A 57,184-nucleotide genomic window follows, 5' to 3' on the forward strand; every position below is an offset into this window, starting at 1 on the left:
GGGGGGGGGGGGGGGTTGGTCTGCCCCCCCCCGGGCGGGGTGGGCCGGTCGGGCGGCTCGTCCCGTGAGGACGAGCCGCGTCAGTGCCGGGTCAGGCCCCCGGCTTCAGGACGGAGTCGATGACGTAGACGGTGGCGTTCTGGGTCTGCAGATCACCGCAGAGCACCTCGGCTCCGCCGATCTTGACCGTGTCGCCGTCGCGCTTGGTGGCGACCTTGGCGCCCTCCACCGTCGCGACGTCGCCCTTCTCCAGGTCGGCGGGCGTCTTGCGCCCCTGGACCACGTGGTAGGTGAGGATCTTGGTCAGCTCACCCTTGTTGGCCAGCAGCTTGTCGAGCTGGTCCTTGGGGATCTTGTCGAAGGCGGCGTTGCTGGGCGCGAAGATCGTGATGTCCTTGGCCGAGTTCAGCGTGTCGACCAAGCCCGCCTTCTTCGCGGCGTCGACGAGGGTGGAAAGGTCGGGGATGTGCGAGGCGGCGGTGGCCACCGGCTCGTTGGCGATCTCCCCCGGGCTGCCGGGCCCGGACTGCGGCAGCGCCGAGCAGCCCTTCCCGATCGGCGAGGAGGTAGGAGAGGCGGACGTCGACGGGTCTGAGGTGCGGGCGGTCTCGGGCGTCATCGCGCCCGTACCGCTGGTGAGGGCGCCCGCTGCGGTGCCGTAGGCGGCGGCGAGCGACATGGCCGCTACGACCGGAAAGGCGAGAAGACGAGTGTTCATGTGCCTGTCCCCTTTTGCGCTCTTTTGAAGGGCGGTCACTTCGGCGGTGGCCCCGGCTGGATGCCCGGCGACCCCTGACGGTCCGGCGTACGCCGCCCGCCTGCCCGGTCCGCGGGACCCCCCGGTCCTTCGCGGATCCACGTGACCGCGGCCCTTTTGTGAGAAGACCGTGCGCTCGGCCTTCGCTCATTCAAGACGACCCTGTACGAGGACGTTTCCACACGTACACGTACATAACGGCTCCTTTCATTATCGCCAGGCAGCGGCCGTCGCCACCCTCGCGCAGGGCGGCACCCGGGAAAGCGTCCGCCAAATCGATCATTTACCGAACCCGAAACCGCCGCCCCGGACATCCCTGCGCCAAGGTTCGGGCGAGAGCGGGTACGGCCGCCCGGCAGCGAACGCCTCGGAGGTCGCCATGTCCAGAGCTGACGGAATCTGATCGATAGTGACTGGACATCGATCTGACCCCTCGGGTCATGGCCACTGGTCAGGTCCACCTGGGCCGTGCCCGCAGGCGCGGGAACCCTGACCTGGCCGTGCGTGGGAGGCCGGGCGCCGGGCGCGTCCAGTCGGGGATTCACCTATTTTCGTCAGGACTTGTGCGATGTATGGTCGGCTCACGATCGAATGCAGTCAAGTTCGGTCTTCTTCGGTCTCGGGGACCCCTTCGTTCCGCCAAGGAGTGAGATGGTCAGACCCTCCGGCTGGGCCCGCCGCGTGACCGCGGCCCTGCTCCTCACTGCCGCGACCCTGGTCGGGCAGGCCCAGCTCACCTCCCCCGCCGCCCAGGCGGCACCGCCCCTCACCACACCGTGGACCGCCCAGGCCGGCCCGGACAACGCCCTGCCGGACTACCCCCGGCCGCAGATGGTCCGCCCCGAGTGGCAGAACCTCAACGGGCTGTGGCAGTTCGCCGGTACCACGTCGATCGGCACCCCGCCCACCGGCCAGAACCTGGCCGAGCAGGTCCTGGTCCCGTACCCGATCGAGTCCGGGCTCTCGCGCGTCCAGCGCCACGAGGACCGCATGTGGTACCGCCGCACCTTCACCGTCCCCTCCTCGTGGTCCGGCCGGCACGTCCGGCTGAACTTCGGCGCGGTGAGCTGGGAGGCGCGGGTCTGGGTCAACGGCGTGTCCGTGGCCACCCACACCGGCGGCTACGACCCGTTCGGCGCCGACATCACCGCGGCGCTGCGCGCGGGCACCAACGAGATCATCGTCGGCGTGTACGCGCCCGTCGACGCCGCGGGCGCCCCCATCGGCAAGCAGCGCCGCTCACCCAGCGGGATCTTCTACACCGCGTCGTCGGGGATCTGGCAGACCGTCTGGCTGGAACCCGTCAACGCCGCCCAGATCACCCGCCTGGACACCGTCCCCGACGTCCCCGCCGGGGTGCTCGACGTGGTGGTCCAGACGGCCGGCCTGTCCGGGCAGAGCGTGCGCGCCGAAGCGCTCACCGGCGGGCAGGTGGTGGGCACCGCCACCGGCGCGGCCGGCGCGCACCTGCGGGTCCCCGTGCCGAACGCCCACCTGTGGTCGCCCGACGACCCGTTCCTGTACGACCTGCGGGTGACCCTCACCGGCACCGGCGGCGGGGACGTCGTGACCGGGTACTTCGGCATGCGGTCGGTCGGCAAGGCGATGATCGGCGGCGTGCTGCGCCCGACCCTGAACGGCAGGTTCCTGTTCCAGATGGGCACCCTGGACCAGGGCTACTGGCCGGACGGCATCTCCACCGCGCCCACCGACGAGGCCCTGCGCTTCGACCTGGAGCAGCAGAAGGCCCTCGGCTTCAACATGGTCCGCAAGCACATCAAGGTCGAACCCGCCCGCTGGTACTACTGGGCCGACCGACTCGGCCTGCTCGTCTGGCAGGACATGCCCGCCATGCGCACCGGCGTGACCCCCTCCGCGAGCGACCGGGCGAACTTCGAGAGCGAGCTGCGACGCGTGGTCGACAGCCTGCGCGGCATCACCTCGATCGTCCAGTGGATCCCGTTCAACGAGGGCTGGGGCGAGTACGACCCGGCGCGCATCGCCGACCTGGTCAAGAGCTGGGACCCCTCGCGCCTGGTCGACAACAACTCCGGTTCCAACTGCTGCGGCTTCGACGGCGGCAACGGCGACGTCGCCGACGACCACATCTACGTCGGCCCCGGCACCCCGCAACGTCCCAGCGCCACCCGCGTGGCCGTGCTCGGCGAGTTCGGCGGGCTGGGCCTGCGCAGCCCCGGCCACGAATGGCCCGGCACCGGCTTCGCGTACGAGATGACGCCCGACGCGGCGACGCTCACCGACCGGTACGTCCAGATCAACGAGCAGCTCAAGCCGCTGATCACCGGTGGCGGCCTGTCGGCCTCGGTCTACACCCAGCCGACCGACGTGGAGAACGAGGTCAACGGCATCTGGACCTACGACCGCAGGGTGCGGAAGATGGACGCGGCCCGCGTCCGGGCCGTGAACCTGTCGGTGATCCAGTCGGCGGGCGGGCTGACCGCCGACGCGCCGGCCTCGCTCCGCGTGACGACCCCCGGCTTCACCGACCGGTACCTGCGGCACAGCGCGTCACTGGCCCGCACCGACGTGGTCACCCCGGCGAGCGCCGACGGCCTCAAACAGGACGCCACCTTCCACGTCCGGCGCGGCCTGGCCAACACGAGCTGCTACTCCTTCGAGTCACGCAACTTCGCCGGGCACTACCTGCGCCACCAGGGGTTCCGCGTACGAAAGGACCCCCGTGACGGGACCGCCCTGTTCGACCAGGACGCGACGTTCTGCCTGCGCGACGGCCGCACGGGCAACGGCGTCTCGTTCGAGTCCCTGAACCTGCCCGGCTCCTTCCTGCGCCACTACGCCGAGGCGGTCTACGTCGCGCGCTCCGGCGGCCCCAACACCTGGGACACCGCCACGTCCTTCGCCGACGACTCCACCTGGCAGGTGGCCACACCCTGGTGGCGCAGCGGCGCCGACCTGACCGTCGGGGCGGCCCAGTCGCTGCGGGTGGTGACCCCGGGCTTCACCGACCGGTACCTGCGGCACAGCGCGTCACTGGCCCGCACCGACGTGGTCACCTCGGCCAGCGCCGACGGCCTCAAACAGGACGCCACCTTCTACGTGCGGCGCGGCCTCGCCGACGGGAGCTGCTACTCCTTCGAATCCCGCAACTTCGCCGGGCACTACCTGCGCCACCAGGACTTCCGCCTGCGCAAAGACCCCCGCGACGGCTCGGCCCTGTTCGACCAGGACGCCACGTTCTGCGCACAGCCGCCCCGGTACGGCTCCTCCGGCGTGAGCCTCACCTCGATCAACATCGCCGGCACGAGCATCCGGCACTACGCCGAGGAGGTCTTCATCGCCTCCAACGGCGGCTCCCACCCCTTCGACGCCCCCACCCACTACAACGAAGACACCACCTGGACCATCTCCCCACCCTGGTCCCCCTGACCTCAGGGTTCTCGCCGTTCGATCCCCCTGACCTCATGCTCTCGCCGTTCGATCCCCCTGCTTAAGGTCCTCGCCTTCGGCTCGGGCAGTATTTCCAAGGCCTACCGGCCCTACCGACCCCCCGACACACCAAGGGCCTATCGGCCTAGCCAGCCCCTGACCCCGCTCGCGTCCGCGCCCGACCCTGCTTCGCCATCTGGGTCTCCACTTCGGCGCCGACGCGGCGGGACGGGGAACGGCGAATCCGGCGCCCTGTGCGGCGCCAAACCAGCCAACCCCACCCCTCCAGCCGATCACTCCCATCACCCAGCGCCTCCGTTAAAGGTCCTCGCCTTCGGCTCGGGCAGTATTTCCAGGCCTACCGGCTCTACCGATTCCCCGACACACCAAGGGCCCATCGGCCTAGCCAGCCCCCGACCCCGCTCCCGTTCCCGCTCGCGCTCGCGCCTGACCCCTCCTTCCCCATCGGGGGTCTCCTCCTCGGCGCCGACGCGGCGGGACGAGGAACGGCGATACCGGCGCCTCGTACGGCGGCCGACCGGATCACGGGGAGCTTGACCTTCCCGATCACGTGCCGGGAGCTGGACCTTCCCCGTCACGTGCCGTCCGGCCGTAGCTCGCAGATGTGGCCTTGGTAGGACAGCAGCGTGCCGACGAGGGGGACGGAGACGCGGACCTCAATGTGGAACCGTGGCGGCCTCGGGGCCTGGTCCTGCGGGTCGATCCACGCACGCGCCGAGACCTTGGGCGCGAACGCCCCAGGAAACGGGACATCCCACCGGCCGAGCCGGAGCGTGGTGCCGTCCTGGACGACGGTTACCTCTGTGGGGGTGGCCACGGTGCGGGTGCGGATCACCAGGGGGCCGTGCGGTTCCCAGCCCACTTCACCGGCCCGGACCTGACGGCTGACCAGCCTCCGCCCACCGATCGACCGCTCCCACGTCTCGGCCACCGCCGCCTCCCCCGGCTCCCCTCCTCGGCCCGGCCCCGAATGGCCCGGCCACGACCCCGAACCAGACCTCGACCCTGGCCTCGGCCCCGGCGCCGACCCCGGCCTCAGCGTCGCCATGCGCGTGACGGTGACCCTGGTCGGGGCGGCCGTGCACGTACGAGGAAGGCCGAGCACCACGCACGCCAACCGGCCCAGCAGCCCCGGACCCCGGCGGACCTCCAGCACCCCCGTGCCAGAGACCGACTCGTCCCCGAGATGGAACCGGTACATCCACGCATAAGGCTCGCCGCCCACATCCACCCCGCCACCCCTGGTATCGCGTACCCGCTGTCCTTCTCAAGAAGCGCCGACCTCGGTCACGGGTTTGGATCCGAGGCCGTGACCCCTGCCGCTCCTCGGCGATCGGTCGCATCAATGCCGCGTCAAATTTCACCGGGTCACCGTCAGAATCCCGTCACGATCGCGCTGGACGATGCGAGAGGGATCTAGTGTTCCTCATGTCGGGTTCGTCCCCAAGGGACCCGTTCGCCCCGGAGGAATGCATGGCAGAGCAGGCCCAACCCCCGTTAGTGGTCCCCGTCCGAGTGGGCGCGATGACGCAGTCGTTGCGGCTGTTCCGTACGGTGAACGGCACCAGAACGGCGGTCGCGTTCTCGACACCGGCGCGCCTGACGACGGTGCTCGGCACTGACCAGCGCTGGATCCACCTCAGCGAATCCGCCCTGCGCAGGATGGTCGACGACCTGCATCTTGAGGGCATCGTCGTCGACCCCTCGGGATCATTCTCCGGCCGGACCGCCGAGCACCAGGCGGCCTGACAGATCAACCGTTCGATCGCCGGCCACAGAATATGATCTACGGCAGGGCCGCCCAGGTTCGCGCATCACGACCGACGGGAAATCCATGGAACTCGTGACCCACAGCCCCGGCGACGGCGTCTACCCTCCCACCGGTGACTACGCTCACGCGATCGAAGTGCGCGGCGCCGAGCGTCTGGTGTTCCTGGCCGGCACGATGGGGCTCGACCCCTCGGGAGTGCCGGGCGCGACACTCGACGACCAGCTCGTCCTCATCTGGTCGAACATCCGGGTCATCCTCGCCTCCGCCGGCATGACCGTCGACAACATCGTTCGGCTCACCAGCTACCTCAGGGACGCCTCCTACGCCGGAGCGAACGCGAAGGCCCGCGTCGAGGCGCTGGGCGGCCGGGTCGTGCCGACCACGGCCATCGTCGCCCAGACGCTCGACAGCGAATGGCTCATAGAGATAGAGGTGACGGCGGCGAGCTGAACGGCGGGCCGATCCGGCACCACCGGTACGTAAATACGATCATGTGTTGTCTTACGGCGACGTGAATATTCACCGCTCCTGGATCCGTCACATGGTCTTTCCATCATCCCCCTCTTAGCATCATGGTCGTGGTCACGACACGTGGGCGAATTCATCGCGTAAAGAAGTGGCGAAAGGGACAGGAAATCCCTCCGCCGGCCAAAAGCAAGCGCCGTCCCATACAGGTCAGCGTGATGTCGGAGTCCTCTTTCACCATTCGAGGACACGGCGTGCACAGCGTCTTCGAGGAGAGCCTGCGCGCGATCGACCTGATGCCCGATTTCGAGCGGGTCACCGGAATACGCGCGTACGGCAGGAACGTGGTCCTCCACGTGCACACGATGGGCATGTTCGCCCTGCTGCGACTGCTCGCCCACCGCGGGCCCCGCCTGATCAGCGCGCACGTCACCCCGCAGACGCTTCTGGGCAGCATCAAGGGCGCCCACCTCGTCGACCCCCTCACGCGCAGGTACATGAGGGCGATGTTCAACCTGGCCACAGCGGTCCTGTCGGTCAGCGAGGCGACGACGCGGGAACTGGAGGAGATCGGGGTACGAGCCCCGATCGTCCTGATGAGCAACGCGATCGACGAGAGGCGCGTCCAGCGCCATATCGGCAGGCGCGGCGAACTGCGCCGGTCGTTCGGGTGGGACGAACGTCCCGTCGTTCTCGGCGTGGGCCAGTTACAGCCGAGAAAGGGCGTCGAGGAATTCATCTCGTGTGCCCGCGCACTACCCGGGATGAATTTCGTCTGGGTGGGCGGGATGCAGTTCGGAATGCTGTCCGACGCCCGTCACGACGTGGCCCATCTGCGCGCGAACGCCCCGGAGAACGTCACGTTCACCGGGCTGGTCCCCCGCGACGAGGTGTTCCAATACTGCGCCGCGGCGGACGTGTTCTTCCTGCCGTCGAGACACGAGACGTTCGGGCTGGCGACGCTGGAGGCGGCCACCGCCGGGCTGCCGCTGGTCCTGACGGATCTTCCTTGTTACCAGGAGTGGCTCAAGGACGCCTACCTGCACGGCGAGACCGTGGCGGACTTCGTCGAGCTGCTCCGGTGCCTTCAGGACGAGGGCACGCGCGCGATGTGGGCGGAGAAGGCCCTCGAGACGGCCGCCGTCTACGACTCCCGGACCCTCACCACCGGCCTCCGCGACGCCTACCTCCTCGCCAGCCCCCAGGTGTCCGGCTGACACACCCCGAGGGTGTGGCGTCACTGCTTGTCGTGGATCGTGACGGCGTACCCGTCCGGGTCGGTAAAGGTGAACGTGCGGCCGAACGGGCTGTCGAACGGCGGCGTCACGATCGGGACCCCGGCGGCGTCCAGCGCGTCGTGCATCTTCTGCGCGTCGGTGGCGTGCAGCCACAGCGCCACGCCGAGCCCCGGGCGGCCGTCCCCGTCCAGGTCGACGCCGGGCAGCGGCTCGCGCACCGCGAACGGGACGGGTGTCGTGGCGAACACGATCGCGCCGGGCGGGCTCGCCGGGGTGCGGCGCAGACCGAGCCGGTCTTCGTAGAAGGCGGCGGCGCGCTCCAGGTCGCGCACCTGCAGGGCGATGAAGTCGGGTCCGGTGACGGTCATATCTCTCTCCTCAGCTATGTCAGTATCCTGACATGGCTCATTGTGTGTCAGGATACTGACATGAGTCAAGGCGAGATGCTCGGTCCGGTGGACAGCGCCGTCGGCTACGTCCTCAAACAGGTCACCGTGGCGCTCCGCAACTCCATGGACGTGGCGCTGCGCCCGCTGCACCTGACGGTGTCGCAGTACGCGTGCCTGGAACTGCTCGGACAGCGCCCGGGGCTGTCGAACGCCGAACTGGCCCGCGGCGCCTTCGTCACCCGCCAGTCGATGAACGTCGTGCTGCGCGGGCTCGAGGACCGCGGCCTGGTCACGCGGCCCGCGACCGCGCTCCGCGGCCGCGAACTGCCCACCGTGCTCACCGATACCGGCCGCGCCCACCTGCGCACGGCCAGCGTGACGATCCGCGAGATCGAGAAGAAGATGTGCGCCGGCCTGACACCGGCCCAGCAGGAGGAACTACTCGCGGCCCTCGCGACCTGCGTCCGGAACCTCGCCCCTTAGGAGGCCCTAGAACTCGCGCACATACCTGATGTGCCGGTGCACCACGTGGAAGCCGGCAGAGCGATAAAGGCTCAGCGCACCGGTAGGGCTGTCAGCGTCGACGGCGAGCGCGGCCCGCGCGAAGCCCTGCCGCCTGGCCTCCGCCAGCGTCGCGCCGATCAGTGCGGTGGCCAGCCCGCGCTTGCGCCACGCCTGCCGCGTACCGATCGTGGAAATCCACGCCTCCCGGTGCCCCGTCGCCTCGGTATCGGCCTCGAAGTAATGCGTGAGCAGAATCGCCGCGACGTGATGCGGGGCGGCGGCGATGGCCAGGAAGGACAGGTCGGGGCGGAACGAGCGCGTCCCGGTGTACCACTGCCTCCACGACTCCTCGTTCTGCTGATCGCTGCCCCAGTGGTCGGCGAAGGACTCGTTGCGCACGCGGAGCGCCTCGGCGTCGTAGACCGAGCCGAAGCCGGCGATGCGGACCCCCTCGGGGATCGTCACCTCCGGGACATCGTCCACCAGGTCACGTCTCATGACGAAGAACCAGCGCTGCGGCATGAACCTTTCCTGCTCGAACAGCGCCGCCTTACCGGTATTGCTCTCACTGACATCGGCGTGCACCTCAAAAGGCCGCCCAGGGTGACGCGCCTCGCTCAACCGCGGCGCGGCCTTCAACGCCCACAGCGTCAACTCACGACCGATGCCACGACGCCGGTACGCCGGATGCACGACCCCGTCGAAGAACACACGATGCGATGGATCACCGGTGGGACCGCATCGCAGCGTGCCGAAGGCGATCAGTTTGTCGCCGTCCCACACCGCACGGGTGCCGCTCTCGACGTCGAGCAGCGAATCACCGAGCTGCTCGGCGAGGTCCCCGGAATCGTAAAGCTCACCGGTCTGATCCACGCCCTCCGCCGCCCCCAACAGAACGGCCCAGTCCACCACGTCCTCGGCCCGCAACGACCCCCAGCGCAGACCCACGATTCCACTCACCCTCGGGAGCCTATGCGGCCACCCCGAACCCCGACCACCGAATTTCACCCCGTCGAACAGACAGGACCAGCCTTCTGCCAAACCGCCCCGACACGATCCCCTCAAAAGGAGCTTCGCACGAGCTTTTTCCGTTACCACAACGCCGGTCAAGCCACCAACACAGGGAATCGCACTCTATTGATGTCCAGGACCGCGTAATGACCATGGAGCAGCGAACCCGCTGATCATCAGGCCCCGGCGTACGAACGCTCTCCCAGCTCACCCGCTCGCAGCCCAGTACGAAACGCATCCCACTCAGCCGAGACAAAGAACAGCCACGGCCCGTCCGGCACCTTACTATCCCGAATAACAACGAACGGGGGCGCCATCTGGCAGGGAGCGTCTACCTGGTCCCACTTCGGCACAGCGTCTTCAGCGCGACCATCTTCGTCAGCGACTCCACTGCCATTAGGCCAAACGAACGCCACTTCGACACAGTTCGATTCCGTACCACTGTGACGCGACTTCCGCCATCGAGGCGCCGTCAGGTCCATGTCTCCATCACCTTCGCGATCAGCTCGATCGACGCCCTCTGCGGCAACGCCTCCGCACGCAACGCGTCGAACCGATAGGCGACCTTCGCCAAGTCTTCCACACAGTCGACGGTTTGGCCGCCGAGGGCGTTTTCAAAGTAGCCGACGTCGGCGGACCCAGGGATGGAGAACAGCACTATCGGCCCGTTGAGTCCAGGATGCGCTCCCACGGTCGACGGGATGACCTGAAGAGTGATCCTCGGATGCCTCGCGGCTTCGATCAGGTGCTGAAGTTGCTCTCGCATCACGTCCTTCCCGCCCACAGGCCGACGTAGGACCACCTCATCGATGACGATGACGAGCGCCGGAGGTGACTTGCCCTGAAGGATCTTCTGCCGCTCCAATCTCTCGGCGATCTTCGCGTCAATGCGATCGTCCGTCTCGCCCGCACTCCCTGCTTCCATAAGAGCTTGAACATACCGAGGTGTCTGCAACAAACCTGGCACGTTGATCTGCTCGAAATTCCGAATCGAGGAGGCTTCGCGTTCCATCTCGAAGTACGAGCGTGCCGAAGCACGATGCACTGCTCGCCTGACCAAAGGCCATATACGGATGAAGTGACCGTCGGTCTTTAGTGCCTGGTCACAGCCTTCAGCGAAATCCTTCTTGGGATTCCGCTTGGCGTTTTCCACGGCACTGACTTGGGCCGCCGAATAGTTGATGAGAGCCCCGAGCTCCTCCTGGGTCAACCCCGCCTCCTCACGAACACGTCGTAGCTCTGAGGCAAAGAACTCCAGAGGGCTTCCGCTGGGGTCGTGGTCGTGTACGAGTGTCATCTCCAGGCCTCCCGGCTCTCTACAGGTCGACAAAACCCTCCACAGGACACTCGCGAATCCACAGAAGGCTCCAGGATCGGCCCGGACGAGACATTAGCACTTGTCGTCACCGATCCCTTACACAACGCCACCATCGTCGGCAACCTTGGAAGTCCGCGCAACGGTTTCCTTGAAATCCAGTTCGAAAGGTGGACAGGTCAGTGACCGATTCCTCGTCCGAGATCGTCGGGGCGCTCGACGCCCTGGCTCGCGCCTTGGACCCGAAGCGCTTCTCGGCTCTGGTCGTACGTGGCTACGCGCTCCCGTTCCTCCGGGTGGTCTCGCTGGAGGCTCCGTCCCTCGCCGAGCGGATCACCGTGCGCCTCGACGAAGCGGGCGCGCCCTCCTTCTGGTGGAGCTGGAACGAGCGCATGGCCCCGGTGCAAGACGTCAGCCACGCGGCGGAGCACCTGTCCAGAGTGCTCAGCCCGGCGACCACGTCCGCCAAACCCGTGAACCCGGAGAAGACCGAGACGGCGGATCACACATGAGGTACGAGATGGGACGCGGGCAGGGGTTGCTGACAGAGCCCGTCGAGCAGCGGTTCGTGGCGATGCTGAGCGATCTTGGAGAAAGGCTGCGCGCTGATGGCCTGCGTACGCTCCTGATCAGGAAGGTCGGCCTCAGACTGCGCTCACCTGGTGGCGTCCGCGCCACGACCTACGCCAGCCCAGAGTTGTCAGTTCGCATGCCCGGAGACACCCGTACAGCACTCATAGCCGTCGAACCTGGCCGATGTGGACCTGCCCTGCACGTCGCGTTTCCAAGCGGAGGCGTCCCGGCCCTCCGCCTGCGACCGACCGACGTAGACCTCCTCACAAGCGCTCTTCGTCAACTCTTCAACGCCTCCTCCGACTGAGCGAACCTCGTCGGCTAAACGTGACCGGCGCCGACACGGCCTGGGGTGAAGATCAATACTTCACGAGCCGGACGGAAGAACGCGGCAGCCAAAAACAAAAAGGTCAGTCGGGAATGAAGCCGTCAACCTTGGCGCGATCGGCCAGGGCAGCGCGCGGCAGCTCCATTTGTCGGCACGGGCACGCGATCTCTGTCGATCGCGCGGGCGACGTCCTCGATCGCGTCCCGTACGTATTCGTCGGTGATCCGGTTTTCCTTGGTGTCGTAGATCTCATCGGACGCGCCGTCGATCTCGGCATCACGGTCCGGGACCAGTTCGATGTCTTCCGGTGGCCAAACCATCTCGTGCTCGGTCATGGATTCTTCCTCCTCAGCGCGATCAGCACTGCGTGAATTATCACTTGGTACTTGTCGGTAGAGCTGCCGATCGCTTCAGACAACTGAGCTGGGAATCAACCTCGCCAAGGTGGTCTCGATACAGAAAGAGCGCGGCAGCCAAAATTAGACAAAGACCGGGCAGAGTGAAGACGTCAACCTAGGCACAAGTCGGCCAGGCGGGGCGCGGCAGCTCCATTGGATGGTCGGCGCGGAAAGGTTGCTAGAAGCCTAGGCCGAGGAGGGTGGTGTGGGCGTTTTCTGGGGTGTGGGTGTGTTTTCTTAGTTTTGTTAGGGAGGGGACCTTCTCTGTTTTGAGGATTTCGATGAGGTGCCGGGCCAGTCGGGCGCCGTCTACTTCGCCGGGGGCGCCGGCGTCGAGGGTCCATGAGCGTACGGGGTGGTCGGTGCGCAGGGACCAGCCTTGTTCCTCGTTCGGGGAGAAGTGCTTGAACCAGCCAACGACGGTCAGGCGTTCGGCGGAGCGGATGGAGAGGGTCTCGCGGCCTCCGGCGAATATGGTGACGGCCACGCTTCTGCCGATCGCGAGAGTTTCGGCGGGCAGGGTACGGAGGAATGCCGACAGCGGGCCTGGCAGTGCCGACCACCGGGGTACGCGCCAGGCGCCCGGCGTGTAGAGCCCTTCGTTGGCGGCGTCCAGGTATTCGATGACGAAGCCGCCCGGTAAGTGCGGCGGCTCTCCCCATTCGGACGCGGTTCGCCGCCATTCCTCGTACGGCTGTGTCGGCTGGAGGGAGAGCTCCGCGCCGGTCCCGGCGGCGCGGAGTTCGAGCGATTCGGTGCCGGGGCGGCGCCAGCGCAGGAAAGGGGCTCCCCAGTCCGGCGACGGCTCGTACCAGGGGCCTGTCGGGCCGTGGCCGCCGGCGCTGTTGGCAGGTCCGATCGCGGCCTCGGCCGCCTCGGCGTGCCGGTGGAACGCGGTGGCCGGGTGGAACGCGGTGGCCGGTTCGCCGTCCAGGGGAATGGAGATGACGAGCCCGCGGTACTCCCGGGCGCCGGTGTGCCGCCGCTCGTGCTCCTGTACCGGGACCAGCCTGCCACGCCTCTCTGCCAGCGGCCGGAGGGCCTCGCCGGACCAGTCGCCGGGGTCCGCCTCGCGCCACAACCACCCGGCGAGGTCGGCCGTCCTGGCGAAGGCGGCGGTGTCGTCCTTCCTCATGGGCGCGATCTTAGTGGCCGGCTCCAGAAAACCTTCGGGGGTTGATCATGCTGCGGGGGCGGCAGAGGAGCCGGTCATCCCGGGGTTCGGACGGTGCGGGGGGCGGCGAAGGACTGGCGGTCGCCTGACCAGGCCGCTCGGGGTACGGCCGCCTCCAGGCGGTCGAGGTCGGTGGGGGACAGTACGATCTCGGCGCTGCCGGCGTTCTCGGCCAGGCGTGCGGCGTGCCGGGTGCCGGGGATCGGGACGATGTCGTCGCCCTGCGCCAGTAGCCAGGCGAGCGCCAGTTGCGCCGGGGTCACCTCGCGGTCGGCGGCCAGCCGGCGCACCTCGGCGACGAGTGCCTGATTGCGTTCCAGGTTCTCGTCCTGGAACCGAGGGTCGCCGTGGCGGAAGTCGCCGGCCCCGAGGGTGCCGGTGGTGACGGCGCCGGTCAGGAAGCCTCGGCCGAGCGGGCTGTAGGGGACGAGACCGATGCCCAGCCGCCGGGCCGTGGGCAGCACGTCGTCCTCGATGTCGCGCCACCACAGCGACCATTCGTACTGCGCCGCGCTGATCGGGTGGGTGGCGGCCGCCCGTTCGAGCTCGCCGGGGCTCGCCTCGCACAGCCCGAGGTGGCGGACCTTGCCCTCGGCGACCAGGTCCGCCATCGCGCCGACGGTCTCCTCGATCGGCACGTGCGGGTCGACACGGTGCTGGTAGTACAGGTCGATGTGGTCGACGCCGAGGCGGGCCAGGGACGCTTCGCAGTAGGTGCGGACGTTCTCGGGCCGGCCGTCGACCCGTACGCCGTCGTCGCCGCGGATGATCCCGAACTTGGTGGCAAGGACCACCTTGTCGCGGCGTCCGGCGAGCGCCCGGCCGAGCAGCTTCTCGTTGTGGCCCCGGCCGTAGCTCATGGCGGTGTCCAGTAAGGTGACGCCCAGGTCGACGGCCCGGTGCAAAGTGGCGATCGACTCGGTGTCGTCGGCCGCCCCGTAACCCTGGGACATGCCCATGCAGCCGAGGCCTGTCGCCGAGACGGTGAGACCTTCCCGCCCGAGGGTTCGTGTGTTCAAGACGTTCATGACGCCACCGTAGCCACGGCTTATACTGGTATCCACAGGTTGTTTTTCCTAGTAATGAAAGTACCAGGATGTCCCACTCCGCGATCCGGGCGAAAGAGCTGGGGGACCTGCTGCGTTCCCGCCGCGAGCGGCTCCGGCCCGCCGACGTCGGCCTGCCCGCGGGGACCCGGCGCCGGACGCGCGGGCTGCGCCGTGAAGAGGTGGCCCAGCTCGCGGCCATCTCCTCGACGTACTACACCTACCTGGAGCAGGGCCGCGAGGTGCGTCCGTCGCGCCAGGTCCTCGACGCGCTCTCGGCGGCGCTGCGCCTCGACGCCGCCGAGCGGAGCCACGTCCACGAGCTCATCCACGGCGCCCCGCCCGCCGAGACGCGCGCCGCCGCCGAATCGCTCCCACCCTCCGTCGTCTCGCTGGTCGACCGGCTCGACCCGTGCCCGGCCTATGTGACCGGCCGGTGCTGGGATGTGCTGGCCTCCAACCGGGCCGCCCGTGCGCTGTGGACCGACTGGACGGCCCGCCCACCGGAGGCCCGCAACATGCTCTGGTGGATGTTCACCGATCCCGAGGCCCGGAAGGTCATGGTCGACTGGCCGGGCGAGGCGTCCGCGCTGCTCGGCCGGTTCCGTACAGCCGCGGCACGGCATCCGGGCGACGCCGGCTTCAGCGCGTTGCTCGATCGCCTGCGCGCGGCGAGCCCCGAGGTGCGGGACTGGTGGCCGCAGCACAAGGTCACCCCTCTGAGCTCCGGCACCAAGCGGCTGCGCCATCCAGCCCTCGGAGAGCTCGAGCTGAACCACGTCGTGCTCCAGCTCGCCGACGAACCCGAGCAGAAGCTCGTCACCTTCATCGCCACGGACCAGGACCAGGCCCGGATCTCCGCGCTGCTGCGGTAGGACCGGTCAGGCGGGGGTGGGACGGCGCGGGGTCACCAGGCCGGTCTCGTAGGCGAGGGCCACGGCCTGGGCGCGGCTGGAGAGGGCGAGTTTGGTCATGGTGCGGTTGAGGTGGGTCTTGACGGTGGCCTCGCTGACGCACAGGCGTGCGGCGATCTCCCCGTTCGACAGCGCGTGGCCCACCAGTTCGAGTACCTCCACCTCCCGGCCCGTCAGCGTCTCCAGGTCCCGGGAGGTGTGGACGACCTGGTCGGCGCGGCTGGTGTAGGTCTCGATCAGGCGCCGGGTGACCGTGGGCGCGAAGAGCATCTCCCCGGAGGCGATGGTCTGGATGGCGGTGAGCAGCCGCTCGGGCGGGGTGTCCTTGAGCAGGAAACCCGACGCCCCGGCCCGCAGCGCGTTGTACACGTAGTCGTCCAGGTCGAAGGTGGTGAGGATCACGACCTTCGGCCGGGGCTCGGCGGACTCGGCGAGGATGCGCTCGGTGGCGGCGACCCCGCTCATGCCCGGCATCCTGATGTCCATGAGGATCACGTCGGGGCGGGCCGAGGCGGCCAGGCGTACGGCCTCCTCGCCGGTGGCGGCCTCCCCGACCACCTCGAGCTCGGGCATGGCGCGGATCAGCGCCGCAAGGCCGGCGCGTACGAGGATCTGATCGTCTACGACGAGGACCTTGGTCATTCGGATGTCTCACCGGCCGGAGTAGGAGGATGCTCGTCCGCGGTCGCGGACGAGAGCGGCAGGGTCACGACGACCTCGAACCCGCCTCGCGGCCGGGGCCCGGCCACGATGGTTCCCTTGTAGAGCTTGACCCGTTCCCGCATCCCCATCAAGCCGTGCCCGCCGGAGTCGGTTCCGGATCCCGCCCTGCCCCGGCCGTCGTCGGTGACCCGCAGTTCCAGCTCCGCGGGACGGTACGAAAGGGTCACTTCAGCCCGCGCGGGACCGGCGTGTTTGAGCACGTTCGTCAGGCATTCCTGGACGACCCGGAACGCGCACAGGTCGATGCCCGGCGCCAGCGGCCGCGCGGTCCCCCGTACGGTCACCTCCACGGGCACCCCGGCGGAGCGCACCCGCTCGGCGAGCTGGCCGAGCCGGTCCAGGCCGGGCGCCGGGTCGTAGCTGACGCCGTCGTCCTCGGGTTCGATGCGCAGGACCGACAGCAACCGCCTCATCTCGCCCATGACCTCGCTGCCGGTCTCGGCGATCGTGGCGAGCGCGTCGCGGGCGGTGCCCGGGTCGGAGGTGAAGACGTACCGGGCCAGCCCGGCCTGCACGGAGATGACGGACATGTGGTGGGCGACGACGTCGTGCAGCTCGCGGGCGATGCGCACCCGTTCCTGGGTGACCGCGCGCCGCGCCATGTCCTCCTGGTCGTGCCTGAGCCGCTCGGACAGGCTCTCCAGGCTGTGGCTCTTCTCGGTGAGGGTCCGCGCGGTGTTGCCGAAGCCCCAGGCGACGCCGATCAGGACGCACGCCTGCACCGTTCCCGCCAGCAGGAGGCTGGCCGGCACGGTGAGAAAGGTGTGCGCCCACATGGCCAGGGTGATCGCCGCGCCCACGGCCGTAACGCCGGGCGCCCGCCGGGCGGCGACCGTGTAGAGGGCCAGTAGCGGCGGCATGGTGTTGAACCCGTAGTAGTAGCCCAGCGCGTGGTAGACGAATGCCGCGCCGCAACTGACCAGCAGGATCGTGAACGGTGCCCGCCTGCGTAACGCGAGCGGGAGGTTCACCACGACGCTCAGGGCCATGGACACCCGGTCCGGCGGCAGGTACGCGAATCCCGCCGCGGGGTCCCCCAGTCCGAGCATCTCCGGATTCCGGGCCACCACCGCTTCGAACGCCAAGGTCATGCCGGTGATCACGACGGCGAGCGCGGTGTCGGCGACGAGCGGGTTCATCGCGGCGATCCGCCGCACCGACTCCACCGCCCTTGTCACCATCGGCGCATGGTAACCGCCCGGGCACCGATTCCTCGTCCTCCGCGGGATTGAGGACCCCTGCCACGAAGGTTACGGGCCCGGGGTCACGTACCACGAGGGTTTACCCGCGACGGCACCTGAGGCCTCCCAGAACATCAATCCGGTGCTGGACGACCCGGGGACCCGGCGTCCGTAGCGTCCTGCGCAGAAGCCGGCCGGCCATCGTGGACCGGATCTCCCGAAGGAGAACGCGTTGCGTCGTCCCCGTATCCCCCGTCATGCGCTGCGCGCCGTAGCGGCGGCGGCCCTGCTTCTCGCGTCGCCGGGTCTTCCCGGCGCGGCCCTGGCGAGCGCCGGAAACGCTGGAACAGCCGGAACAGCCGGAACAGCCGGACAGCCCGAGCCTGTGGAGCGGACCGAGGCGGCTGCCGTCGAGCTGGCCCGGGACTCGGGCCGCAGGGTCGAGGTGATGGCGCTGCGCACCGAGAACCGCCAGGTGTTCGCGAACCCCGACGGCAGCCGCACCTCCGAGACCGCCGCGCTGCCCGAGCGCGTACGACGCGGCACCGGCTGGGCCGACGTGGACACGACGTTGCGCTTCGCGGCGGACGGCACCGTCCAGCCGGTCGCCACCGTGCTCGACCTGGCCTTCTCCGGCGGCGGCACGGCCCCGCTGGCGACCATCGGCGACCAGGGCCGTTCGGTCGCGATGACCTGGCCGGGCGCGTTGCCGAAGCCGGTGCTGGAGGGGGACACCGCGACGTACGGGTCGGTGCTCCCGGGGGTCGACCTGAAGGTCACCGCCTCGGTGCTCGGGTACTCCGAGGTGCTGGTGGTGAAGACGCGGGAGGCCGCCGCGAACCCGGCGCTGGCGAAGATCCGGTTCGGGACGAGCGGCACCGGGGTCTCTGTGCGCGCGACCCCGGCGGGCGGGCTGAGCGCGGTGACCGGGGACGGCACCGCCGTGTTCCACTCACCGGCGCCGCGCATGTGGGACTCGTCCGGGTCCGTCCTGGCCCGTCCCCTCACCGACGCGCCGAAGCTCGACGGCCGGCAGGCGCTGATGGGCGTCCGGGCCGCGCCCGGCGAGGTGACGCTGACCCCGGACCAGGCGCTGCTCACCGGCCCGGACACCACCTACCCGGTGTACATCGACCCGCAGTGGTCCGGTTCCAAGCAGGCCTGGACGTACGTGGACCGCGCGTTCCCGAGCCAGGAGTACTGGAACTCCAGCCACATGGCGGAGGCCGGGAACTACGGAAGCGGGATCAAGCGGTCGTTCTTCCGGATGGACTCCAACAACGTCAACGGCAAGCACGTGCTCAAGGCGACGTTCCGGATCAACCAGATCAAGTCGTGGGGCTGCACCTCCGACCCGCAGGCCGTGCAGCTGTGGCTCACCAGCGGGATCTCCTCGTCCACGACGTGGAACCACCAGCCGTCCTGGTCGGACTGGCAGGACAGCGTGTCCTCCGACGCCGGATACAGCTCCTCCTGCCCCGACAAGGGCGTCGAGTTCAACGTCACGGCCACCATCGTGAAGGCCGCCAAGTCGGGCTGGCCGAACACCACGTTCGGGCTGAAGGACTACGACGACACCGGCAGCGGCACGTGGGGGTGGAAGGGGTTCAGCAGCGCCCCGAAGCTGGTCATCGACTACAACACGCCGCCCTCGGCGCCCTCGGGCGTGAGCACCTACCCGGCCACGCCCTGCGTCACCGGGGCAGGGCGCCCGACCGTCAACGCGGGCGACACCGAGAACCCGATCAGGCTCAAGGCGAAGATCTACGACCCGGACAAGGCCAACGACGGCGTGCGCGCCGAGTTCGTCCTCCATCACTACAACACCGCGACAGCCGCCTGGGACGACGTCACCACGACGATGCCCGGCGACGGCAAGACCGCCTACAAGTACACGACAGCGGCGACCGACCACTCCGTGACCCTGTCCGGCCTGGTCAACGGGCAGGCGTACTCGTACAGGGTGAAGGCCTACGACGGCACCGACTCCAGCGCGTGGAGCGCCTGGTGCGAGTTCACGGTCGACACCGTGGACCCGGCGCAACTGCCGAAGGTGACCTCGCCCGACTACCCCGCGGGCACCCCCGACGACTGGAAGGGCGGCGTCGGCTCGGCGGGCGGGTTCACGTTCGCGCCGGGCGACGGCGAGACCGACGTGTCGGCGTTCCGGTTCGCGCTGGACGACCAGAGCCTCGCCACGCCGGCCACGCAGGTCGCGATCCCCGCCGGGCAGACCTCCGTCACCGTCCCGGTCGCACCGCGCCACGACTGGCTCAACGCCCTGTACGTCTTCCCGGTCGACCGGGCCGGCAACGTCGGCAAGACGCCCGCCGTCTACAGCTTCTACGTCAAGGCGGGCGCCGGCCCGGTGGGCCGATGGCGGCTGGACGAGACGGGCGGGACGACGGCGGCCGACTCGGCGGCGGCGCCGCACCCGGTGGCCCTGACCGGGGGCGTCTCCTGGGTGGGCGGCCGGTCCGGGGGCGCGGCGCGGATGGACGGGACGACCGGGTACGGGGCCACGTCCGGGCCGGTGGTGCGCACCGACAAGGGCCTGACCGTCTCGGCATGGGTCCGGCTCACCGGCAAGACCGTCAACTCCTCGGTACTGAGCCAGGCGGGCGCGCGTAACTCCGGCTTCCAGCTGTACTACTCCTCCGGCTACGACCGGTGGATCTTCGGCAAGTACGCCACCGACGTCGACGGCACCGCGCTGGCCCGGGCGACCAGCGCCGCCGCGCCGCAGCTCAACGTCTGGACCCATCTGACCGGTGTCTACGACGCCCCCGCCAAGCAGGTCCGGCTGTACGTCAACGGGACGCTCCAGCCGGCCCCGGCGGCCTTCACGTACACGCCGTGGGACGCGAACGGGCCGCTGCAGATCGGGCGCACCAAATGGGAGGGCGGCTTCCACGAGAACTTCGCCGGCGACATCGACGACGTCACCGCCTGGGACCGGATCCTGTCCGACGACCCGCGCACGGTTAACGACCCGATGCTCGGCAACGAGATCGCGGCCCTGGCCAAGCAGCCGCCGGCCGCGCTCGGCCTGTGGACGCTGGACGAGGGGACCGGCACCGTCACCGCGGACACCTCGGGCTACGGCAGGACCGCCATCCTCAAGGACGGCGCCACCTGGACCGGAGACGGCCTGAACGACACGGCCGCGCTCCGCCTGAACGGCACCACCGCCTTCGCGTCCGCTCCGACCGCCCCCGTGCGCACCGACCACAGCTACACGGTGTCGGCCCGGGTGCGCCTGACCGGTGACGACACCTGCGCCATGCCCACCCACACGCTGACGGCCGTCGCGCAGGACGGTGTCAGGAACAGCGGCTTCTACCTCGGCTACCGGACCTTCACCGAGAACGGCGCCACGGTCTACCGCTGGTCGTTCACGACGGCCTCTAACGACACCGACTCCTTCACCATGACGCACGCCAGGTCCGCCGAGACGGTCGGCTGTTCCTCGCTCGACACCTGGACCCTGCTGACCGGGGTGTACGACGAGGTGGCCAAGGAACTGCGCCTGTACGTCAACGGGCAACTGGCCGACGTCCGGCCCGTCGCGGTGTGGAACGCGGGCGGCGCCCTGCAGATCGGCCGGGTCAGGAACAAGGGGATCTACGTCGACTTCTTCGCCGGCGACGTGGACGACGTCCGCGTCTACGCGGGCACCCTGACCGACCGCCAGGTGCTCAACCTCGCCATGAACCTCCCGATCGACAGCTGAACCCGGCTTTCGCCCGGCATGTCCCGCACCCCCCTCAGTGACGAACCCGGAGGAAAGCCGTGCTCGGTTCTTGGCGAGGCCTGGTCAAGGTCGCCGGAATGCTGGCTGTCGTGGTACCCGCCACGCTGATCAGCCCGGTGGCCGCCCGAGCGGTGGGCGACCCCGCGTGGCACACGGCCCAGGAGCAGCGTCCTGTTCCCGGCCACGAGCTCAAGGCCCGCGCGCCGATCGCGGACCCCGGGGCCAAATACGACCTGACCGGCGCACCGCCGGTGACGTGGCCTTCGCCGGGGACGGCGCTCGTCCGGCTGCCGGCGACCGGGACCCCGGACCCGGCGGGTACGGACGGCGACGGCGCTAGGACAGGGGCGGCGGACAGCGGGAAGGCGCGGGCCGGGGATCTGCCGGTCTGGCTGGGCCCAGCGACCCAGAAGGGCGGCCGGGATCCCGTCGAGGGGGCGGGATCCAGCCGCAGCGCCACGCTCGCGGCAGCGCCCGCCATGCGGGTGACCACGCTGGATCCGCGTACCTGGGAGATAGCCGGGCTGGGCCTGCGGCTGACGCCTCAGGCGGCGCCGTCCGGGCCGGCGCGTATGGCGGTCGAGGTGGATTACTCCGGGTTCCGGTACGCCTACGGCGGTGACTGGGGGTCGCGGTTGCGGCTGGTCCGGTTGCCGGAGTGCGCGGCCACGACACCCGACAGGGCCGAGTGTCAGACCCGGACGCCACTCGCGACGCGTAATGACGTCAAGACCGGCCGGTTGTCGGCCGATGTCGAGTTCGCCTCGGCGGCACCGATGACGCTGGCCGCCGTGGCCGCCCCGTCCGGGTCGGCGGGCACGTACGAGGCCACCTCGCTCTCGCCGTCGGCGACCTGGAACGTGGGCAACCAGAGCGGGGCCTTCTCCTGGTCCTATCCCCTGCGGTTGCCACCGGCCCCGGGCGGGCCGACGCCGAACATCGGGTTCGCGTACTCCTCGGGGAGCGTCGACGGCCGGACGGTGGCCAGCAACAACCAGGCGTCGTGGATCGGGGAGGGGTTCGACTACTCCCCCGGGTTCATCGAGCGCCGGTACAAGCAGTGCGCCGAGGACGGGGTGACGCCCAAGCGGGGCGATCAGTGCTGGCGGTACGACAACGCCACGATGTCGCTGAACGGCCAGGCCACCGAGCTGGTACGCGACGACGCCACGGGCACCTGGCAGCCGCAGAACGACGACGGGGCCAAGGTCGAGAAGCTCGGCGGCGCCGACAACGGGGACAACGACGGCGAGCACTGGCGGGTCACCAGCCCGGACGGCACGCAGTACTACTTCGGGCTGAACCACCTGCCCGGGTGGGCCACCGGCAAGGCCGAGACGCAGTCGACCTGGACGGTGCCGATCTTCGGTAACAACGACGGCGAGCCGTGCCACAAGGACAGCGGGTTCTCCGACTCGTGGTGCCAGCAGGCCTGGCGATGGAACCTGGACTACGTCGTCGACCCGCACGGCACCGTCAGCACGTTCTGGTACACGCCGGAGAGCAACTACTACCGCCGTGACGTCACCACGCTGACCAACGGCGAGCCCAACGGGACCCCGACCCGCTACACCCGCGGCGGCTACCTCAAGCGCGCCGACTACGGCCAGCGCTCTACAACCGTCTACACCGCCTCCGCCCCCGCGCGCGTCGTCTTCGACACCGGCGAGCGCTGTATCCCCACCTCCGCCTTCGACTGCGCCGAGGGCAAGTTCACCAAGGACAACGCCAAGTACTGGCCGGACGTCCCGTACGACCAGAAATGCGACTCGGGCGAGAAGTGCCTGGACAACTACTCCCCCACGTTCTGGACGCGCAAGCGGCTGACCGGCGTCACCACGCAGGTGCTCGTCTCCGGCAGCACCTACAAGGATGTCGACACCTGGACCCTCGACCAGGAGATGCGCGCCCCCGGCGACGGCACCGCGGCCGGGCTGTGGCTGGCCTCGATCCAGCACACCGGCAAGGCCGGCGGGTCGGCCACGCTGCCGCCGGTGCGGTTCGCGGGCGTCCAGAAGCCGAACCGGGTCGACGCCCTGGAAGGCCGGCCACCACTGACCAAGTGGCGCGTCTCGGCGATCGACAACGAGACCGGCGGCGCCCTGTCCATCACCTACTCCGGCGCCGACTGCACCGCGGGCAATACCCCCGAACCCGACACCAACACCCGGCGGTGCTACCCGCAGTACTGGTCGCCCGAGGGCGCCACCGAGCCCATCCGCGACTGGTTCCACAAGTACGTCGTGACCCAGGTGCAGCAGATCGACCGCACCGGCGGGGCACCGGACGTGGTGGACACCTACGAGTACCTCGGCGGCGGCGCCTGGCACCACGATGACGACGACGGGCTGACCAAGGAGAAGTACAAGACCTGGTCACAGTGGCGCGGCTACGGCAAGGTCCGCGTGCTGCACGGCGCCCCCACCGGGCAGCGATCCCAGGCCGAGTTCACCTACTTCCGCGGCATGGACGGCGACGAACTGTCCGGCGGCGGCACCCGCCACGTGACCGTGACCGACTCGGAGGGGGCGGCGGTCGCCGACGCCGAGGCACTGCAGGGGCAGACCCGCGAGCAGATCCACTACGACGGCCCCGGCGGCGCGGAGAAGATGGGAGAGATCACCGGCTACTGGGTCAGGCAGACCGGCAAGCGGGTGCGTTCCTGGGGCACCGCGACGGCGAGCATGGTCCTGGTCGACAAGGTCCGCAGCCGCGCGGCCCTGGCGGCGGGCGGGTGGCGGCGCACCTCGTCCGACACCGACTACAACACCGACGGCCTGATCACCCAGATCAGCGACCTCGGCGACGAGTCGACCGCCGCCGACGACCAGTGCGTCCGCACCACCTACGCCCGCGACGACGCCCGATGGATGATCTCCTACGCCTCGCGGGTGGAGACGGTGAGCAAGGCGTGCTCGGCGACACCGTCCCGGCCCGGCGACGTGCTGTCCGACATGCGCAAGTACTACGACGGCAAGGCCTTCGGCGCGGCTCCCTCCAAGGGTGACGTCACCAAGACCGAGAAGCTCGGATCGTGGAACGGCGGCCCGCAGTACGTCACCCTCGGCAGCACCACCTTCGACGCGTACGGCCGGCCGCTGGTCGTCACCGACTCCGCCGGCGGCACGACCACGACGGCGTACACCCCGGCCACGGGGCTGGTGACCGGCACCCAGGAGACCAACCCGGCCGGCCACGTGACCAGAACCGAGGTCGAGCCCGCGTGGGGCCTCGCCACGGCCGCCATCGACGTCAACGGCAAGCGCTCCGACCTGGCCTACGACCCGCTCGGCCGGCTCACCGGTGTGTGGTTGCCCGGCCGGGCCAAGGCCACGTACGCCACGACCCCGAACATGCGGTTCGGCTACCAGATCCGCACCGACGGGCCTACCGCCGTCTCCACCGCGACCCTGCGCAACGACAGCACCTACATGACCGGGTACGCCCTGTACGACGGGCTACTGCGGGCGCGGCAGACCCAGCAGCCCGCCCCCGGCGGCGGACGACTGGTCAATGACACGTTCTACGACGCGCGCGGCCTGGTGGCCAAGTCCAATGACGACTACTACACCGAGGGCTCCCCGGGTACCACGCTGTGGACCCCGGCCAGCGACGACGACGTCCCCGGGCAGACCGTCACCCTCTACGACGGCATGGAGTGGGCCACCGCGGAGATCTTCCGCAAGCGCGGCACCGAGCAGTGGCGCACCACGACGACCTACGGCGGCGACCGCGTCAGCGTGGATCCCCCTGTGGGCGCCACGCCGATCACGAAGATCACCGACGCCCGGGGCCGTACCGTCGAGGTGCGCCAGTACAAGGGCGACGGGCCCAGCGGCGCCTACGACGCGACCAAGACCACCTACGGCGCGAACGGGCAGCCCACGACGGTAACCGACGCGGCGGGCAGCGTCTGGCGGTACCTCTACGACCTGCGGGGTCGCGTCAAGCAGGTCGACGATCCCGACAAGGGCACCGCGACCCTCGCCTACGACGACCGGACCGACGAGTTGCTGTCGAGCACCGACTCGCGCGGCAAGAGCGTCGCCTTCACCTACGACGTGCTGGGGCGCATGACCGCCGAATACGCCGGCACCGACGCCACCGGCGTCAAGCTCGCCTCCTGGACCTACGACACGTTGCCCGACGGCACGGTGGTCAAGGGCCAGCCGACCTCTTCGACGCGCTACGTCAAGAACTCCGCCACCGGCGGCACTGACGCCTACACGAGTGCGATCACCGGGTACGACAACGCCTACCGGCCCACCGGGACCCAGACCGTCATCCCCGCCGCCGAAGGCGCACTACAGGGCACCTACAGCACCACCACCGACTACAACCTCGACGGCACCGTCCACCGCACCGTGCTGCCCGCCGCCGGAGGCCTGCTCGGCGAGACGATGCTGTACGACTACGACGAGCTCGGCAATCCCACCACCACCCGCGGCCTGACCAACTACGTCACCTCCACGACCTACTCCAAGCTCGGCCAGCTCCTCGACATGACCATGTCCACCGGCGGCAAGCGGGTCAAGGAGACCAACTACTACGAAGAGGGCACCAACCGGCTCACCCGCTCCCTGTTCGAGCGCGAGACGGCCCCGATCTCGATCTCCGACGCCAACTACAGCTACGACGCCTCCGGCAACATCAACAAGATCGCCGACACCCCCTCCGGTCAGAGCGCCGACGTGCAGTGCTTCAAGCAGGACTATCTGCAGCGCCTGTCCGAGGCCTGGACCGCCACTGACGGCTGTGCGGCGAGTACCCCTTCGCAGGCGATCGTCGGCGGTCCCGCGCCGTACTGGCAGTCCTTCTCCTACGACGTGGTCGGCAACCGCACCAAGGAAATCGACCACGCCACGACCGGCGACGTCACCAAGACCTTCACCTACGCCGGTGCCGGCAACCCCCAGCCGCACACCCTGACCTCCGTCGCCTACCAAGGCGGCCCGCGCAACGGCCAGACCGACACCTACGACTACGACCAAACCGGCAACACCACCGAACGCGGAGACGGCCGCGTCCTGGAATGGGACGTCGAAGGCCACCTCGCCAAATCCACCGACCCCTCCGGCGTCAGCACCTACCTCTACGACGCCGGCGGCGAGCGGCTCATCCGCCGCGACCCCACCTCGACGACCCTCTACGTCGCGGGGATGGAGGTCCGACTCGACACGACCACCGGCGCCAAGACCGCTACCAGGTACTACACCCACGGCGACCAGGTCGTGGCCTGCCGGACCAACCAGGGCGTGACCTGGCTCGGCGCCGACAACCACGGCAGCGCCGACACCTCGATCACCGACAACGCCGCCCAGACATCCGACCGCAGGCGTTTCACCCCGTTCGGGCAGATGCGCGGCGTCCAACCCGCGTACTGGCCGGGCGAACGCGGCTTCGTCGGCGGCACCATCGACACCAGCACCGCCCTCACCCACCTCGGCGCCCGCGAATACGACGCCGAAACCGGCCGCTTCATCTCCGTCGACCCCGTCTTCGACAACACCGACCCGCAAAGCTGGAACGGCTACGCCTACTCCGGCAACAACCCGGTCACCACCTCCGACCCGAGCGGCCTGCTCAGGGACAGCGGTGGCTACGTCCCGATCCCGAACCCGAAGGACACCGGGATCATCGGCGCCATGTCCGGCATCTCCGTCGGCGGCGGCCACTACATCCACCACATCCCGCCCGCGACGCACCCCAAGCCGCACTGCGGCACCTGGGACTTCGGGTGCAAGGCCAAGCAGGTCTGGCACGACCACAAGGGCATCATCGTCAACATCACGGTCGCGATCGTCGTGACCGTCGGCTGCGAGGCGGCCACCGGCGGCGCGGGCAGCGTCGGCTGCCTCGCGGCCGGCGGCGCCGCCGGGAACCTGGCCGAGTACATGGTCACCAAGCCCCCGGACCAGTGGAGCCTCGGCGGGATGGTGAAGACCGCCACGGTCGGAGCCGTGATCAACGTGGCAGGCGGCGCCCTCGGCAAGGCAGCCGCCGCCGTCGTCGGCAGGGTCGCCACCACAGCCGCCGGCAAGGTCGTCGCCGGCGCCATCGGAAAAGCCGCAGGCAAGGCCAAATCCGCCATCGGCAAGGGCGGCGCCGCAGCCTCCGAAGGCGCGGAAGGAGCAGCGGCCAAGGGCGCCGGCAAAGCGGCAGGCAAGGGGGGCGAAAACCCCCGCGCCGAGTCCGGAGGGTCCGGCGGCGGCTGCAACAGCTTCGTCGCCGGCACCAAGGTCAAGATGGCCGACGGCACACTCAAGCCGATCGAGAAGATCAAGATCGGCGAAGAGGTCCTCGCCACCGACCCCCTGACCGGCGAGACCACAGCCAAGGCCGTCCTCGCCACCTACTCCGGTCTCAGCTACCTCACCCTCGTCCAGGTCACCGTCGACGCCGACGGCAAGAAGGGCAACGCCGCCGGCACCATCCTCACGACCGAACACCACCTCTTCTGGGACGCCAAGGACCATACCTGGGTCCGCGCCGACGAACTGACCACCACCGACCGCCTCCGAAACCCCGACGGTAAGCCTTTGCCCGTCGTAGCTGCCTCCCTCCGGCAGGACCATCCAGTCGTGTACGACATCACGGTCGACAAAGTCCAGACCTTTTACGTTGCGGCGGCGGACACATCGGTACTGGTCCATAACTGTCCTGTTAACTGGGGACTGCCCAAGGGACCAAGAATCACCGTGTCTACGAACGGCCGGTTAGTGCCGGCGGGTATCAAGGCGGCCAATCGTTTTCTCGGGAAGCGACTGCCAAAGGGAGTCCTATCAGACGATTCCGTGGTCCGGCACGAAACTTTGGATGAACTCACAGAGGATCACGTCAGAACGCGCCTAGGTGAAAACGCCATCCAAGGAGCCAGGGCCATTGAAAAGATCGACCAGACACACGCCGTCGACATGGTGCATTCCCTTCTAGGGATGTTCTTCGGCGCCGGCGGCTGAGTTGGAAGTTGCTCACGGTGCTCGCGAACGTGTCGTAACCTCGCGTAACGGGCGGTCAGAAGCGCGAGTCCAGCTTGTCCAGAGCAACTTGTAGCCAGAGGCGGCCATGATCGGTTCGACCCGGTCGTGGCTGTCAGTCGGCTGAGAAGTTGAATTCGCCGGATTTGGCGCCGGTGATGAAGGCTTGCCATTCGGTGCGGGTGTAGACGATCACTTCGCGGTCGGGGTGGTGGCTGTGGCGTACGGCGACGCGGCCGGTGCCGTCGGTCAAGGGTCCTGCTTCGACGCATTCGGCGTCCCCGTTGGGGCTGTAGGTGCTGATGTGCCAGGCGACACTTGCCAGTTCCTCAGGTGCGGCCATGGGAGCGTCTCCCTCTCGATCAAGCCATGCGGTCAGCCGTGGCGGCGATGAGTGCCGCTGACTCTTCTGGAGTCAGTGCTGCCTTGTGCAGATAGTCGTACGCTTGAGCGAAATTTCCAACCCGGTCAGACTCGACATAAATACAACCGGCACGCGTCTCCGTGAACGCTATGTCCGAATATGGGACCGCCATGCCAAAGATCATGAACGGTCCACGTGGGCTGGCGTGGGCTCCGGCGCTGAAGGGCAGCACCCGAATGGCGATATTCGGCCGCGCCCCGAGGTGGACGAGGTGCTGGAGTTGCGTACGCATCACCGGCGCGCCACCGACGACGCGGCACAACAAGGCCTCGTCCAATATGGCGGCGAATCGCATGGGTTCCTCTCTGGTGAGCACCTGCTGACGGATCATGCGAAATCGCACCCAGCGCGCGACGTAGGCCGGGTCCGCTTCCGGGTCAGCCGCCCTGATCACGGCTTCCGCGTACTCGGCTGTCTGAAGGAGACCAGGGATCACCAGCACGTCGAACGAGCGCAATGTCTCGGCACGCGATTCCAGCCAGGCGTGATCGATGACCTTTCCCGAGGTCTCTCCGGCATAGTCGTCCCACCAGCCTTTCTGCCAGATGTCGCGGCTGAGCCGTTCCAGGCCGTCGCGGACGTCGGGGTCGTCGACTCCGTAGAGGTTGAGCAGCGCCAGCACATCGGGTACCCGCGCCGGGGTGAGGCCCTGCTCCCATCGGCTGAGCGCCGCCTGGTCGCGTTGGACGTGGTCCCCCGCCTCCCGGAGCGTCAGCTTGGCGGCTTCTCGTAGCTCGCGAAGTTGCTTGCCGAGCCATTGGGCACGAAGTGTCGGGCCTTTCCTCGGTGCCACGCGCTCTCCCTGTTGATCCTCAAAATGGATGATTTGGCCGATTGCAGCCATTTCTCAATTCAGTTTTCGCTCAATATTGCGCAGCGGTCGAACAGCTGTCACTCTACTGCTGAGGGCTCCATTACGCAGTGCGATGGCGCGAACTCACAAAGGTATGAATAAGGGCCGGGGTGGGTAATTTGTCCATTGACTGGCCCTTTGCCGATGAATACCAGAGAAAGGAGTGATTCGATGGATCAGCGAACCGATTCCAGCGTGCCGACTGTCCATCACGGCGACGGGGAGTACACGAACGGGCCCTGGTCGCGGATGGAGAGTCAGGCCCGGTTGTTCGCGTTGTTGCGGTATGCGGATGAGGAGTGCGGGGACGAGGGGGGCGTGGAGTTGTACGGGGTGCAGTTGCCTGGGGGTGCGGCGGCGACGATCACCGTGAAGGGGCGGCCGCACGGGTGCTGGTCGAGTATCGATCGGGCGGCGGACCGGCTCGGGCTGGACCTGGTCTGGCTCGATCCCAGCGCCGGCCGCTGACGCCGACGGTCAAAGCCGGGCCCGCGCCCCGGCCACGGCCGGTTCCGATCACCAGCGCCTGCTGAACGTTCCCATGGATTGGTGACTATAATTCTGGTCATGACGACGATTCCGTTGGCTGATGCCAAGGCGCGGCTGTCCGCGGTGCTGGATGAGGTTCGCGACACGCACGAGCGGGTCGTGATCACGCGTAACGGCCGCCCGGAGGCGGTCATCATGTCGGTGTCCGATCTGAACGCGCTGGAGGAGACCTTGGACCTGCTGTCCACTCCGGGGGCGCTCGAAGAGATACACGAGGCGGAGAGCGAGATCGCCCGTGGTGAGGCGACCGGCGCCGATGAGCTGCGCCGCTTGATGGCCGAGCGGGCGCGCATTGACCAGGCGGACATGTGAGCGACGAAGCGTACGCTTTGTCGCTGGCCCGTTCGGCGCGCCGCGTCCTGGTCGAAGGTCCCCCACGGGGGCTCCCTCTGGCGGTGGCGACGGCGGTGAGCGAATTCTTGACGGGACCGCTGCTGGACAACCCCCAGCGAGTCGGCAAGCCGCTCACTCGGGAGCTGAGCGACTACCACTCCGCCAGGCGTGGCGCCTACCGGGTCGTCTACCGCGTCGACGAGGACAGCCGGATCGTTCACGTCCTGCGGGTCGACCATCGCTCCGACGTCTACCGCACTCACTGAGCGTGGGAGTGCGCATGGCGGGAACTGGAGGGCGGGAGTGGGTGGAGAGGGATAGGTTTGGGGGGTAAGGGGCGGCTCTTGGACGTGCTTCCTTCTTCATCTTTCAAATGGCTCTAGCGCGTCCGCTCTCCGCCCCTTCGTCATGTCCTGCGGGAGGGGGTGGCCGTGGATCCGGTGGCCGAGGTGCTGTTGCGGAGGCGGCGGCGGGTGGCGGCCGGGGTGATCGCGGCTGAGCCGTTCTCGGCGGAGACGACCGGGGGACGGCCGCATCGGGGGGCCGTGTTGAAGCCCGCGGTGGGCTCGGGCGTGGTGGCGCTGGAGGCGGAGCTGTTGCAGGCCGGGTTCCTGCTGTCCGCCGAGCTGCACCAATGGCTGGCCGGTACCGATGCCACCGAGCTGAGCAGGGTGGGGCACCATCTCGTGCGCGCGATCCTGGCCGAGCTGGGGGCGGACGTCCAGCATGTCCCGCTGTTTCGTGACTTCCCGAGAAGCGTGCCAACGGACACCGCCGAGTTCTACGTCCGGCGCGTATTCACGCTTCTGCTCCAGGAGTCGGAGCGGCCGTGCGTGCTGTGCGGGACGGCCGGCACCGTGCACCCCGTCGCGCCGTGCGCGCACCTGGTCTGCCGGACCTGCTGGGACGGCGCCGTCTTCAGCGCCTGCCCGATCTGCCACCGCCGCGTCGACCCGGACGACCCCTTCCTGCGCCCGGCGGACGATCCGGTGGCCGAGGCCACCACCGCACGGGCTCCCCGGACGCAACTGACCGTGCTGGGGTTGTGCGAGGACGCGGAGGCGGCGTCCCGTGACCTGCTGGAGGGCCTGCTCGCCCGGCAGACCCCCCTGTCGGCGGAGGACCGGGCCGACGTCATGACGCTCGTCGAGCGGAACCGGCCCGCCTCGGGCGGGTGGCTGCCCGAGACCATCCCGCTCCGGGAGACCCGGGCGACCGTCCTGGCGGCGCTGATCGCGGACGGCGATGCCGATGACCTGCTCGCCCGGCACACCGACACCGCGACCGACGTGCTGCGCCTGCTGTACGCGCTGATGGGCGGCGACCCGGGTTTGCGCACTCCTCCGCCGCGCCGTACGACGCTCCCCCGCGGCCTGCGGCGTGCCCTTCTCGGCCGGCTGGACGCGATGCCCATGGCACGCCTGACCGAGGACGTGCTCCGCTACACAGGGCCGTGGACCCGTATGGCCGAGGTCCTGCACCCGCACGAGCACCACCTGCGGTTCCCCGGCGCGGCGCTGGCGTTCGCGGTCCTGCGGGGGACGCGGCTGGACGCGGAGACCCCCTTCGGGCGGGCCATGCTCTCCCAGGCCGCCCGCCACCCCGGCGTCCTGCGGGTCGACGGCCGCCGGCTGCGGACCGTCACGTTCGCCGCCCAGGTCGAGAACGCCCTGCGGGACGGCGACCTCGCGACGGCCCTCGCCCTGCTGGCGCGACGCCCCGGCGAGCTGCTGCGGCGCCTGTCCCACCTGCTACGGCTGGTCCAGCCATCAGGTTCCACGAGGGCGAGCGAGCAGGGCGCCCTCGCGCCTGGTGTCCCCGTACGGGACGTCGTCGGGGCGGGTTCGCTTCTGGCCGTGCTGGAGGAGGCGGTACGGAAGGTGGCGCCCGGGGTGGTGGTGGCCACGCTCGGGCAGGTGCGGACGCCATCGGGTGGCACCCGGTTGTTCCAGCCGCGCGGCGGTGCCCTGTTCTGGGCGCAGCCCGACTCCCGGCCCGAGCTGCCCGCCCGGCTGGTCGGTGACGTCGCGGACGTGCTCACCCGTGAGATGCTGCGGCGCGCCGGCACGCTGCCGCCGCTGGACAGGGTCGTGCTGGACGAGGGGCTCACCGACCTCATCGCCCCGGCGTCCGAGCGGAGCGCCACCTCGGCCCTGGTACGGATCGCGCGCGGCGGCCTGCAGCCGATCCCGCGCGGGGAGCGGATCCGGCTGTTCCTGCACTGGACCGAGCCCGAGGGCACCCGCGTCGACCTCGACCTGTCGGTTGCGGTGTACGACGAGCGGTGGGAGTTCGTCGGGCTGTGCGACTACACCAGCCTGCGCATTGGCGGCGACGCGGCGGTGCACTCCGGCGACCTGACGTCGGCCCCCGGGCCGCTCGGGTCGTCGGAGTTCGTCGACCTCGACGTGCGTGCCCTGCGCGAGCTGGGCGGCCGGTACGTCATGCCGGTCGTGTTCAGCTTCGACGACGTTCCGTTCGACCAGCTCGTCCGCGGGTTCGCCGGGTTCATGGAGAGCCCCGCGGGCCTGTTCGACCCGCTCGCGGTCCGCCAGCGCTTCGACCTGGCCGGACCGGCCAAGACCCTGGTCCCCCTGGTGGCCGACCTGTGGTCGCGGACCATGCGCTGGGCCGACCTCAACCTGAGCACCAGGGGCCGGGGCCACGACGTCGACGGGTACGCCGCACAGCTCGCCCGGCTCGGGTCGGCGCTGGAGGACTTCTACGGCCTGGGCGAGCGCGTCACCCTGTGGGAGGTGGCCTGCTGGCACGCCGCCGCCCGCGCCGGGGAGGTTCTCGTACGGCGGGGCGACGGCGCGCCCCTGCGCTACGCGAGGCGCGCCGGTGAGGACGCGTGGGCGTTCGCCTCCCGGCTGATGGCGGCGCGCGATCCCGACGGCACCGTGGACGGCCCGGTGGGCGCGGCCTCTCTGGCGGCGGTGATCGACGGGGACGTGGCGCTCGCGCCCGGGGCCGAGGTCTACGCGCTGTACCCGGACCGGCTGGAGGGCACCGGCCTGCGACTGCTGGACGCCGCCGACCTGCTCAGCGGCCTGGCCGTGGAACCCGAGGAGGTCGGGGGCGGTGAGGTGCTCTCCTCGGCGGGGTCGACCGCCGGCGCGGTCGAGGTTCAGAAGCGGTAGTCGAGGCCAAGTAGGCGACCGTCCTGCTCCAGGGGCGATCGTCGCGGATCACGCGGTTGCGGGCGGATCACCCGGTTGCGGAGGGTTCAGAAGCGGTAGTGGAGGATGCGGCCGATTCTGCGGAGGAAGTAGAAGCGGTTCATCACGGCGAGGGCGGCGCGGTAGCCGGCGGGGAAGCGTTCCACCTCGGGGACGTCGGAGAAGAAGAGCTCTGAGACCAGGTGGAGGCGGGGGTTGGCGGCGGTGAGTTCGGCGGGGTCGTCCAGGCCCCAGTGGAGTGTGGCGCCGGTGGCCCTGAGCTGCGGCTGGAAGCGGCTCAGTTTCACGGCGAGGTGGCTGATGGCGTCGAAGACGATGTCGCCGGAGGGGAACCGGCCGGTGATCCCGCGCAGCAGGGCGTCGACCTCGCCCGGGGTGAGGTACATCATCAGGCCCTCGGCGACGACCAGGACGGGGCCGTCAGCGGGGACCGGTTCCATCCAGCCCGGGTCGGTGGCGGGCAGCCCGATCATCGTGTAGCCGGGGCGGGGCGGGAACAGGCGCTCGCGCAGCGCGATGATCTCGGGGAAGTCGACGTCGAACCATCGCACGGTCGGCGGCGGGTCGAGGCGGTAGACGCGGGTGTCCAGGCCACAGGCCAGGTGAACGACGGTCGTGCCCGTGGCCGTGTCGAGATGGGCGGCCGTCGGGTCTGGGGCCTTGTCGATGCGGGCGGCCGTCGTTTTCGGGGCCGCCGTGTCGAGTTGGGTGGTCGTTTCCGGGGCCGTGTCGGAGTGGGGGGCCGTCGCGTCCGGGGTCGGGGGTAGGTGGGCGGCGGTGATGGTGTCCAGGGTCTTGGCCCGGATGGCCACGCCCAGGGCATCGGTGGAGCGCATCTTGAGCTTGTGGAAGTCGTAGTCGAGGCGCTCGACCGCCTGCTCGGCGAGCGGGTCCCGCAGGACCGGGTCCTCCGAGCGGCTGTGCACGGCGCGGCCGTACAGGGTGATGAGGAGGGTCTCCTTCTCCTTGGTGAGGCGAGTCTCCTTGGTGAGGTGAAGCTTCTCGTTCCCCATGCCTTCAATGTAGCCCCGGCGACCTCCCCCTCCCCGGCCACCGTACGAGGCGCCGTATTCCCGGTTAACGGTCTAGAGCGCATAATGGCTAGAGCCCGTCGATGGACAGCAACCTGTTGTGAGTGGTCGCGGGGACACCGGTCAAGACGTCCGTCTCCGCCTCATCGATCATCCATTTCACGATGGTGGCCACCGGCTTGTCGCCGTACTTCTCCTTGTACAGTGCGGCGATCCCAGTGGCATAGGGAGCAGCGAAGGAAGTCCCGTCGCCGATCTTGCCGCCGCCCCCTTTCCGGGCCGAGACGACCGCGTAACCCGGCGCGAGCATGTCGACGCAGGGGCCGACGTTACTGAACGAGGCCAGCGCGTCCCGGTAGGTTGTGGCACCGACCGCCAGCACCCGAGGGGCGCCCGCCGGAGACACGTTGCAAGCGTCGGCGCGGCTGTTCCCGGCCGCCGCAGCCACAAAGACCCCGGCGTCGGCCAGCTCGGTGACCGCAGCGTTGGTCGCGGCGGACTTCGAGCCGCCGAACGAGAGGTTGGCGACCGCCGGTTTGACGGCATTCGCCGCGATCCAATCAAGCCCGGCGATGATCCCCGAGTAGGTCCCGGACCCATCACAGCCAAGGACGCGGACCGGAACGAGCTTGACGCCGGTGGCCACACCCCAGGTCGTGCCGCCCACGATGCCGGCCACCTGAGTGCCATGCCCCAGACAGTCGGCTGTGCCCTTACCGTCCTGGATGACGCTGTAGCCAGGAACGATGCGACCGGTGAACTCGCTGTGACCCGCCTCGATGCCACTGTCGAGGATGTACGCGGTCACCCCGGTTCCATGGTGTGCAGGCTTGAAGACGTGGTCGAGCGGCAGACGACGCTGGTTGAGGCGATCCAGACCCCACGAGTAGTCAGGGACCGCCGGAGGCGGACTGCCCGACGACCCCGCCATCCCCTCTTGCGGATCGAAAGCCTCAGCGAGCGCGTCCTCCTCGATCGCGATGACCTGAGGACTGAGACGCACCTTGGTCAGCTCGGCAGGCGTCAGCCGCACCGCGAAACCGCTCGCCACGAGCTGATAGCTGTACAAGGGGGTGACGCCTAAAGGAACGATCACGTCCGAGGTGCCCACGCCCGGTTTGAGCCGCACGATGTACTGACCGGCTATGGCCGAGGCGGCGGGGGCCCTCGTCACCTCGACCATCCCACGGTACGGTGCCGCCTCAGCCGGGAACATCACCAAAATGCCGAGCAGGAACGACAACCCCGCCAATCCGCGTAGCACGCTCCCTGTGCTCACGCGGATGACTCCTGCCTGACGCGTCCTCATCGCGGCCACTCCATCCCCCGGCCGCCATCTCACGATCGGCCCGACCACAACGATAACGATCAGCTACAGCGAGTAGTCGGCACTGGCCTCTCACGACATGGACTCACCCTGGTCAAGATCACCTATGTCGGACACCCGTTCGAGAGGACCGACATGATCAACCACCCCCGCATCCCTCACGGTCTTCAAGAAGCGACGCCAGCCGGATCGTTCCTAAAGAAGATCGCATTCATGGACACGCAATCACTCAACGCAGAAGTCTCAAGGCCGTACACGACGACGCGAACAACAGGGGGTGGCCGAGGTCGGGTTGGTCGGCAGGGCCGGTAGGCCTTGAAAGAACTGCCCGAGCCGAAGGTGAGGACCTTTTCAGCCTGGCCCGGCGCCGTATTCGGCCTGGCTTGGCGCCGTACAGGGCGCCGGATCCCCAGCGGAGCGCCGTCGGCGCACGCACGCCCTTCCGGGGGCGGTCGAACGCACGCCCGGAGCCGGGCGGTCCGGCGCGGGGCGTGCGTTCGATTTGGCTCCCTGGTGCTGCTCGTCGCGGCGGGCGCTTCTCCCGCGCCATGCCCGTTCCGTGACGGGTCAGGAACCAGGGCGATGGGAGTTCTAGCCCTCGCGCGTCTTGGTCATCGTGTTCCTCCTTTCTCCTCTACGTCTCCGCGGCGGTTGCGGAGAGGGACGCCCGCGAATCCGGGGTTCAGCGGGCAAGTTCGGCGTTCATGGGACTGGGCGACCGCAGCGCGCGGGTCCAGGTGAGAGCGGGCTGGGCGCCGATGACGACGGCCGCCGCCCCGGCCACGGCCACCGTGACCGCGGGGCCGATCACGTCGGCCAGCGCGCCCGCGGCCAGCGTGCCCAGGCCCTGTGCAGTGATCAGCCCGGACGACATGACCCCGAGGCCCTGCGCGCGGCTCTCGTCCGGCACGATCCGCACGAACGACGCGCCCACCTGCAACTGGTAGCTCATCGCCAGGGCACCGCAGAACGCGAAGATCACAATGGAGGCGACCAGCCCAGGGTGGAACACGCAGAGGATCAGCGGCAGGCCGGTGATCGCGCCCAGGAGCCCGACCGTCTTGACCCTGATCCGTTCCGGTACCAGCCGGCCGAAGACGAAGGCGCCGATGACGCTGCCCACGGGATCGCTGGCCAGGATCAGGCCGACCGCGACCGATCCCGCGCCGAGGGTGGCCGCGTACGGGGCGGCGAGGCCCTCGGGCGCGACGTGGAAGCCCGCCAGCCAGCACAGCGCGGTGAGGGAGCGCAACCGGGGATCACGCCACACCACCATGAGCCCGCTACCAGGCGAGATGCGTTTCCGGTCCTCCCTTGCCATCGCCGGGCGATGACGGCACCCGAACGCGATCAGGAGCGCGGCGGCCACGAACGTCACCGCGTCGATCGCCAGTCCGCTGGACGCGCCGACCCGCGCGACCAGCACGCCGCCACCAGCGAATCCCGCGACCTGCGCCGACTGGATGATGATGTGGCGGATCACCAGCCCCGCCGTGTACCTGTCACCCGTGAGGACGTCGGCGAGGAACGCGAGTTGCGCGGCCTTGTACGGGCCACGCAGGAACGTCACCGCCGACAGCAGCGCGCACATCGGCAGCAGCGGCATGCCGGGGATCGCCATCAGGCCGAGGAACGCCGCGCACAGCAGGTCCAGGGTGATCATCACTTCGCGACGCGGATACCGGTCGGCCAGGCCGCCCAACAGGACGCCGCCCAGCATCGAGGGCAGGAACGTCAGGGCGTAGGTCAGCCCCGTCAGGCCGGCGGAGGATGTGCGCTGGTAGACCAGGATCGTCAGCGCGACCCGGGCCAGCTGGTCGCCGATCCAGGAGAGCAGTTCCGCCGCGCACAGGGCGCGGAATTCGCCGACCGCCAGGACCACCCGAAGGCTCACACGATCCGCAGAATCCATCATCGTCCGCTGACAACACCTCTCCGCGGCCCGGCTGGGGGAGATATTCCACGCAGTTTTGAGCAACCCCTCACGTGTTGTTCGAGCGATTCTCCAAAAACCGCCGGCGCGATATTCCGCCGTCTGATCCGAGTCTTTCGGAGCGACCGGAAACGATCAACGCTCGATTCTCGAACGCTCGATTAGCCGGGCTAATCGGCTGGCCGGGGCTGATCGGCGCCGAAGCACCGCCGGTAGGTGGCGGCGAGCCGGGCGAAGGCGCGGACGGCGGCGTTGTCGGCCGCCGTCAGCCAGACCGGGACGATGACCATGGGCGGCATGTCGGAGATCGGGACCACAGTGAGGCCAGGAAAGGGAAAGCGTTCCAGAAGGGGGGCCACCGTGCAGTGGAGGCCACGGCCTCGGGCGACGAGGGTGAGCACGTCCTCGACGAGGATTTCGGTTCTGCCGGTCAGGGTGGTGAAGTCGTCGGCGGTGAACGTCAGCGGGCGGCCCGAGGGCGTGAACCGGGGTGTCCATCGGTCGCGGAGAAGCGAACTCTCGGTGGCCGGGAATTCCACCAACTCGTGGCCCGCGAGATCCTCCAGGCTCACCGCCAGGCGCCCGGCCAGCGGATGGCCGGCCGGGAGCAGAATGCCACGCGGCACCTCGGCGAGCACCGGCCCGACGGTCAGATCGTGCGCCCGCACCGCCCGCCCGTCACCACCGGGCGACCACACCAGCGCCACATCGACGTCGCCGTTCTTGAGCGCGCCCGCCGGGATGAGGGTCTCGCGGAACGTGCTGGCGTTGAGGGTGACCGTGCACGGGGCGTGCTGGGCCTCGAAGGCGGTGGCCACGCGGGTGGCGAACTCACCGCCTATGGTCGGCGCGTAGGCGACGCGCAGCCGCCTGCCGGTGTCCAGCGCGGCGGCCTGGCACTCCCGCAAAGTGCGGACGAGCTCGTCGTACCCCTGCGTCGCGCCCTGGCGGAACCGCTCCCCGAGAGCGGTCAGCCGGACCTGCCGGCTGGTGCGCTCGAACAGCGCCGCGCCGACCTCGCGTTCGAGTGCCTGGATCGTCTGGCTCACCCGCCCCTGGGAGAGGTGCAGGCGTGCCGCGGTCCGCCCGAAATGGAGTTCCTCGGACAGTGCCAGGAACGTCTCGACCCCGCGCAGTTCCACTACGACCACCTGACCGTCGGCCGGACATCCGAAGCGCGGCGCGCCGCCGCGATCACGCCCCTCCCCCGTCGCGCACGCCGAGGGTGCGGGCGGCGTGCTCGATCCACGTGGCCAGGAAGACGTCCCGGTCCAGGTCGCCAGGGGTGTGCCCGATGAGGATGTTCAGGAGCGGGAAGTACGTCAGCGACGAGATCAGCACGGTGGCGGTCGCATGCGGGTCGGCGGCCTCCACGAGGCCGAGCTCACGCTGGGCGGCGATCCACTGGGCGCACTCGTGGTAGAGGCTCGCGACCACGCCCTGCCACATCCGCTCGAAGATGTCGGGGAACCCGGTGAACTCCCGCAGCATGATCCGGACCAGGTCCCGGTCGGCCTCGATGACGCCCCAGACGACGGTCGCCATCAGGTGGAGCGCCTCGCGCGGGTCGGCGGGCGCCCGCGCGACGGTTTCGCGGTTGCGCTCGGTCATCGTCTCCAGGTTCCGCTGGACGGCGGCCTCCAGCAGCGCCTTCTTGGAGGGGAAGTGCTTGTAGAGCGCACCGGATCCCGCGGTCAGCCCGCAGGCGACCTGGATGTCGGCCACCGACGTCGCGTCGTACCCCCTGGTCGCGAACAGCCGGATGGCCTCGGTGAGGATGCGTTCCCGCGTCAGGCCAGGGGTGGTTCTCGCCATAGTGAGAGAGTACTCTCTTTCTATGGTCGAAGTCACCGTGCGAGAGGTCATCCGCTGCACGCCGGAGGAGTTCCTGGAGTTCGTGATGGATCCGGAACGGTACGCGGAGGTCGACGACAAGATCGGGCCGATCGACTGGGTGCGCCGCACCGGCGACGTCACCGAGTTCAGGTTCCGGCCCGCCCTGCCGGGGGTCCCCGGGCCCGCTCCGAAGCTGGTGTCACAGATGCGGCTCACCCCGGGCGAGCGGGTCGATGTCCGGTACGCGCCACTGCCGCGCAACAGGCTCAACCACCGCCTGTCGCGGTTCGCGGCGAGTTTCGCCGCCGAACGCATCGACGGCGGCACCCGGGTCACGCGGACGATCTCGATAGATTTCGCCCCCTTCGTGAGGTGGATGCTGGAACCGATCCTGCGCCGCCGCCTCCCTGCGGACATCGAGAAGGAGATCCGCCAGGCCAGGAACCGCCTCGAAGCGGAAGCAGGTTGAGCGCGGGGACCCGGACGACGACGGGCCGCGGCCTTAACTAGGCTGCCAGATGTGGTGATCCCGGCACGACCCACGGTCCGCGACGGCGCGCCGGCCGTCATCGGCATCGTCCTCGTCGCGCTCGGATCATGGCGGGCCGCCACCTGGCAGCAGGCGCCCCGTCCGCTCGACGCGTGGGCCTTGCTGCTCATCGGCGTGGCCGCCGGCGTCCTCGCCTGGCGGCGCTCGGCCCCGATGCCGGCCCTGACCGTCAGCACGGTCGCCACCAGCGGCTATCTCCTTCTCGGCTATGCGTACGGCCCGATCCTGCTGTGCGCGGGGTGGGCGATGTTCGAGGTCGCCCGGCGGCGGCCATTACGGTCGTCCGCCGTGACCGGGGTGATCGTGGCGCTGGTGTCGGTGGCCGCGGTGCTGCCGAGGCTGTCCGGCGAGGTGCGCCTGCTCGTGGTGGCGCTGGCGTTGTGGGCCGGGTGCTGGCTGGCGCTGCCGTGGTCGCTGGGCGCCGTCGTGTACGTCCGGACGATGGCGGCCGATCAGGCACGGCGCGACCTGGTCGAACGGACGGCGCTCGAGGAGCGGATCCGGGTGTCCCGGGAGGTGCATGACGTCGCCGGGCACGGGTTCGCGGTGATCGCCATGCAGGCCGCCGTGGCCCTGGTCGTGCTCGACGAACGGCCCGAGCAGGCGCGCGCCTCGCTGGAGGCGATCCGCGCCACCAGCACGGCGGCGCTGGACGAGCTCCGCGGCGTCCTGCACCTGGAGCGGCCGTCCGAGCCGGTTCCGGGCGACGGCGTGCGGGACCTCGTGCCCCTGGTGGAGCGGGCGCGTGCCGCCGGGCTGCCGGTGGACCTGCGGCTGGGCGACGTCGAAGGCGTGCCGGCCGAGGTGGGAGAGATCATCTACAAGGTGGTGCGCGAGTCGCTGACCAATGTCATGCGGCACACCGGGCGGGCCGGGGCCACGGTCACCGTCGGCCACGAGAACGGGCGACTGGCGGCGGCGATCGTCGACCGGGGAACGGGCCCGGCCCCCGGCGGCGCGGGTCAGGGCTTGCCGCCCGGCAGCGCGGGTATGAGCCCGGCGCCCGGCGACGCGGGTATGGGCCTGGGGCCCGGCGACGCGGGTGTGGGTCTGGCGCCCGGCGACGCGGGTATAAGCCTGCCGCCTGGCGACGCGGGTCTGGGTCTGGCCGGGATGCGGGCGCGCGTCGAGGCCGCCGGGGGTGGCTTCACCGCCGGTGCCCGGGACGGCGGCGGCTTCGCCGTGCGGGTGTGGTTCCCCTCGCCGGGGGGTGCCGGGTGATCCGGGTGGTCGTGGCCGACGATCAGTCGCTGGTGCGGATGGGGCTGTGCGTGCTGATCGAGCGCGAGCCCGACATCGAGCTGGCCGGTGAGGCGGGCGACGGTTTCGCGACCCTTGAGCTGGTGCGCCGCACGCGCCCGGACGTCGTGCTGCTGGACATCCGGATGCCCGGCATGGACGGGCTGGACGTGTCACGAGCGATCACCGCCGACCCCGGCCTGTCCGGCACCAAGGTGGTGATCGTGACGACGTTCGAGACCGACGATTACGTCATCGCCGCCCTGCGGGCCGGCGCCGGCGGGTTCGTGCTGAAGGACGCCGACCCCGCCGACCTGATCCGGGCGATCCGGGTCGTCTGGGCCGGCGACGCGCTGCTCTCCCCGTCGGTCACCCGCCGCCTGATCGGCCTCCTGAGCGGGCACGTGACCGGCGGCATCGCGCCGGGCCCGTCCCTGGACGCGCTGACCGCGCGCGAGCGCGACATCGTCGCGTGGGTGGCCACGGGCCGGTCCAACGACGAGATCGCCGCCGAGCTGTTCATCAGCCCAGCGACGGTCCGCACCCATGTCGGGCGCGCGATGCTCAAGCTTCGGGCGCGCGACCGCGCCCAGCTCGTGGTCTTCGCCGTCCAGGCCGGGCTGACCGTTCCGGGGGTACGGAAGGGCTGACGCCGAGCGGGCCCGCCGCCGCGATCGCCGCACGGGCGCGGCATCCGGGTCGTGGTGTGCGTCACCACCGATGGCGCCTCCGGCCGTGGCGTGAAGTCGCCGTCCATGAGGCATCCGGCCCACGCGCGGAGTCACCGCCGGCCGGCGGCGCGGTAGCCGTCGCGGGTGGCGATCACACCTGTGACCAGTGCCGTCAGCACACCGACCAGCTGGATGACCGAGCCGATCGACACGCTCGCCCCGTGGTCGCCCACCAGGTTGCCCACCCCGGTCGGGCTGATCAGGAACCCGACGATCACGAACAGCCCGAGAAGGCTCCCGACGGCCGGCGACCACCGCCACGGGGTGAGGCCGACGAACAGGGCGCCCGCCAGCAGGATCAGAATCCCCGGCGGGATGGCGATCGGGAACTTCACCCCGGACGCCCAGAGGATGCCGATCCCGGCGGCCCCGACGACAAGACCCACGATCGTGTACATCCGTGCGTGTGCTTTCATGCCGCCAGCCTGCCCGCGCAGCCGTCCCACGGCGTCCCCTCCGGGCGGCAGCGAGCGTACGAAGATCTGCGTACGTCCCAAAGAAGCGCTGTCGGCGCACGCCCTCCCGCGCGCCCCTCACGACTGATCATCTTCAGGAACGTTGGCCGTTGAAACGACGAATACCCCACTGCGTGCCGATGATCTCCTCTCGGCCGAAAGCAAGGGGCCAAGCCGGAGGACGGGCGGGTCGGCAGGGCCGGTAGGCCTTGGAAATACTGCCCGAGCCGGAGGCGAGGACCTTTTCGGCTGGGCTTGGCGCGTCTGGAAGGCACTGTGTGGGGTGGGGGTGGCCGTATGTGGACGGGGGTGGGGGGTGGGGGTGGCTTTACAGGGGCGTGGTGGTGACCTTACGTTACGAACAGGTTACCCATAGTGTTTCTGGAGGTGAGTCACATGCCTGAAGGTGGTAGCGGGCGAGAGCCTGACCCGCAGGTGGCGTTCACGAACGTCCTGGCGGCGGACGCGGGCGAGACCGACGAGAGCCCGGGGGTGGCGGAGCGGGCCGTGACGACCGCGCGCGCGGGCGGGCACCTGCCGCCGCACGCCGAGCGGGCCGTCGACAGCAGGCCGCTGTCCCAGCGGTTCACCGAGCCGGAGGAGTAGTCGACATGGAGCTGCACTTCCGTAACCGCTACACCTCGAAGGTGTGGGTCGCGATCATGTTCTACAGTCCCGACGTCTGCCGCGACGACGGTAAGTGGGGCACCCGGGGCTGGTGGGCGATCGACCCGGGTGGTGAGGCGTACGTCCTCAACACCAGCAACCGGTACGCCGCGTTCTACGCCGAGGCCGCCAACGGCGCGATCTGGACCGGCCCGTACGGCCCGATCTACGTCTACCAGAACGCCTTCGACTCCTGTATCAACATCGGCAGCACCGCGGCCCGGCGGGTCGGCACCCGCCTGGTCGACCTGAACGGTTCCTCGGTCTACTACGTGAACCTCACCGCCTGACCGGAAAGCGTCCGCGAGCGGCCCCGGCACCGCGCCTTCGGGGCCCGCCCGCACCGCACCACACCACACCGGACCGGACCGTCCAGCGCGGGCGGGTCAATGAAGTTTGGGGTCGAGGGCGTCGCGGACGACGTCGCCGAGCATGAGGAAGCTCAGCACGGTGGCGGTGAGGAACAGGGCGGGGAAGACCAGCAGGTGGGGGTACTCCGCGAAGAACACCTGGGCCACGTTGAGCTGCAGCCCCCATGACACGTCGGGGTACTGGAGCCCCACCCCGAGGTAGTCCAGGGTCGCCTCGCCGGAGATGACGTTGCCGACGTTCAGCATCGCGACGACGAACACCGGGGCGATGGCGTTGGGCAGGATGTGCTTCAGCATGATCCGCAGGTCGCCGGCCCCGAGCGCCCGCGCTGCCTGGACGTAGTCGGTGTCCCTGATGGCGATCACCTGGCCGCGCATCAGCCGGGTCATGGTCGTCCACCCGAGGAGCACCAGGACGATCGTCATGGCCCAGATCCCGTGCCCGGGGAAGGCGACCAGGACGACGGTGGCCCCGAGGACGAACGGGATGCCGAAGAACACGTCGGTGACCCTGGAGATGATCGCGTCCAGCGCGCCGCCGTAGTAGCCGCCGAGCAGGCCGAGGGCGACGGCGATCAGCAGCGCGAAGACCGTGACCGCGACGCCGATGAGCACCGACGCGCGGGTGCCGTGCACGATCTGCGACCAGTAGTCGCAGCCCTGCAGGTCGTACCCGAAGATCGCGCCACCGCCGGGCCCTTTCTTGGACATCCGCAGGTTGCAGTGCTCGTTCGGTCCGAGCCGGGCGAACAGCGAGGGGAACGCGGCCATCGCGCAGGCGACGACGAGGATCACCATGGACAGCCAGAAGATGACCCGGCGGCGCAGTTCGAGCCAGGCGTCGTGCCACAGCGAGCCGCGGACGTCCCGCGCGGGCCGCGCGCCGGGCGCGGCCCCCTCCACGGAGGCCTTGAGGTCAACCACGGCGGATCCTCGGGTCGAGCACGCCGTACAGCAGGTCGACGAGCAGGCTGGCCACGATGAAGATCATCACCAGCAGGGTGGTGACGCCGACGACCACCGGGCCCTCCTGGAGCTGGATGGACTGGAAGACCTGCTGGCCGATGCCCGGCAGGTTGAAGATCCCCTCGGTGACGACGGCGCCGGCCATGAGGTTGCCGATGTCGACGCCGAGGTAGGTGACGACGGGGATGAGCGAGTTGCGCAGGGTGTGCCGGCCGATGATCCTCGACCGCCGCAGCCCCTTGGCGGCGGCGGTGCGCACGTAGTCGGCCCGCAGGTTCTCGACCACGCTGGTGCGGGTGAGCCGGGCGACGTAGGCCAGGCCGAAAGAGCCGAGGACCATGCCGGGCAGCAGATAGCTGGTGGGCCAGCCGTCGTCGGTGCCGGCGGTGGGGAACAGCCCGAGGTTGAGGCCCAGCACGATCTGGGCGGTGTACCCGACGACGAAGACCGGGACGGCGATCACGAACGTGGTCCCGGCCAGCACCGCGGTGTCGGCGAGCTTGCCCCGGCGCAGCCCGGCGACCACGCCGAGGCCGATCCCGACGACCAGCTCGAAGATCCACGCGGTGGCGGCGAGCTGCGCGGTCACCGCCCAGCGGTCGGTCAGCAGCTCGCTGACCGGCTGGCCGGTGAAGGTCTCCCCGAGGTCGCCCCGCAGGAAGACCCCGGCCATGTACAGGCCGTACTGCACGATCAGCGGGTCGTTGAGGTGGTAGTGGTCGCGCAGCGCCTGGAGCACGGCCTCGGGGACGGGTTTGTCCCCGGCGAGCGCCAGGATCGGGTCTCCGGGGAGGGAGAACACCATGGCGTAGATCAGGAACGTCGTCGCCACGAAGACCGGGACGGCCTGGAGCAGGCGGTGGACGGCGTACCTCACGGCCGCTCCCCCACGGGGGACCCTCGGCGGCCGGGGGCCGCCGGCGGGGTCCCCTTCATGCGCATCCTTACTTGACCGTGATCGTGTCGAGGTTGGGGCTGTACGGGTCGATCGTCACGTTCGTGATCTTGTTGGAGTAGCCCGCCTGATCCTGCCAGTTCCACAGCGGGATCATCGGCATCTCGGCGAGCGCCACGTCCTCGGCCTGCTGGTAGAGCGGGATGCTGGCCTCCATCGTGGCCGCCGAGTTGGCCTTGGCGATCAGGTCGGTGAACTGCTTGTTCTCCCAGCCCATCCGGTTACCGGCGCCCCACATGGATTCGAGGTAGTTCTGCGGGCTCGGGTAGTCCATGACCCAGTTGTTGCGGTACGGGCCGTCCTCCTTCTTGGCGCGCAGCGTGGCCAGGTAGTCGGCGGCCGGGATCTTGCGGAACTGGATGTCGGCGATGCCGAGGTTCTCCTTGAGCTGGTTGGCCACGGCCTGCATCCACTGCTCGTAGCTCGGGTCGGCGTTGGAGAAGTACAGGTTCAGCGTGCCGGTGAGCCCGCCGGCCTTGTCGAACAGCGCCTTGGCCTTGGCGGCGTCGTACACGCACGTCTCGCCGCAGGCGTCCTCGCGGTACCCCGGCACCAGCGGCGCCACCAGCGAGGACATCGGCTTGAAGGTGCCGTTGTACACGGCGTCCACGATGCCCTGCCGGTCGATCGACATCGAGATCGCCTTGCGCAGGTCGGCGTTCTGGAACCGCTTGTCGAACACCGGGAAGCCGAGGTAGTCCATGGTGCCGCTGGCGGTGGGCACGAACCGGTCGCCGAGCAGCTTCTTGGCCTCGGTGGCGCTCGCCGGCGGGATGGTCTGCAGCAGGTCGACCTTGCCGGCCCGCAGGTCGGTGTACGCGGTGTCGCGGCTGGCGTAGATCTTGAACTGGACCGCCGCGGACTTGGCCGGACGGGGCCCGGCGTAGCCTTCGAACCTCTTGAGCTTGATCTGCTGGTTGTGCGCCCAGTCGCCGTCCAGGGCGAAGGGGCCGTTGCCGATCGGCTTCTGGTCGTAGGTCTTGAGGTCGGTGAAGGCGGCCTTCGGCATGGGGGCGAAGCCCGTGTAGGCCAGGGTGATCGGGAACTGGCTGAACGGCGCGGTGAGGTGCACCTCGAGGGTGCTCGGGTCGACGACCTTGAGCCCGCTGAGCTTCTCGGCGGTGGGCTTGGCGCCCTCGGCCTCGGGGTTGAGCTTGTCGTACCCCTCGATGTTGGCGAAGTAGTAGTTGTTGGTCCAGGCGTTGGGCCCGTAGGCGGCGGCGTTCCAGGCGTCGGCGAAGCTGTCGGCGGTGACCGCCTCGCCGTTGTGGAACTTCTGCCCCGACTTGATCTTGATGGTCCAGGTCTGCTGGTCGTCGCTGGTCACCGACTCGGCGGCCCGCATCTGGGTCTGCCCCTTGGCGTCGATCACGACGAGCGTGTCGAACAGCGCCTGCAGCACCGTGATCGAGTAGCTGCTCGACGTGTTCCCCGGTGTGAGGTGGTCGGGCTCGGTGAGCGCGACCGAGAACGTGCCGGCCCCGGGGCCGGTGCTCTTGCCCGCCTGGTCACCACCGGTATTCTCACTGGAACCCCCGCAGGCGCCCAGGGTGAGCACCGCCGTGAGGAGGACGGCGGCACCTCGCGCCTTTTTCAGGACCGTCACTGTTCCTCTGCCTCTCCGTCGCTCCGGCGTGATGCCGGAGAGGCTAAATAGCCGGGCAGGGCTCTACATCGGAAGGTTTACGTATTCCCGGGAAAGATCTCGGTCGGGCAAGCTGAGCGTGGAGGATCAATGGATCAGATCACCCTGAGCGCACGCCACCTCCACGCGTTCACCGAAGTCGGGTTCCAGGTGGCCGGAGGGTCGGGGGCGCACGGCGCCATGACCGCGCTCCGGAAGATCATCCCGGTGGAAGCGTACGAGTTCGTCGCCTTCGACCCGGCGACGGGCCGCCACCGCAGCCTGGTGTCGTCGGGGTACGCGCGGGTCGACGAGGACGCCGCCGAGGAGTACGCGCGCCTGGACCCCTACCGGCGCGCCATGGCCTCCCGCGTCCCGCTGCCCATGGGCTCCCCCGGCACCGAGCTGTACTACCGCAGGCATCTGGAACCGTACGGGTGGCGCTCAGGGCTGACCGCTCCCCTGTTCGTCGGCGAGAGCAGGTACACCGGGCTGCTGCACGTCAACTCCCGCGAGGCGCTGCCGCCCGAGACCACCACGGTGATCAACGCGGTGTCCGGCACCCTGGCGCACGTCACCGACCTGACCCGCTGCGTGATCGACCCGGTCGGGCTGCCGCCGGGGTTCCACGCCGTCGCCTTCGAGCGCGGCGGGCGGCGGCGCGCGGTCGCCGGGCGGCCCGCCTCCGAGGCGGTGGACCGCGAGCCCGCGATGGCCGCCCTGGCCAGGGACTTCATCGACTCGCGCGAGCTGTCGCGGCGCGGGCTGTGGCTCGACCCCTCCGGCCAGTGGCGTGAGGTCCGCGTCCACCGCGCGGGGGTCGGCTTCCACGGCGCGATCCAGGGGGCGGTGATCGCCGAGCGGCCGTGCACCCTGCCCTACGACCTGACGGCCAGGGAGATCGGGGTGCTCACCCGGGTCGCCCTGGGCGACTCCAACCCGCAGATCGCGGCGGCGCTGGTGCTGAGCGTCCGCACGGTGACCACCCACCTGGAGCACATCTTCGCCAAGCTCGGCTGCGACAGCCGCACCCGCCTGACCACCAAGGTCCTCGGCGAGGGCCTGTGCCGCCTCGACCTGCCCTGACCCCGCCCTGGCCTGCCCTGACCCCGTCCTCGCACCGGCCGCGACCCGGTGCCGCCCCGCCTCGCCCCGCCCCGGCCTCGTACGGTCGTCAGCGGGCGACCCGCAGGTTGGCCTGGGGGCCGTGGGCGGCGGGGTTGAGCAGGTCGATGTGCATCTCGAACCAGACGTTGTTGGTCCCGGTCTCCCGGATGAAGCCCCAGCGGTGCGCGAGCGCCTCCAGCAGGAGCAGGCCCCGCCCCCCGGTGTCCAGCGGGGAGGAGGGGCGCCACCCGAAAGGGGGGTCGAGGGAGCCGGCGTCCTGCACGGCTATGCGCACCCAGTCGGCGGAGTAGGACACGCTCAGCGTGAAGGTGCCGCCGTCGCCCGAGTCCGAGTGCACGACGGCGTTCGTGGCGATCTCGCTGGTGAGCAGGACGCAGTCGTCGTGCAGCGGATGCCCGTTCCCCAGCGCGGACGACACGAGCCGCCGTGCGCGTGCCACGGCGTCCGGATCACCGGCGAGGTGCAGGACGCGATCACTGTCCGAATCCGTCCTGCCATATCCTGATGAAGTCATGCGACCCCCCGGTTACTGATTTGCCCGCACCTTGTAAGGACGCCGGGGTCATCAGTAGAGATGTCGCCAAAAGGTAGGAGTCTGGTGCCCGCCGAGCGTGCCCATATGGCCTAGGAGAGGGTCACTCCGTGGCCGGGGTCCGGCGGTGACAGGGCCGAGTGGTCCTCCTCGACGATGTCACCGGCCGAGCGGACGATGAGCGGGTCGGGGCTGCCGACGACCTCCTCGTCCTTGTTCTGGTAGTCGAACAGGCTGAGGACGTGGCGCATGGCCTCGATGCGGCCGCGCTTCTTGTCGTTGCTCTTGATCACGGTCCAGGGGGCGTCCTCGGTATCGGTGTTGTGGAACATGTCCTCTTTCGCCCTGGTGTACTCGTCCCACTTGTCGAGCGAGGCGAGGTCCATCGGGGACAGTTTCCACTGCCGGACCGGGTCGACCTGGCGGATGATGAACCGGGTGCGCTGCTCGCGGTGGGACACCGAGAACCACAGCTTGATCAGGTGGATGCCGTCGCGGACCAGCATCTTCTCCAGCATCGGCGCCTGGATCATGAACTCCGCGTACTCCTCAGGCGAGCAGAATCCCATGACCCACTCGACCCCGGCGCGGTTGTACCACGACCGGTCCATCAGGGCGATCTCCCCGGCGGCCGGCAGGTGGGCGACGTACCGCTGGAAGTACCACTGCGTGCGCTCGCGCTCGCTGGGCTTCTCCAGCGCCACGACGGTCGCGCCGCGCGGGTTGAGGTGCTCCATGAACCGCTTGATCGTCCCGCCCTTGCCCGCGGCGTCGCGGCCTTCGAAAAGGATCACCAGGCGCCCGCCGGTGTCCTTGATCCAGTACTGGAGCTTCAGGAGCTCGATCTGCAGCAGCCGCTTGGACTGCTCGTACTCGCTGCGTGACATGCGCTCGGTGTAGGGGTAGTGCTCGCGCCAGGTGTCCACCACGGTCCCGTCGGCGTACAGCAGGACCGGATCGTCGTCGTCGCTGGAGTCGACCCATAGCCCGGGGGTGCGGTCGAGCAGCTCGCTCGACTCGACGGCCTGCGGGTAGAGAACTTCCGAGGGGTCTGAGTCCATATCTCTAACATTACCTACGTTCGCGCCGGTCAGACGGGCCGGTGACGGCTCGGGCGGGCGGCGCCCGGCCGCCGGCGACCGGGCCGGAGGTCTCGATCGAAGTACATAGCGGGTCAAACAAGTCCTGCCACCGCCACGCGGTGCGACCATTGGAACGCAATGATCAGGTAGGTCGACGCATCCGTCTTCGACAACGGCAGAGGGGGGCGGATGGCTCTGCAGATGGCGGTCATCGACCACCGCGATCCCGGCTGCACCCTCGTGGAGATGACCGGCGCCCTGGACGCGACGAGCGGCCCCGCCGCGCAGGCCCGGCTGCGCGAGCTGATCGCCGGCGGCCGTGACCGGCTGGTCCTGGACGTGAGCGGTCTCGGGTTCTGCGACTCCGGCGGCATCTGGCTGCTGCTCGACGTCCACCGCCGGGCGGACGCGGCCGGCGGCTGGGTCCGGCTGGCCGGCGTGACCGGCTTCCTGTCACGCCTGTTCTCGATCACCCAGCTCCACGCGGCGTTCACCATCGACGCCGACGTGGCGGCCTCGCTGGCCGCCGTGGCCGCCGAGCGGAACAGCCCCGTCTCCGACTCCTGAACCGCGCGCCGGCGGTCAGGGGCGTTCGGCGGCGGCCTTGATCCTGCTCAGGGTGCCGCGCATCCCCTCCACCATCAGGGACTCACGGTCCCGGCCGAGCAGACCGGTGGACAGCACCGCGCGCACCGGCCCGATCGGCGACCCGATGTGCTCGCGCCACTCGTACAGCAGGGTGCCCGTGCCGTCGGGCACCAGGCGGTAGCCCCAGCGCATCCGCGACAGGTCGACCTCGAAGGTGAACCGGCGGGGCCGCTCCCACTCGACGACGGTGCAGGTGGTGGCCCACCGGATCAGGCCGCGCCGGTTGCGCCCCCGGAAGGAGGCGCCGACGTGCCCGCCGCCGACCCCGGCGAGCCACCGGCCGCCGGTGCTCTCGGGGCTCCACTCGCCGTAGCGGGTGACGTCGGTGACCAGGTCCCAGACCTTCTTGGGGGGTGCCTCGATCCTCGTGCACACCTCGTCCACTGCGGTGTCCTCTCAGCTCGGCCGACGGCCTCGGCCGGTCCTGGCGCGTCGTCCTCCAGGCGAAACCTACGTCCACGGGCGGGCCGGGGGAACACCGTGGGCGGTGACAGGTCAGGCCGGGGCGAGCAGGCGGACCGCCTCCAGGGCCAGGGCCAGCTCGACGATGTCGCGCGGCCGGGACACCGACCGCCCGGTGAGCTGCTCGACCCGCCGGATGCGGTTGAAGACGGTGTTGCGGTGGCAGTAGAGCTGCCCGGCGGCCCGCGCGGCCGAGCCCTCGCACCGCAGCCAGGCCGACAGGGTGGCCAGCAGGACCTCGCGGTCGGCCGGGTCCAGCGCGAGCAGCGACCCGAGGACCTCGGTGGTCAGGCGGCCGGCGAGCTCGGGCTGGCTGACCACCAGCGCCGACGGCAGCCGGCCGTCCAGGCGGGCGACCTCGGGGCCGCAGCCGGAGCAGGTGCGCATGGCCAGCTCGGCGAGCCTGCGTGCGGTGGCCAGCTCGCCGAGGCCGCCGACGACCGGGCTGACGCCCGCCGGGCCGTACACGACCGGGGTCATGCCCTCGACCAGTTCGTCCAGCGTGCCGTCGCCGAGCGCGACGACGGCCACCTCGTGCTGGGTGCGCATCCGCCACAGCAGCCGCATCGGGCCGAGCGCCCCGGGGTGGGCGTTCCTGGCGGAGGCGGGGCCGCCGAGGCCGCCCTGGCAGCTCGGGCACCCCTGGCCGGGCCGGTGGCCGTAGTGGTCGTGGCGGGCGGGCAGCCTGATTGTGACGACCGCATAACGACCGCGCTCGGGAAGGTCGAGCGCCGCCGCGGCCGAGCGTGCCACGGCCGCGTCGCCGCTGCCCTCAAGGAGGTCGTCGAGCAGGGCGTTGACCCGCTCGTTGCTGCGGCCGAGAAGCTCCTTCTCCCGCCGCCGGTAGGTCTCGGCCGCCATCAGGGCCTGCCGGTCGATCGCGTGCCAGACGTGGGTGGCCGTGCGCACCAGGGCGCCGAGCAGCTCGGGGTGCTCGCGCTCGATCAGTTCCACGAAGCCGGCCCAGGTGACCTGCGCGGCCAGGCGGTACATGCGCATGAGGGAGTCCATCGGCAGGCCCTGCTCGGCGCGGCGGCCGGCCATCTGCCGGGCGAAGGCGATGTCACGGCGCTCCTCCGGCGGCTGCAGGATCGCCTCGATGCCGATCCGCAGGCCCTCCTCGGTGCTCTTCCAGTGCTCTTCGAAGGTGACCAGCCGCCGGTAGACCTCGTCGCCCTCGCGGACGCGGGTCACCAGCTCCTCGGTCAGCTCGGGCAGCCGTTCCAGCAGGCGCGTCGCGGCGATGCACAACACGTGGCGGACCTTCTCGTCGACGTGCTCGTTTCGCTTGGCGGCCATCCTTCAGAGACTGCCACCCGCTCCCATACGGAACAAGGTTCGGTTTCGTTTCGTGACAACCCGTTGTGCGGGCGCACAACGGCCCTCCCGCGGTGGTGGGCACCGGTCCCGACTTCACCGCCGCATCTGGACGACGGTGCGCGTACGGCGTTGTGTGTGCCGCACCGACTGTCAGGAGGAAACAACATGGCGGCCACTGCGCCCCCGCCCGGTGACGCCGGGCTGGAGGTCAGCGATCTGGCGGTGAGCTACGGCCCGGTCCGCGCGCTGCGCGGGGTGTCCCTCCGCGTTACTCCCGGATCGATCGTCGCCGTCCTTGGCGCGAACGGCGCGGGGAAGACCACCCTTCTGCGGGCGATCTCGGGGACGCTGCGTTTCCACCGAGGGGCCGTCGGCGGCGGGGTGGTCACCTGGGCCGGGACCCGGCTGACCGGCCTGCCCGCCCCCTCGGTCGTGGCGCGCGGGGTGACGCAGGTCCCCGAGGGCCGGCGGGTGTTCGCCCGGATGACCGTCGAGGAGAACCTGCGGGCCGGCGCGCTCGGCGCACGCGGCGGGTCCAAGGGCGCGGCCCAGGCGCGGGAGCAGGTGCTGGAGCTGTTCCCCGTCCTCGGCGAACGCGCCCACCAGCGTGCCGGGCTGCTGTCCGGGGGTGAGCAGCAGATGCTGGCGATCGGCAGGGCGCTGATGGCCCGGCCCTCGATGCTGCTCCTGGACGAGCCCACGCTCGGGCTGGCCCCGCTGATGGCGGCCCGCATCGCCGAGACCGTCAAGGAGATCAACGCGCGCGGCACCTCGGTCCTGCTCATCGAGCAGAACGTGGCGCTGGCGATGTCGCTGGCCTCGCACGCGTACGTCCTGGAGGTGGGCGAGGTGGTGCTCGACGGGCCGTCCGCCGACCTCGCGGCCGGGGACGAGGTGCGGCGGCTGTACCTGGGCATTGCCGAGGCCGCGGGCCCGGCGGCCGCGGGGGAACGGGCGGCCGGGCGGCGGACGCTGTCGAGGTGGTCCGCGTGACCCCCTCATACCAACCGGACGGTATGCCGCTGCTCGACGTCCGGGACGTCACCGTCCGCTTCGCCGGGCTCACGGCCCTGGACGGGGTCGGCTTCGCCGTCGCGCCGGGCACCGTGCACGCCGTCATCGGGCCGAACGGCGCGGGGAAGTCCACCTTCTTCAACGTCCTGTCGGGGGTGTACAAGGCCACGTCCGGCAGCGTCCGCCTCGACGGCGCCGAGCTGACCGCGCTGCCGCCGCACCGGGTCGCCGCGCTGGGGGTGGCCCGCACGTTCCAGAACATCGCGCTGTCGCGTCACCTGCCGGTGGTGGACAACCTCATGCTCGGCCGCCACCGGCTGACCCGGGCCGGGTTCGTCTCCTCCGGGCTGCGCCTGCCGCACGCCCGCCGCGAGTGGGCCCGCCACCTGGACAGGGTCACCGAGATCGCCGGATTCGTGGGCCTCGGCGACCGCCTCGGCACGCCCGTGGGGCTGCTGCCGTACGGGGTGCAGAAACGGGTCGAGCTGGCCCGCGCGCTGTGCATGGAGCCCCGGCTGCTGCTGCTCGACGAGCCCGTGGCCGGGATGAACGGCGGCGAGCGCCTCGACATGGCCGAGCTGATCGTCGCCGTCCGGGAGAGCCTCGGCATCTCGGTCCTGCTCGTCGAGCACGACATGGGCATGGTCATGCGCCTCGCCGACCGGGTCACCGTCCTGGACTTCGGCCGCCGCATCGCCGACGGCACCCCCGAGGAGGTGCAGCGCGACCCGCACGTCGTCCGCGCCTACCTCGGCACGAGCCCCGACCAGGAGGACATGTGATCACGTTCCTGGAGCTTCTCGTCAACGGGATCTCCATCGGGGCCGTCTACGCGCTGATCGCCCTCGGCTTCGTCGTCATCTTCAAGGCCACCGAGGTGGTCAACTTCGCCCACGCGTCGCTGCTGCTGGCCGGCGGCTACCTGGTCGCCCGGCTGCAGCCGCTGACCGGCTTCTGGGCGGCGCTGGTGATCGGCGTCGCGGCGGCGGCCGTCGTCGGGGCCGCGATCGAGTTCCTGATCATCCGGCGGGCGAACGTGGCCTCGCACAGCGTGCTAGCGATCGTCACCATCGGCGTGGACATCGTGCTCACCACCGAGCTGACCCGCCAGATCGGCACCGAGATCCTCGCGCTCGGCGACCCGTGGGGGGACTCGGTGGTCCACCTCGGCGAGGTGACCGTCGCCGAGACCCGCATCGTGGCGCTGTTCACCGCGGCGGCGCTGATCACGCTGTTCCTGCTGGCGTTCAAGTACACCGGCTGGGGCATCGCCATGCGGGCCACCGCCGAGGACTCCGAGACCGCGGCGCTCATGGGGATCCGGCTCGGCCGCGTCTCCCTGAGCGCGTGGGCGGTCGCGGGGGCGCTGGCGGCGGTCGCGGCGGTGTTCCTGTGCGTGTTCCCGACGCCGGGACTGGACCGTGGCACATCGCTCGCGGCGATCAAGGCCTTTCCCGCGGCGATACTCGGCGGGCTGGACTCCACCACCGGTGCCCTGGTCGGCGGGCTGATCGTCGGCGTCACCGAGGCGCTGATGACCGGGTACCAGAACCAGCTCGCGTTCCTCGGCCGGGGCATCGGGGACGTCGCCCCGTTCCTGGTCATGGTCGTCATCCTGCTCCTCCGCCCGGCGGGGCTGTTCGGCATCAGGGAGACCGCGCGTGTCTGACCTCCACGAGACCGCCGCGACCGGCACGGAGGCGCGGGCCGTGGCCGTCCGCCGCCGGCTCACCCGGCCGCTCATCTGGGTCGCGGCGGCGGCGCTGGCCATCGCCGTCCCGTTCTACCTGGAGGGGTTCTGGCTGCAGACCGGCCTGTTCGCGATGTCGGCGGCCGTCGGCGCCATCGGGATCAACCTGCTGACCGGCTCCACCGGGCAGCTCTCCATGGGTCACGCCTTCTTCCTGGCGATCGGCGCGTACGCCTACGTGTACTTCTCCGCCGACCCCGAGCAGGGCGCGCGGCAGGCGCTCGGCGGGCTCGGCCTGCCCACCCCGCTCGCGGCGGTGCTCGCGGTGCTGACCGCCGGAGTGGCGGGCGGCCTGTTCAGCCCGATCGCGGGACGGCTGAAGGGCGCCTACCTCGGCATCGCCACCCTCGCGCTGATCTTCCTCGGGCAGCACCTGCTGTTCAACGCCACAGCGGTCACCGGCGGCTACAACGGCCGCGCCGTCCCGCCGCTGCACCTGTTCGGGCTGACGTTCGCCGACACCCCGGCGCTGGTGGTGATGGACGTGCCGTTCGGCGCGCTGGAGCGGCTGTGGTTCCTCGGGCTGCTGCTGGTGCTGGGCGCCGCCGCGTTCGCGCGCGGGGTGCTGCGCGGTCGTCCTGGGCGGGCGATGAATACCATCCGCGACCACGAGATCGCGGCGGGGGTGATGGGCGTCCCCGTCGCCCGGTACCGGGCCGGCGTCTTCGTGCTGTCCTCGATGTACGGCGGGCTGGCCGGGGTGATGCTGGCCCTGGTCTTCCAGCGGACCGTCCCCGACTACTTCGGCGTGTTCCTCTCGCTGGACTACCTGGCCATGATCGTGATCGGCGGCCTGGGGTCGATCGGGGGCGCGGTCATCGGCGCGGTCTTCGTGTCGATGCTGCCCCAGCTCCTCACCCGTTACAGCGACAGCCTCCCGCTGATCGCCGAACCCGGCTCCGGCGGGGTCTCCCCCGCCGAGGCGGCCCGCATCCTGTACGGCGCCGCCGTGGTCTCGGTGGTGCTGTTCCTGCCCGGCGGCCTGGCCGGGCTGTTCGCCCGGCTCCGCGCGGGGGGCGGCGGCCGTACGGGCCGGCCGGCCCGCGCGCGGGGGCTCCGGTTCTCCTCCTCACCCACTCCGACCCCTTCTCCCGACACCAGGAGCTGACATGGGCAAGTTCGGCATCCGTACCGGCGCGGCCACGATGGCCGCGCTCGCGCTGGCGCTCAGCGCGTGCGCCAGCGGCAAGGCCACGGGCGGTGAGCCCGCCACCGGCGGCGACGGGGTGAAGACCGGCCCCGGCGTGACCGCCGACAAGATCTCGCTCGGCATGCTCACCGACCTCACCGGCCCCTACGCCTCGCTGGGCAAGAGCATCACCCAGGCACAGCAGCTGTACTTCGAGCAGGTCAACGCGGCGGGCGGGGTGTGCGGGCGCAAGCTCGAGGGCATCGTGCGCGACCACGGGTACGACGCGCAGAAGGCGGTCGCCGCCTACACCGAGATCGCGCCGAAGTCGGCGGCGATCACCCAGTTCATCGGGTCGCCGATGGTCACCGCGCTCAAGCAGCGCATCGAGGGCGACCGGCTGCTGACGATCCCGATGGCGTGGGCCACCAGCCTGCTGGGCGGCCAGGCGATCCAGGTGACCGGCACGACGTACGACATCGACATGATCAACGGGGTGGACTTCCTGGCCAAGGAGAAGGGCATCAAGTCCGGCGACAAGATCGGCCACCTGTACTTCGAGGGCGACTACGGCCAGAGCGCGCTCAACGGGACCAAGTACGCGGCGGAGAAGCTCGGCCTGACGGTGGTCGAGCAGAAGATCAAGGCCACCGACCAGGACATGAGCGCGCAGGTGTCGGCGTTCAAGGACGCGGGCGTCAAGGCGATCATGGTGTCGGTCGGGCCCAAGCAGGCGGCCTCGCTGGTCGGCGTGGCGGTCGCCAAGGGGATGGACATCCCGTTCGTCGCCAGCAACTCGGCCTACAGCCCGCAGCTCCTCGGCACGCCGGCCGCCCCGGCGCTGCTGAAGGACTACTACATCATGACCGCGGCGGCGCCGATGAGCTCGCCGCTGCCGGCCATCAAGAAGCTGGTCGCCGACTACCAGGCCAAGTACGCCGGGCAGCCGGTGGACAGCGGGGTCGGCGCCGGCTACTCCGCGGCGGTGATCGTCGGGGACGCGCTCAAGCAGGCCTGCGCGTCCAAGGACCTCAGCCGGGAGGGCATCGTCAAGGCCCACCGCTCCCAGCCGTCGTGGGAGGGCGGGTTCGGCACGCCGATGGACTTCTCCCAGATCGACCGGCCCGCCTCGCGCGCGTCGTTCATC

At 69.9% G+C, this 57,184-nt stretch carries 51 protein-coding genes (1 of these 51 only partly in view); 25 read left to right on the plus strand and 26 right to left on the minus strand.

The genetic code is table 11. The features are described from left to right. Nucleotides 1-91: 91 nt before the first annotated feature. Nucleotides 92-718 (minus strand): fasciclin domain-containing protein, encoded by a 627-nt coding sequence (locus tag NYZ98_RS04620; protein ID WP_262841205.1) that lies wholly within the window; start codon nt 716-718, stop codon nt 92-94. A gap of 690 nt (nt 719-1,408) precedes the next feature. Between NYZ98_RS04620 and NYZ98_RS04625 the strand changes: the two genes are divergently transcribed. Further along, on the plus strand, nt 1,409-4,165 hold the full coding sequence (locus NYZ98_RS04625) for an AbfB domain-containing protein (RefSeq protein WP_262841206.1): 2,757 nt from the start codon (nt 1,409-1,411) through the stop codon (nt 4,163-4,165). Between the two features lie 595 nt (nt 4,166-4,760). Here NYZ98_RS04625 and NYZ98_RS04630 read toward each other — a convergent pair. Beyond that, nucleotides 4,761-5,117 (minus strand): DUF4166 domain-containing protein, encoded by a 357-nt coding sequence (locus NYZ98_RS04630; RefSeq protein WP_262841207.1) that lies wholly within the window; start codon nt 5,115-5,117, stop codon nt 4,761-4,763. A gap of 593 nt (nt 5,118-5,710) precedes the next feature. Between NYZ98_RS04630 and NYZ98_RS04635 the strand changes: the two genes are divergently transcribed. The 3 genes from NYZ98_RS04635 (at nt 5,711) to NYZ98_RS04645 (ending at nt 7,639) form a co-directional block, all read left to right on the plus strand. Beyond that, nucleotides 5,711-5,935: an SAV_915 family protein gene (locus NYZ98_RS04635; RefSeq protein ID WP_262841208.1), complete on the plus strand. Its 225-nt coding sequence runs from the start codon at nt 5,711-5,713 to the stop codon at nt 5,933-5,935. Nucleotides 5,936-6,020: 85 nt separating this feature from the next. Continuing rightward, nucleotides 6,021-6,407, plus strand: a complete 387-nt coding sequence (locus NYZ98_RS04640; RefSeq protein WP_262841209.1) for a RidA family protein — start codon at nt 6,021-6,023, stop codon at nt 6,405-6,407. A gap of 233 nt (nt 6,408-6,640) precedes the next feature. After that, on the plus strand, nt 6,641-7,639 hold the full coding sequence (locus NYZ98_RS04645) for a glycosyltransferase (RefSeq protein WP_262841210.1): 999 nt from the start codon (nt 6,641-6,643) through the stop codon (nt 7,637-7,639). Nucleotides 7,640-7,659: 20 nt separating this feature from the next. Here NYZ98_RS04645 and NYZ98_RS04650 read toward each other — a convergent pair whose 3' ends face one another. After that, the gene (locus NYZ98_RS04650) at nt 7,660-8,028 is read right to left on the minus strand and encodes a VOC family protein (RefSeq protein ID WP_262841211.1); all 369 of its coding nucleotides are present in this window, start codon (nt 8,026-8,028) and stop codon (nt 7,660-7,662) included. Nucleotides 8,029-8,088: 60 nt separating this feature from the next. Between NYZ98_RS04650 and NYZ98_RS04655 the strand changes: the two genes are divergently transcribed. Then, complete coding sequence (locus NYZ98_RS04655) at nt 8,089-8,532, plus strand: MarR family winged helix-turn-helix transcriptional regulator (RefSeq protein ID WP_262841212.1); 444 nt, start codon at nt 8,089-8,091, stop codon at nt 8,530-8,532. Nucleotides 8,533-8,538: 6 nt separating this feature from the next. Here NYZ98_RS04655 and NYZ98_RS04660 read toward each other — a convergent pair whose 3' ends face one another. The 3 genes from NYZ98_RS04660 to NYZ98_RS04670 all read right to left on the minus strand — a co-directional run bounded on the left by NYZ98_RS04660 (nt 8,539) and on the right by NYZ98_RS04670 (nt 10,861). Further along, complete coding sequence (locus tag NYZ98_RS04660) at nt 8,539-9,513, minus strand: GNAT family N-acetyltransferase (RefSeq protein ID WP_262841213.1); 975 nt, start codon at nt 9,511-9,513, stop codon at nt 8,539-8,541. 227 nt (nt 9,514-9,740) lie between these two features. Further along, nucleotides 9,741-10,046, minus strand: a complete 306-nt coding sequence (locus NYZ98_RS04665; RefSeq protein WP_262841214.1) for a DUF397 domain-containing protein — start codon at nt 10,044-10,046, stop codon at nt 9,741-9,743. Next, a complete protein-coding gene (locus NYZ98_RS04670; protein ID WP_262841215.1) occupies nt 10,037-10,861 on the minus strand; it encodes a helix-turn-helix domain-containing protein in 825 nt (274 codons plus the stop codon). The genes NYZ98_RS04665 and NYZ98_RS04670 overlap by 10 nt, the downstream gene beginning before the upstream one ends. Nucleotides 10,862-11,061: 200 nt before the next feature. Here NYZ98_RS04670 and NYZ98_RS04675 point away from each other — a divergent pair, with 200 nt between their 5' ends. After that, nucleotides 11,062-11,391 carry a hypothetical protein gene (locus tag NYZ98_RS04675; RefSeq protein ID WP_262841216.1) on the plus strand — a complete coding sequence of 110 codons (330 nt, stop codon included), beginning with the start codon at nt 11,062-11,064 and terminating at the stop codon, nt 11,389-11,391. Between the two features lie 490 nt (nt 11,392-11,881). On the opposite strand, the gene NYZ98_RS04680 is transcribed toward NYZ98_RS04675, so the two are convergent. From NYZ98_RS04680 to NYZ98_RS04690, 3 genes are all read right to left on the minus strand, one after another. Continuing rightward, nucleotides 11,882-12,115 (minus strand): hypothetical protein, encoded by a 234-nt coding sequence (locus NYZ98_RS04680; protein WP_262841217.1) that lies wholly within the window; start codon nt 12,113-12,115, stop codon nt 11,882-11,884. Between the two features lie 241 nt (nt 12,116-12,356). Continuing rightward, nucleotides 12,357-13,313, minus strand: a complete 957-nt coding sequence (locus NYZ98_RS04685; protein ID WP_262841218.1) for a hypothetical protein — start codon at nt 13,311-13,313, stop codon at nt 12,357-12,359. Nucleotides 13,314-13,387: 74 nt separating this feature from the next. Further along, nucleotides 13,388-14,380 carry an aldo/keto reductase gene (locus NYZ98_RS04690; protein WP_262841219.1) on the minus strand — a complete coding sequence of 331 codons (993 nt, stop codon included), beginning with the start codon at nt 14,378-14,380 and terminating at the stop codon, nt 13,388-13,390. A gap of 68 nt (nt 14,381-14,448) precedes the next feature. On the opposite strand from NYZ98_RS04690, the gene NYZ98_RS04695 reads away from it, so the two are divergent. Continuing rightward, entirely contained in the window at nt 14,449-15,273 is an 825-nt protein-coding gene (locus tag NYZ98_RS04695; protein ID WP_262841220.1) for a helix-turn-helix transcriptional regulator, read from the plus strand. 6 nt (nt 15,274-15,279) lie between these two features. Here the strand turns inward: NYZ98_RS04695 and NYZ98_RS04700 are convergent, their stop codons facing one another. Beyond that, the gene (locus NYZ98_RS04700; protein ID WP_262841221.1) at nt 15,280-15,954 is read right to left on the minus strand and encodes a response regulator; all 675 of its coding nucleotides are present in this window, start codon (nt 15,952-15,954) and stop codon (nt 15,280-15,282) included. Continuing rightward, the gene (locus NYZ98_RS04705; protein WP_262841222.1) at nt 15,951-17,216 is read right to left on the minus strand and encodes a sensor histidine kinase; all 1,266 of its coding nucleotides are present in this window, start codon (nt 17,214-17,216) and stop codon (nt 15,951-15,953) included. The genes NYZ98_RS04700 and NYZ98_RS04705 overlap by 4 nt, the downstream gene beginning before the upstream one ends. 385 nt (nt 17,217-17,601) lie before the next feature. Here NYZ98_RS04705 and NYZ98_RS04710 point away from each other — a divergent pair, with 385 nt between their 5' ends. Further along, on the plus strand, nt 17,602-20,949 hold the full coding sequence (locus tag NYZ98_RS04710) for a LamG-like jellyroll fold domain-containing protein (protein WP_262841223.1): 3,348 nt from the start codon (nt 17,602-17,604) through the stop codon (nt 20,947-20,949). A gap of 98 nt (nt 20,950-21,047) precedes the next feature. Further along, complete coding sequence (locus tag NYZ98_RS04715; RefSeq protein ID WP_262841224.1) at nt 21,048-27,929, plus strand: polymorphic toxin-type HINT domain-containing protein; 6,882 nt, start codon at nt 21,048-21,050, stop codon at nt 27,927-27,929. Between the two features lie 133 nt (nt 27,930-28,062). On the opposite strand, the gene NYZ98_RS04720 is transcribed toward NYZ98_RS04715, so the two are convergent. After that, the gene (locus tag NYZ98_RS04720; protein WP_262841225.1) at nt 28,063-28,290 is read right to left on the minus strand and encodes a DUF397 domain-containing protein; all 228 of its coding nucleotides are present in this window, start codon (nt 28,288-28,290) and stop codon (nt 28,063-28,065) included. A gap of 19 nt (nt 28,291-28,309) precedes the next feature. Further along, the gene (locus NYZ98_RS04725; protein ID WP_262841226.1) at nt 28,310-29,215 is read right to left on the minus strand and encodes a helix-turn-helix domain-containing protein; all 906 of its coding nucleotides are present in this window, start codon (nt 29,213-29,215) and stop codon (nt 28,310-28,312) included. Between the two features lie 180 nt (nt 29,216-29,395). Here NYZ98_RS04725 and NYZ98_RS04730 point away from each other — a divergent pair, with 180 nt between their 5' ends. From NYZ98_RS04730 to NYZ98_RS04745, 4 genes are all read left to right on the plus strand, one after another. After that, entirely contained in the window at nt 29,396-29,692 is a 297-nt protein-coding gene (locus NYZ98_RS04730; protein ID WP_262841227.1) for a hypothetical protein, read from the plus strand. Nucleotides 29,693-29,791: 99 nt separating this feature from the next. Beyond that, entirely contained in the window at nt 29,792-30,085 is a 294-nt protein-coding gene (locus NYZ98_RS04735; protein ID WP_262841228.1) for a type II toxin-antitoxin system Phd/YefM family antitoxin, read from the plus strand. After that, complete coding sequence (locus NYZ98_RS04740) at nt 30,082-30,372, plus strand: type II toxin-antitoxin system RelE family toxin (protein WP_262841229.1); 291 nt, start codon at nt 30,082-30,084, stop codon at nt 30,370-30,372. The genes NYZ98_RS04735 and NYZ98_RS04740 overlap by 4 nt, the downstream gene beginning before the upstream one ends. A 165-nt stretch (nt 30,373-30,537) precedes the next feature. Further along, the gene (locus NYZ98_RS04745) at nt 30,538-33,249 is read left to right on the plus strand and encodes an MXAN_6230/SCO0854 family RING domain-containing protein (protein WP_262841230.1); all 2,712 of its coding nucleotides are present in this window, start codon (nt 30,538-30,540) and stop codon (nt 33,247-33,249) included. An 86-nt stretch (nt 33,250-33,335) separates the two neighbouring features. Here the strand turns inward: NYZ98_RS04745 and NYZ98_RS04750 are convergent, their stop codons facing one another. The 5 genes from NYZ98_RS04750 to NYZ98_RS04770 form a co-directional block, all read right to left on the minus strand. Beyond that, complete coding sequence (locus NYZ98_RS04750) at nt 33,336-34,301, minus strand: class I SAM-dependent methyltransferase (protein WP_262841231.1); 966 nt, start codon at nt 34,299-34,301, stop codon at nt 33,336-33,338. An 88-nt stretch (nt 34,302-34,389) separates the two neighbouring features. After that, the gene (locus NYZ98_RS04755; RefSeq protein WP_262841232.1) at nt 34,390-35,598 is read right to left on the minus strand and encodes a S8 family peptidase; all 1,209 of its coding nucleotides are present in this window, start codon (nt 35,596-35,598) and stop codon (nt 34,390-34,392) included. 730 nt (nt 35,599-36,328) lie between these two features. Beyond that, nucleotides 36,329-37,540 carry an MFS transporter gene (locus NYZ98_RS04760; protein WP_262841233.1) on the minus strand — a complete coding sequence of 404 codons (1,212 nt, stop codon included), beginning with the start codon at nt 37,538-37,540 and terminating at the stop codon, nt 36,329-36,331. A gap of 209 nt (nt 37,541-37,749) precedes the next feature. After that, complete coding sequence (locus NYZ98_RS04765; protein ID WP_262841234.1) at nt 37,750-38,721, minus strand: LysR family transcriptional regulator; 972 nt, start codon at nt 38,719-38,721, stop codon at nt 37,750-37,752. 52 nt (nt 38,722-38,773) lie between these two features. Then, nucleotides 38,774-39,394, minus strand: coding sequence for a TetR/AcrR family transcriptional regulator (locus NYZ98_RS04770; protein ID WP_262841235.1), 621 nt, complete (start codon nt 39,392-39,394; stop codon nt 38,774-38,776). A gap of 22 nt (nt 39,395-39,416) precedes the next feature. Between NYZ98_RS04770 and NYZ98_RS04775 the strand changes: the two genes are divergently transcribed. The 3 genes from NYZ98_RS04775 to NYZ98_RS04785 are packed head-to-tail and all read left to right on the plus strand — an operon-like array spanning nt 39,417 to nt 41,854. Further along, nucleotides 39,417-39,884, plus strand: coding sequence for an SRPBCC family protein (locus tag NYZ98_RS04775; RefSeq protein ID WP_262841236.1), 468 nt, complete (start codon nt 39,417-39,419; stop codon nt 39,882-39,884). A 51-nt stretch (nt 39,885-39,935) separates the two neighbouring features. Continuing rightward, nucleotides 39,936-41,186 carry a sensor histidine kinase gene (locus tag NYZ98_RS04780; protein WP_262841237.1) on the plus strand — a complete coding sequence of 417 codons (1,251 nt, stop codon included), beginning with the start codon at nt 39,936-39,938 and terminating at the stop codon, nt 41,184-41,186. Then, nucleotides 41,183-41,854, plus strand: coding sequence for a response regulator (locus NYZ98_RS04785; RefSeq protein WP_262841238.1), 672 nt, complete (start codon nt 41,183-41,185; stop codon nt 41,852-41,854). The genes NYZ98_RS04780 and NYZ98_RS04785 overlap by 4 nt, the downstream gene beginning before the upstream one ends. Before the next feature lie 131 nt (nt 41,855-41,985). On the opposite strand, the gene NYZ98_RS04790 is transcribed toward NYZ98_RS04785, so the two are convergent. Next, on the minus strand, nt 41,986-42,351 hold the full coding sequence (locus tag NYZ98_RS04790; protein WP_262841239.1) for a hypothetical protein: 366 nt from the start codon (nt 42,349-42,351) through the stop codon (nt 41,986-41,988). Nucleotides 42,352-42,786: 435 nt separating this feature from the next. Here NYZ98_RS04790 and NYZ98_RS04795 point away from each other — a divergent pair, with 435 nt between their 5' ends. Together NYZ98_RS04795 and NYZ98_RS04800 are read left to right on the plus strand one after the other, a co-directional pair. Next, a complete protein-coding gene (locus tag NYZ98_RS04795; protein WP_262841240.1) occupies nt 42,787-42,996 on the plus strand; it encodes a hypothetical protein in 210 nt (69 codons plus the stop codon). A gap of 5 nt (nt 42,997-43,001) precedes the next feature. Further along, nucleotides 43,002-43,346 (plus strand): DUF1036 domain-containing protein, encoded by a 345-nt coding sequence (locus NYZ98_RS04800; protein ID WP_262841241.1) that lies wholly within the window; start codon nt 43,002-43,004, stop codon nt 43,344-43,346. Between the two features lie 96 nt (nt 43,347-43,442). Here NYZ98_RS04800 and NYZ98_RS04805 read toward each other — a convergent pair whose 3' ends face one another. The 3 genes from NYZ98_RS04805 to NYZ98_RS04815 all read right to left on the minus strand — a co-directional run bounded on the left by NYZ98_RS04805 (nt 43,443) and on the right by NYZ98_RS04815 (nt 46,954). After that, complete coding sequence (locus NYZ98_RS04805; RefSeq protein ID WP_262841242.1) at nt 43,443-44,351, minus strand: ABC transporter permease; 909 nt, start codon at nt 44,349-44,351, stop codon at nt 43,443-43,445. After that, nucleotides 44,344-45,270 carry an ABC transporter permease gene (locus tag NYZ98_RS04810; protein WP_262841243.1) on the minus strand — a complete coding sequence of 309 codons (927 nt, stop codon included), beginning with the start codon at nt 45,268-45,270 and terminating at the stop codon, nt 44,344-44,346. Before NYZ98_RS04810 ends, NYZ98_RS04805 begins: the two co-directional genes overlap by 8 nt. Nucleotides 45,271-45,337: 67 nt before the next feature. Further along, complete coding sequence (locus NYZ98_RS04815; RefSeq protein ID WP_262841244.1) at nt 45,338-46,954, minus strand: peptide ABC transporter substrate-binding protein; 1,617 nt, start codon at nt 46,952-46,954, stop codon at nt 45,338-45,340. 129 nt (nt 46,955-47,083) lie between these two features. Between NYZ98_RS04815 and NYZ98_RS04820 the strand changes: the two genes are divergently transcribed. Further along, nucleotides 47,084-48,058 carry a helix-turn-helix transcriptional regulator gene (locus tag NYZ98_RS04820; protein ID WP_262841245.1) on the plus strand — a complete coding sequence of 325 codons (975 nt, stop codon included), beginning with the start codon at nt 47,084-47,086 and terminating at the stop codon, nt 48,056-48,058. A gap of 88 nt (nt 48,059-48,146) precedes the next feature. Here NYZ98_RS04820 and NYZ98_RS04825 read toward each other — a convergent pair whose 3' ends face one another. Continuing rightward, a complete protein-coding gene (locus NYZ98_RS04825) occupies nt 48,147-48,614 on the minus strand; it encodes an ATP-binding protein (RefSeq protein ID WP_262841246.1) in 468 nt (155 codons plus the stop codon). A gap of 110 nt (nt 48,615-48,724) precedes the next feature. After that, complete coding sequence (gene ppk2 / locus NYZ98_RS04830; RefSeq protein WP_262841247.1) at nt 48,725-49,693, minus strand: polyphosphate kinase 2; 969 nt, start codon at nt 49,691-49,693, stop codon at nt 48,725-48,727. Between the two features lie 210 nt (nt 49,694-49,903). Here ppk2 and NYZ98_RS04835 point away from each other — a divergent pair, with 210 nt between their 5' ends. After that, nucleotides 49,904-50,281, plus strand: coding sequence for an STAS domain-containing protein (locus tag NYZ98_RS04835; RefSeq protein WP_262841248.1), 378 nt, complete (start codon nt 49,904-49,906; stop codon nt 50,279-50,281). A 15-nt stretch (nt 50,282-50,296) separates the two neighbouring features. Here the strand turns inward: NYZ98_RS04835 and NYZ98_RS04840 are convergent, their stop codons facing one another. Continuing rightward, complete coding sequence (locus tag NYZ98_RS04840) at nt 50,297-50,746, minus strand: SRPBCC family protein (RefSeq protein WP_262841249.1); 450 nt, start codon at nt 50,744-50,746, stop codon at nt 50,297-50,299. A gap of 111 nt (nt 50,747-50,857) precedes the next feature. Beyond that, nucleotides 50,858-52,123: a PucR family transcriptional regulator gene (locus NYZ98_RS04845; protein WP_262841250.1), complete on the minus strand. Its 1,266-nt coding sequence runs from the start codon at nt 52,121-52,123 to the stop codon at nt 50,858-50,860. A 186-nt stretch (nt 52,124-52,309) separates the two neighbouring features. On the opposite strand from NYZ98_RS04845, the gene NYZ98_RS04850 reads away from it, so the two are divergent. From NYZ98_RS04850 to NYZ98_RS04870, 5 genes are all read left to right on the plus strand, one after another. Further along, a complete protein-coding gene (locus NYZ98_RS04850; protein ID WP_262841251.1) occupies nt 52,310-53,137 on the plus strand; it encodes an ABC transporter ATP-binding protein in 828 nt (275 codons plus the stop codon). A gap of 23 nt (nt 53,138-53,160) precedes the next feature. Beyond that, nucleotides 53,161-53,940: an ABC transporter ATP-binding protein gene (locus NYZ98_RS04855; protein WP_262841325.1), complete on the plus strand. Its 780-nt coding sequence runs from the start codon at nt 53,161-53,163 to the stop codon at nt 53,938-53,940. Next, nucleotides 53,937-54,827, plus strand: a complete 891-nt coding sequence (locus NYZ98_RS04860; protein WP_262841252.1) for a branched-chain amino acid ABC transporter permease — start codon at nt 53,937-53,939, stop codon at nt 54,825-54,827. The genes NYZ98_RS04855 and NYZ98_RS04860 overlap by 4 nt, the downstream gene beginning before the upstream one ends. A gap of 73 nt (nt 54,828-54,900) precedes the next feature. Continuing rightward, the gene (locus NYZ98_RS04865; protein WP_380706369.1) at nt 54,901-56,016 is read left to right on the plus strand and encodes a branched-chain amino acid ABC transporter permease; all 1,116 of its coding nucleotides are present in this window, start codon (nt 54,901-54,903) and stop codon (nt 56,014-56,016) included. Nucleotide 56,017: 1 nt separating this feature from the next. Then, nucleotides 56,018-57,184 carry the 5' portion of an ABC transporter substrate-binding protein gene (locus NYZ98_RS04870; RefSeq protein WP_262841253.1) on the plus strand. The gene runs 96 nt beyond the window's last position, so only the first 1,167 of its 1,263 coding nucleotides appear in the window; its start codon is at nt 56,018-56,020; its stop codon lies off the right edge, out of view.

It is taken from the genome of Sphaerisporangium corydalis (assembly GCF_025506355.1).
In the GTDB taxonomy this organism is placed as follows: domain Bacteria; phylum Actinomycetota; class Actinomycetes; order Streptosporangiales; family Streptosporangiaceae; genus Sphaerisporangium; species Sphaerisporangium corydalis.

Coding starts and splice junctions, on each gene's coding strand:
- NYZ98_RS04620 (WP_262841205.1), bottom strand. CDS start 718: ATGAACACTCGTCTTCTCGCCTTTCCGGTCGTAGCGGCCATGTCGCTC.
- NYZ98_RS04625 (WP_262841206.1), top strand. CDS start 1,409: ATGGTCAGACCCTCCGGCTGGGCCCGCCGCGTGACCGCGGCCCTGCTC.
- NYZ98_RS04635 (WP_262841208.1), top strand. CDS start 5,711: ATGACGCAGTCGTTGCGGCTGTTCCGTACGGTGAACGGCACCAGAACG.
- NYZ98_RS04640 (WP_262841209.1), top strand. CDS start 6,021: ATGGAACTCGTGACCCACAGCCCCGGCGACGGCGTCTACCCTCCCACC.
- NYZ98_RS04645 (WP_262841210.1), top strand. CDS start 6,641: ATGTCGGAGTCCTCTTTCACCATTCGAGGACACGGCGTGCACAGCGTC.
- NYZ98_RS04650 (WP_262841211.1), bottom strand. CDS start 8,028: ATGACCGTCACCGGACCCGACTTCATCGCCCTGCAGGTGCGCGACCTG.
- NYZ98_RS04655 (WP_262841212.1), top strand. CDS start 8,089: ATGAGTCAAGGCGAGATGCTCGGTCCGGTGGACAGCGCCGTCGGCTAC.
- NYZ98_RS04665 (WP_262841214.1), bottom strand. CDS start 10,046: ATGGACCTGACGGCGCCTCGATGGCGGAAGTCGCGTCACAGTGGTACG.
- NYZ98_RS04670 (WP_262841215.1), bottom strand. CDS start 10,861: ATGACACTCGTACACGACCACGACCCCAGCGGAAGCCCTCTGGAGTTC.
- NYZ98_RS04680 (WP_262841217.1), bottom strand. CDS start 12,115: ATGACCGAGCACGAGATGGTTTGGCCACCGGAAGACATCGAACTGGTC.
- NYZ98_RS04685 (WP_262841218.1), bottom strand. CDS start 13,313: ATGAGGAAGGACGACACCGCCGCCTTCGCCAGGACGGCCGACCTCGCC.
- NYZ98_RS04690 (WP_262841219.1), bottom strand. CDS start 14,380: ATGAACGTCTTGAACACACGAACCCTCGGGCGGGAAGGTCTCACCGTC.
- NYZ98_RS04695 (WP_262841220.1), top strand. CDS start 14,449: ATGTCCCACTCCGCGATCCGGGCGAAAGAGCTGGGGGACCTGCTGCGT.
- NYZ98_RS04700 (WP_262841221.1), bottom strand. CDS start 15,954: ATGACCAAGGTCCTCGTCGTAGACGATCAGATCCTCGTACGCGCCGGC.
- NYZ98_RS04705 (WP_262841222.1), bottom strand. CDS start 17,216: ATGGTGACAAGGGCGGTGGAGTCGGTGCGGCGGATCGCCGCGATGAAC.
- NYZ98_RS04715 (WP_262841224.1), top strand. CDS start 21,048: ATGCTGGCTGTCGTGGTACCCGCCACGCTGATCAGCCCGGTGGCCGCC.
- NYZ98_RS04720 (WP_262841225.1), bottom strand. CDS start 28,290: ATGGCCGCACCTGAGGAACTGGCAAGTGTCGCCTGGCACATCAGCACC.
- NYZ98_RS04725 (WP_262841226.1), bottom strand. CDS start 29,215: ATGGCTGCAATCGGCCAAATCATCCATTTTGAGGATCAACAGGGAGAG.
- NYZ98_RS04730 (WP_262841227.1), top strand. CDS start 29,396: ATGGATCAGCGAACCGATTCCAGCGTGCCGACTGTCCATCACGGCGAC.
- NYZ98_RS04735 (WP_262841228.1), top strand. CDS start 29,792: ATGACGACGATTCCGTTGGCTGATGCCAAGGCGCGGCTGTCCGCGGTG.
- NYZ98_RS04750 (WP_262841231.1), bottom strand. CDS start 34,301: ATGGGGAACGAGAAGCTTCACCTCACCAAGGAGACTCGCCTCACCAAG.
- NYZ98_RS04770 (WP_262841235.1), bottom strand. CDS start 39,394: ATGGCGAGAACCACCCCTGGCCTGACGCGGGAACGCATCCTCACCGAG.
- NYZ98_RS04775 (WP_262841236.1), top strand. CDS start 39,417: ATGGTCGAAGTCACCGTGCGAGAGGTCATCCGCTGCACGCCGGAGGAG.
- NYZ98_RS04790 (WP_262841239.1), bottom strand. CDS start 42,351: ATGAAAGCACACGCACGGATGTACACGATCGTGGGTCTTGTCGTCGGG.
- NYZ98_RS04795 (WP_262841240.1), top strand. CDS start 42,787: ATGCCTGAAGGTGGTAGCGGGCGAGAGCCTGACCCGCAGGTGGCGTTC.
- NYZ98_RS04800 (WP_262841241.1), top strand. CDS start 43,002: ATGGAGCTGCACTTCCGTAACCGCTACACCTCGAAGGTGTGGGTCGCG.
- NYZ98_RS04820 (WP_262841245.1), top strand. CDS start 47,084: ATGGATCAGATCACCCTGAGCGCACGCCACCTCCACGCGTTCACCGAA.
- NYZ98_RS04825 (WP_262841246.1), bottom strand. CDS start 48,614: ATGACTTCATCAGGATATGGCAGGACGGATTCGGACAGTGATCGCGTC.
- ppk2 (WP_262841247.1), bottom strand. CDS start 49,693: ATGGACTCAGACCCCTCGGAAGTTCTCTACCCGCAGGCCGTCGAGTCG.
- NYZ98_RS04835 (WP_262841248.1), top strand. CDS start 49,904: ATGGCTCTGCAGATGGCGGTCATCGACCACCGCGATCCCGGCTGCACC.
- NYZ98_RS04845 (WP_262841250.1), bottom strand. CDS start 52,123: ATGGCCGCCAAGCGAAACGAGCACGTCGACGAGAAGGTCCGCCACGTG.
- NYZ98_RS04850 (WP_262841251.1), top strand. CDS start 52,310: ATGGCGGCCACTGCGCCCCCGCCCGGTGACGCCGGGCTGGAGGTCAGC.
- NYZ98_RS04855 (WP_262841325.1), top strand. CDS start 53,161: ATGCCGCTGCTCGACGTCCGGGACGTCACCGTCCGCTTCGCCGGGCTC.